Source organism: Rhizobium sp. 42MFCr.1 (assembly GCF_000377185.1).
Classification (GTDB): Bacteria; Pseudomonadota; Alphaproteobacteria; order Rhizobiales; family Rhizobiaceae; genus Rhizobium; species Rhizobium altiplani.
The window spans coordinates 4,471-62,141 of sequence record NZ_KB897826.1 but is presented as its reverse complement, the minus strand read 5'-3'; the positions used below and the strand labels follow the sequence as shown (position 1 = coordinate 62,141).

At 59.9% G+C, this 57,671-nt stretch carries 51 protein-coding genes and 1 pseudogene; 10 read left to right on the top strand and 42 right to left on the bottom strand.

The window, feature by feature from the left end:
• Positions 1 to 174 precede the first annotated feature (174 nt).
• On the bottom strand, positions 175 to 2,127 hold the full coding sequence (locus C934_RS0111345) for an acetoacetate--CoA ligase (protein WP_018856844.1): 1,953 nt from the start codon (positions 2,125 to 2,127) through the stop codon (positions 175 to 177).
• 163 nt (positions 2,128 to 2,290) lie between these two features.
• Between C934_RS0111345 and C934_RS0111340 the strand changes: the two genes are divergently transcribed.
• Entirely contained in the window at positions 2,291 to 4,171 is a 1,881-nt protein-coding gene (locus C934_RS0111340; RefSeq protein ID WP_026371747.1) for an AsmA family protein, read from the top strand.
• Here the strand turns inward: C934_RS0111340 and C934_RS0111335 are convergent, their stop codons facing one another.
• From C934_RS0111335 to C934_RS0111315, 5 genes are all read right to left on the bottom strand, one after another.
• Positions 4,172 to 4,990: an ABC transporter permease gene (locus tag C934_RS0111335; RefSeq protein WP_018856842.1), complete on the bottom strand. Its 819-nt coding sequence runs from the start codon at positions 4,988 to 4,990 to the stop codon at positions 4,172 to 4,174. It abuts the gene before it with no gap.
• Positions 4,991 to 4,992: 2 nt separating this feature from the next.
• Positions 4,993 to 5,904 carry an ABC transporter permease subunit gene (locus tag C934_RS0111330; protein WP_018856841.1) on the bottom strand — a complete coding sequence of 304 codons (912 nt, stop codon included), beginning with the start codon at positions 5,902 to 5,904 and terminating at the stop codon, positions 4,993 to 4,995.
• A gap of 3 nt (positions 5,905 to 5,907) precedes the next feature.
• Positions 5,908 to 7,050, bottom strand: coding sequence for an ABC transporter ATP-binding protein (locus tag C934_RS0111325; RefSeq protein ID WP_018856840.1), 1,143 nt, complete (start codon positions 7,048 to 7,050; stop codon positions 5,908 to 5,910).
• Between the two features lie 93 nt (positions 7,051 to 7,143).
• Positions 7,144 to 8,244 carry a polyamine ABC transporter substrate-binding protein gene (locus C934_RS0111320; protein ID WP_018856839.1) on the bottom strand — a complete coding sequence of 367 codons (1,101 nt, stop codon included), beginning with the start codon at positions 8,242 to 8,244 and terminating at the stop codon, positions 7,144 to 7,146.
• A 126-nt stretch (positions 8,245 to 8,370) separates the two neighbouring features.
• A complete protein-coding gene (locus C934_RS0111315; protein ID WP_018856838.1) occupies positions 8,371 to 9,783 on the bottom strand; it encodes a helix-turn-helix domain-containing protein in 1,413 nt (470 codons plus the stop codon).
• 191 nt (positions 9,784 to 9,974) lie between these two features.
• Between C934_RS0111315 and aceA the strand changes: the two genes are divergently transcribed.
• Both aceA and C934_RS0111305 read left to right on the top strand, forming a co-directional pair.
• On the top strand, positions 9,975 to 11,264 hold the full coding sequence (aceA, locus tag C934_RS0111310) for an isocitrate lyase (protein WP_018856837.1): 1,290 nt from the start codon (positions 9,975 to 9,977) through the stop codon (positions 11,262 to 11,264).
• Between the two features lie 22 nt (positions 11,265 to 11,286).
• Entirely contained in the window at positions 11,287 to 11,523 is a 237-nt protein-coding gene (locus C934_RS0111305) for an SMc00767 family acetate metabolism repressor (protein WP_018856836.1), read from the top strand.
• A gap of 17 nt (positions 11,524 to 11,540) precedes the next feature.
• Here the strand turns inward: C934_RS0111305 and C934_RS0111300 are convergent, their stop codons facing one another.
• Entirely contained in the window at positions 11,541 to 12,410 is an 870-nt protein-coding gene (locus tag C934_RS0111300) for a LysR family transcriptional regulator (protein ID WP_018856835.1), read from the bottom strand.
• Between the two features lie 87 nt (positions 12,411 to 12,497).
• On the opposite strand from C934_RS0111300, the gene C934_RS0111295 reads away from it, so the two are divergent.
• Positions 12,498 to 12,731: a hypothetical protein gene (locus C934_RS0111295; RefSeq protein ID WP_018856834.1), complete on the top strand. Its 234-nt coding sequence runs from the start codon at positions 12,498 to 12,500 to the stop codon at positions 12,729 to 12,731.
• Here the strand turns inward: C934_RS0111295 and C934_RS0111290 are convergent.
• The 4 genes from C934_RS0111290 to C934_RS0111275 form a co-directional block, all read right to left on the bottom strand.
• Positions 12,704 to 14,545: a methyl-accepting chemotaxis protein gene (locus C934_RS0111290; RefSeq protein ID WP_018856833.1), complete on the bottom strand. Its 1,842-nt coding sequence runs from the start codon at positions 14,543 to 14,545 to the stop codon at positions 12,704 to 12,706. The genes C934_RS0111295 and C934_RS0111290 overlap by 28 nt on opposite strands.
• 165 nt (positions 14,546 to 14,710) lie before the next feature.
• On the bottom strand, positions 14,711 to 17,239 hold the full coding sequence (locus C934_RS0111285) for a methyl-accepting chemotaxis protein (RefSeq protein ID WP_018856832.1): 2,529 nt from the start codon (positions 17,237 to 17,239) through the stop codon (positions 14,711 to 14,713).
• 324 nt (positions 17,240 to 17,563) lie between these two features.
• Positions 17,564 to 17,707, bottom strand: coding sequence for a hypothetical protein (locus C934_RS35105; RefSeq protein ID WP_018856831.1), 144 nt, complete (start codon positions 17,705 to 17,707; stop codon positions 17,564 to 17,566).
• 150 nt (positions 17,708 to 17,857) lie between these two features.
• On the bottom strand, positions 17,858 to 19,039 hold the full coding sequence (locus C934_RS0111275; RefSeq protein ID WP_198011811.1) for an NAD(P)/FAD-dependent oxidoreductase: 1,182 nt from the start codon (positions 19,037 to 19,039) through the stop codon (positions 17,858 to 17,860).
• Positions 19,040 to 19,164: 125 nt separating this feature from the next.
• On the opposite strand from C934_RS0111275, the gene C934_RS0111270 reads away from it, so the two are divergent.
• From C934_RS0111270 to edd, 5 genes are all read left to right on the top strand, one after another.
• A complete protein-coding gene (locus C934_RS0111270) occupies positions 19,165 to 20,601 on the top strand; it encodes a glutamine synthetase family protein (protein WP_025659508.1) in 1,437 nt (478 codons plus the stop codon).
• A 13-nt stretch (positions 20,602 to 20,614) separates the two neighbouring features.
• Positions 20,615 to 21,913 carry an NAD(P)/FAD-dependent oxidoreductase gene (locus C934_RS0111265; protein WP_018856828.1) on the top strand — a complete coding sequence of 433 codons (1,299 nt, stop codon included), beginning with the start codon at positions 20,615 to 20,617 and terminating at the stop codon, positions 21,911 to 21,913.
• Positions 21,914 to 22,046: 133 nt separating this feature from the next.
• Positions 22,047 to 23,522, top strand: a complete 1,476-nt coding sequence (gene zwf, locus C934_RS0111260; protein ID WP_018856827.1) for a glucose-6-phosphate dehydrogenase — start codon at positions 22,047 to 22,049, stop codon at positions 23,520 to 23,522.
• 11 nt (positions 23,523 to 23,533) lie between these two features.
• Positions 23,534 to 24,232, top strand: a complete 699-nt coding sequence (gene pgl / locus C934_RS0111255; protein WP_018856826.1) for a 6-phosphogluconolactonase — start codon at positions 23,534 to 23,536, stop codon at positions 24,230 to 24,232.
• A 60-nt stretch (positions 24,233 to 24,292) separates the two neighbouring features.
• Positions 24,293 to 26,113, top strand: a complete 1,821-nt coding sequence (edd, locus tag C934_RS0111250; RefSeq protein WP_018856825.1) for a phosphogluconate dehydratase — start codon at positions 24,293 to 24,295, stop codon at positions 26,111 to 26,113.
• Between the two features lie 73 nt (positions 26,114 to 26,186).
• Here edd and C934_RS0111245 read toward each other — a convergent pair whose 3' ends face one another.
• From C934_RS0111245 to C934_RS0111220, 6 genes are all read right to left on the bottom strand, one after another.
• Positions 26,187 to 26,540: a hypothetical protein gene (locus tag C934_RS0111245; RefSeq protein ID WP_018856824.1), complete on the bottom strand. Its 354-nt coding sequence runs from the start codon at positions 26,538 to 26,540 to the stop codon at positions 26,187 to 26,189.
• Between the two features lie 269 nt (positions 26,541 to 26,809).
• Complete coding sequence (locus tag C934_RS0111240) at positions 26,810 to 27,901, bottom strand: ABC transporter ATP-binding protein (RefSeq protein ID WP_018856823.1); 1,092 nt, start codon at positions 27,899 to 27,901, stop codon at positions 26,810 to 26,812.
• A 21-nt stretch (positions 27,902 to 27,922) separates the two neighbouring features.
• Positions 27,923 to 29,575: a beta-galactosidase BglA gene (bglA, locus tag C934_RS0111235; RefSeq protein WP_026371746.1), complete on the bottom strand. Its 1,653-nt coding sequence runs from the start codon at positions 29,573 to 29,575 to the stop codon at positions 27,923 to 27,925.
• 26 nt (positions 29,576 to 29,601) lie between these two features.
• Positions 29,602 to 30,765 (bottom strand): carbohydrate ABC transporter permease, encoded by a 1,164-nt coding sequence (locus tag C934_RS0111230; RefSeq protein WP_018856821.1) that lies wholly within the window; start codon positions 30,763 to 30,765, stop codon positions 29,602 to 29,604.
• Between the two features lies 1 nt (position 30,766).
• On the bottom strand, positions 30,767 to 31,780 hold the full coding sequence (locus C934_RS0111225; protein WP_018856820.1) for a carbohydrate ABC transporter permease: 1,014 nt from the start codon (positions 31,778 to 31,780) through the stop codon (positions 30,767 to 30,769).
• Between the two features lie 164 nt (positions 31,781 to 31,944).
• On the bottom strand, positions 31,945 to 33,309 hold the full coding sequence (locus C934_RS0111220; protein WP_018856819.1) for an ABC transporter substrate-binding protein: 1,365 nt from the start codon (positions 33,307 to 33,309) through the stop codon (positions 31,945 to 31,947).
• A gap of 286 nt (positions 33,310 to 33,595) precedes the next feature.
• On the opposite strand from C934_RS0111220, the gene C934_RS0111215 reads away from it, so the two are divergent.
• The gene (locus C934_RS0111215; protein ID WP_018856818.1) at positions 33,596 to 34,642 is read left to right on the top strand and encodes a LacI family DNA-binding transcriptional regulator; all 1,047 of its coding nucleotides are present in this window, start codon (positions 33,596 to 33,598) and stop codon (positions 34,640 to 34,642) included.
• On the opposite strand, the gene folD is transcribed toward C934_RS0111215, so the two are convergent.
• The 25 genes and pseudogenes from folD to C934_RS34650 form a co-directional block, all read right to left on the bottom strand.
• Complete coding sequence (folD, locus tag C934_RS0111210) at positions 34,621 to 35,520, bottom strand: bifunctional methylenetetrahydrofolate dehydrogenase/methenyltetrahydrofolate cyclohydrolase FolD (RefSeq protein WP_025659516.1); 900 nt, start codon at positions 35,518 to 35,520, stop codon at positions 34,621 to 34,623. The two genes, C934_RS0111215 and folD, sit on opposite strands and share 22 nt — an antisense overlap.
• A 117-nt stretch (positions 35,521 to 35,637) precedes the next feature.
• Entirely contained in the window at positions 35,638 to 37,368 is a 1,731-nt protein-coding gene (locus tag C934_RS0111205) for a hypothetical protein (protein WP_018856816.1), read from the bottom strand.
• Positions 37,369 to 37,455: 87 nt separating this feature from the next.
• Positions 37,456 to 38,259, bottom strand: coding sequence for a WecB/TagA/CpsF family glycosyltransferase (locus C934_RS31875; RefSeq protein WP_018856815.1), 804 nt, complete (start codon positions 38,257 to 38,259; stop codon positions 37,456 to 37,458).
• 317 nt (positions 38,260 to 38,576) lie between these two features.
• Positions 38,577 to 39,083, bottom strand: coding sequence for a membrane protein (locus tag C934_RS0111195; RefSeq protein WP_018856814.1), 507 nt, complete (start codon positions 39,081 to 39,083; stop codon positions 38,577 to 38,579).
• Entirely contained in the window at positions 39,083 to 39,448 is a 366-nt protein-coding gene (locus tag C934_RS0111190; RefSeq protein WP_018856813.1) for a hypothetical protein, read from the bottom strand. The genes C934_RS0111195 and C934_RS0111190 overlap by 1 nt, the downstream gene beginning before the upstream one ends.
• 17 nt (positions 39,449 to 39,465) lie before the next feature.
• On the bottom strand, positions 39,466 to 40,032 hold the full coding sequence (locus tag C934_RS0111185) for a rod-binding protein (RefSeq protein ID WP_018856812.1): 567 nt from the start codon (positions 40,030 to 40,032) through the stop codon (positions 39,466 to 39,468).
• A gap of 31 nt (positions 40,033 to 40,063) precedes the next feature.
• On the bottom strand, positions 40,064 to 40,477 hold the full coding sequence (locus tag C934_RS0111180; RefSeq protein ID WP_018856811.1) for a hypothetical protein: 414 nt from the start codon (positions 40,475 to 40,477) through the stop codon (positions 40,064 to 40,066).
• A gap of 4 nt (positions 40,478 to 40,481) precedes the next feature.
• Positions 40,482 to 41,234 (bottom strand): flagellar biosynthetic protein FliR, encoded by a 753-nt coding sequence (gene fliR, locus C934_RS0111175; RefSeq protein WP_018856810.1) that lies wholly within the window; start codon positions 41,232 to 41,234, stop codon positions 40,482 to 40,484.
• Positions 41,231 to 43,318, bottom strand: coding sequence for a flagellar biosynthesis protein FlhA (flhA, locus tag C934_RS0111170; protein WP_026371745.1), 2,088 nt, complete (start codon positions 43,316 to 43,318; stop codon positions 41,231 to 41,233). Before flhA ends, fliR begins: the two co-directional genes overlap by 4 nt.
• Positions 43,319 to 43,406: 88 nt before the next feature.
• Complete coding sequence (gene fliQ / locus C934_RS0111165) at positions 43,407 to 43,673, bottom strand: flagellar biosynthesis protein FliQ (RefSeq protein ID WP_018856808.1); 267 nt, start codon at positions 43,671 to 43,673, stop codon at positions 43,407 to 43,409.
• Between the two features lie 63 nt (positions 43,674 to 43,736).
• The gene (gene flgD / locus C934_RS0111160; protein WP_018856807.1) at positions 43,737 to 44,177 is read right to left on the bottom strand and encodes a flagellar hook assembly protein FlgD; all 441 of its coding nucleotides are present in this window, start codon (positions 44,175 to 44,177) and stop codon (positions 43,737 to 43,739) included.
• Positions 44,168 to 44,617 (bottom strand): flagellar biosynthesis repressor FlbT, encoded by a 450-nt coding sequence (gene flbT / locus C934_RS0111155; RefSeq protein WP_018856806.1) that lies wholly within the window; start codon positions 44,615 to 44,617, stop codon positions 44,168 to 44,170. Before flbT ends, flgD begins: the two co-directional genes overlap by 10 nt.
• The gene (gene flaF, locus C934_RS0111150; RefSeq protein ID WP_007530128.1) at positions 44,614 to 44,961 is read right to left on the bottom strand and encodes a flagellar biosynthesis regulator FlaF; all 348 of its coding nucleotides are present in this window, start codon (positions 44,959 to 44,961) and stop codon (positions 44,614 to 44,616) included. The genes flbT and flaF overlap by 4 nt, the downstream gene beginning before the upstream one ends.
• A gap of 36 nt (positions 44,962 to 44,997) precedes the next feature.
• Positions 44,998 to 46,119, bottom strand: a complete 1,122-nt coding sequence (locus C934_RS0111145; RefSeq protein ID WP_026371744.1) for a flagellar hook-associated family protein — start codon at positions 46,117 to 46,119, stop codon at positions 44,998 to 45,000.
• Positions 46,120 to 46,122: 3 nt separating this feature from the next.
• On the bottom strand, positions 46,123 to 47,589 hold the full coding sequence (gene flgK, locus C934_RS0111140; protein WP_018856804.1) for a flagellar hook-associated protein FlgK: 1,467 nt from the start codon (positions 47,587 to 47,589) through the stop codon (positions 46,123 to 46,125).
• Positions 47,590 to 47,607: 18 nt separating this feature from the next.
• Positions 47,608 to 48,909, bottom strand: coding sequence for a flagellar hook protein FlgE (locus tag C934_RS0111135; RefSeq protein ID WP_018856803.1), 1,302 nt, complete (start codon positions 48,907 to 48,909; stop codon positions 47,608 to 47,610).
• 129 nt (positions 48,910 to 49,038) lie between these two features.
• Positions 49,039 to 49,710, bottom strand: a complete 672-nt coding sequence (gene rem, locus C934_RS0111130) for a transcriptional activator Rem (RefSeq protein ID WP_018856802.1) — start codon at positions 49,708 to 49,710, stop codon at positions 49,039 to 49,041.
• Between the two features lie 283 nt (positions 49,711 to 49,993).
• A complete protein-coding gene (locus tag C934_RS0111125) occupies positions 49,994 to 50,557 on the bottom strand; it encodes a lytic transglycosylase domain-containing protein (RefSeq protein WP_025659524.1) in 564 nt (187 codons plus the stop codon).
• Entirely contained in the window at positions 50,499 to 51,851 is a 1,353-nt protein-coding gene (gene fliK / locus C934_RS0111120) for a flagellar hook-length control protein FliK (protein WP_018856800.1), read from the bottom strand. The genes C934_RS0111125 and fliK overlap by 59 nt, the downstream gene beginning before the upstream one ends.
• 1 nt (position 51,852) lies before the next feature.
• Positions 51,853 to 53,148 (bottom strand): chemotaxis protein MotC, encoded by a 1,296-nt coding sequence (gene motC / locus C934_RS0111115; protein ID WP_018856799.1) that lies wholly within the window; start codon positions 53,146 to 53,148, stop codon positions 51,853 to 51,855.
• Positions 53,149 to 53,151: 3 nt separating this feature from the next.
• Positions 53,152 to 54,390: a MotB family protein gene (locus C934_RS0111110; RefSeq protein WP_018856798.1), complete on the bottom strand. Its 1,239-nt coding sequence runs from the start codon at positions 54,388 to 54,390 to the stop codon at positions 53,152 to 53,154.
• Positions 54,387 to 55,022: a hypothetical protein gene (locus tag C934_RS0111105; protein WP_025659528.1), complete on the bottom strand. Its 636-nt coding sequence runs from the start codon at positions 55,020 to 55,022 to the stop codon at positions 54,387 to 54,389. Before C934_RS0111105 ends, C934_RS0111110 begins: the two co-directional genes overlap by 4 nt.
• A 167-nt stretch (positions 55,023 to 55,189) precedes the next feature.
• Positions 55,190 to 56,155, bottom strand: a complete 966-nt coding sequence (locus C934_RS0111100) for a flagellin N-terminal helical domain-containing protein (RefSeq protein ID WP_026371743.1) — start codon at positions 56,153 to 56,155, stop codon at positions 55,190 to 55,192.
• A gap of 265 nt (positions 56,156 to 56,420) precedes the next feature.
• Entirely contained in the window at positions 56,421 to 57,329 is a 909-nt protein-coding gene (locus C934_RS0111095) for a flagellin N-terminal helical domain-containing protein (RefSeq protein ID WP_018856795.1), read from the bottom strand.
• Between the two features lie 241 nt (positions 57,330 to 57,570).
• A pseudogene (locus C934_RS34650) lies at positions 57,571 to 57,671 on the bottom strand (flagellin); the annotation flags it as partial.

Genomic DNA, 57,671 nt, shown 5'->3' with positions numbered 1-57,671 from the left:
CAACAAGGGCTTAGTTAAGCAACATCATGTTTCAGGAGCCCAAGGCTCCGGCTGCCTCGTTCATCTGCAGCCCCAAGTTAAATTCATTCATGACCAACGTTTCTTAACGAAAAGTTGCCGCCGCCTTCAATCTGTTAACGGTGAAAGCTTGTAGTGGCCGGTTGCACCCGTTGCTCACGCGCGCAGTTCGGCAAGCCCCGCGAAGAGATCCAACGCCTCCGGATTGGCAAGCGCCTCCTTGTTCTTGACCGGCCGACCGTGGACGACCTCGCGCACCGCAAGTTCAACGATTTTCCCCGATTTGGTGCGAGGAATATCGCTGACGGCAATGATCTTTGCCGGCACATGCCGTGGCGAGGCGCCTGTGCGAATGCGGCTCTTGATCGCCTTCGTCAGGTCATCGGTCAGGAATACGCCGGGCGCGAGGCGCACGAACAGAACCACGCGGACATCGTCATCCCATTCCTGGCCGATGCAGAGAGCCTCCGCGACTTCGCCCATCTGTTCGACCTGATTGTAGATCTCCGCGGTTCCGATGCGGACGCCGCCGGGATTGAGGGTGGCGTCAGAGCGCCCGTGAATGATGATGCCCTCGTGCGCGGTCCACTCCGCGAAGTCGCCGTGGCACCATACATTGTCGAAACGCTCGAAGTAGGCTGCCCTGTACTTCGCCCCATCAGGATCGTTCCAGAACATCACGGGCATCGACGGAAAGGCCTTTGTACAGACGAGTTCACCCTTTTCCTGGCGAACCGGCCGGCCCTCGTCGTCCCACACATCCATCGCCAGGCCGAGGCCCGGCCCCTGGATTTCGCCACGCCAGACTGGCTGCAAGGGGTTGCCGAGGACGAAGCAGGAGACAATATCCGTGCCACCGGAAATAGATGCGAGTTGCACGTCTTCCTTGATGCCTTCGTAGACAAAGGAGAAGCCCTCCGGCGAGAGCGGCGATCCGGTCGATGTCATCAGCCGAAGACTGGCGAGGTCGTGAGTGGTGCGCGGCGTCAGCCCGCTCTTGCGCACCGCGTCGATATATTTCGCCGAGGTCCCGAAAACAGCAAACTTCTCGGCTGCCGCAAAGTCGAAGAGCACATTGCCGTCAGGCGCGAAAGGCGAGCCGTCGAAAAGGCAAAGCGTGGCACCTGCCGCCAAGCCGCTCACCAGCCAGTTCCACATCATCCAGCCGCATGTGGTGAAATAGAAAAGCCTCTCGCCGGGTTGAATTCCGCAATGCAGCCGGTGTTCCTTGAGGTGCTGCAACAATGTGCCGCCGACCGAGTGGACGATGCACTTCGGAACGCCGGTCGTTCCCGATGAGAAGAGGATATAGAGCGGGTGCGCGAAGGGCAGGCGCGTAAACTCGACAGAACGCGGCTCGAAGGGCGCGATGAAGTCGTCCAGCGTCTTGGCGCCGGGTGTTTCGTCTGCGACCGCGACGGCATCCCCTGCATAGTGGACGACGAGGCATGGCGCGCCTAATTGCTTCGTCACGGTCGCCACCTTAGCCTTCACGTCCTGCAGCTTGCCGCCATACCAATAGGCGTCGCAGGCGATGAAAAGCTTCGGCCCGATCTGGCCAAACCGGTCAAGAACACCCTGCTCCCCGAAGTCGGGCGAACAGGACGACCAGATCGCGCCGATCGACGCGGCCGCCAGCATGCAGGCCACCGTCTCGGGCATGTTCGGCATCATCGCCGCAATCCGATCTCCGGGACCGATCCCCATTGCCTTGAATGCCTGCTGCAACCTGGAAACCAGGCCACGCAGCCGGTCCCAGCTCCAACGATCGGCAACCTTGTCCTCCCCCCGAAAGATCAGTGCATCGTCAGCGCCTTCTCCGGAAAGCAGGTTCTCGGCAAAATTCAACATCGCATCCGGGAAGAAGCGCGCATCGAGCATGACATCGCCATCGAGGAGCGCGCGTGCTCCGCGCTCGCCCTTGACGCCGCAGAACTCCCAGACCGATGTCCAGAACCGTTCCCTGTCGGCGACAGAAAAAGCGTGCAAATCATGGTAGCTTGTCAGGGAGAGATCGAAGTCACGGTTGCACTGCTGCATGAAGGCGTACATCGGGCTCGCTTCGACCGATGTACGCCAAGGCATCCAGAGTGGCTTATCGTCGCGCATTCGAGACTTCTCCTATTTGTTCGCCTGTATACCATGCAATATCAGCTTATAAAGGGAGTGACGAGCAAAGTCAGAGGCTCGCGTTTGCATGCAGCTTGCATTTGATATATCGGGCATTTCAGAGCATTAACGGCGGCGACGGCCGAAAATACCGGCGGAATTCATGGGTACGTCAAGACAACCGCGATGGCGGAAGAAAATCAGACCCGTGTCACGCTGGCTGCCTGGCTTCGCCCGGCTTGCCACAGCCACCCTGCTTGTCGTCTTGTCGATCTTCGTGGCGCTTCGTGTCGCCGCCCCCTACCTGATTTCAACCGGCCTCGTTCGCTCCGGCATCGAGGATGCCCTGTCCAAATGGGCCGGCTATCGTGCCGAGGTCGCGGGCAAGCCGGTCATCGAATTCTGGCCGACGCCTCGCATCACCCTCAGCAAGATCTCGGTTCACCAGAAAGGCGACAGCAATAGGCTGCTCGGAACGATCGAAAGCCTCTCCGCCGAGTTCAGCCTGATCGATGCGATCCGAGGGCGCGCGAGCTTCCACGAGTTCCACCTTTTCCGCCCAAACCTGCAACTCACCCGTGAAAGCAGCGGCGTGATCGACTGGACCAATGAGGGGCTTCTGGCGCGAGCGATCTCAGGCGCGCGTGAGGAAGGTGGAAGAGAGGTTCTAGATCGGAAACTGGATGCCGCCGTCGGTGCCATCACAGTTGAGGATGGCACCGTCAACGTCGCCGATGTCGCAAGCGGCAGGACTTATCGCTTCGAGGGTGTGACCGCCGACGTCAGCTGGCGCAAACTGTCGAGTCCGATTACCGCCGTGCTGATCGCACGGATGAGTGGGCAGGATCTCAAGCTCGATTTCTCGTCCCCCAGCCCGCTTCTCATTTTCGGCGGCAACAAGGCCGAAATGAGCGGATCGCTGACTTCGAGCCTGCTCACGGCACGGTTCCAGGGACTCGCGAACATCTCGCATCTCTTTGACCTCTCCGGCAACATGGCGCTAAACATCCCCGATCTGCCGGCACTGTTGACATGGGCCGACCGCTCGCTGCCGGGTATCGCGACCCTCAAGACCTTCTCGATCGAGACCGATGTCGCTTCGGTTGCGAACGGATTCCGCTTCGACAATGTCAATATGAGCATGAATGGGTCGAATGCGAAGGGCGTGATGGACGTGGCCTTTCCGCCAGGCAAACGCGCCAAACTCGGCGGCACGCTGGCCTTCGACCAGATGAATTTCAGGTCGCTCTTCGATGCATTCGTGCTTCGTCTGGCCGCCGGCGAGGCTGGCGGACGGCCTGATGGCGGTGCGCTGCAGAAACTCGATCTTGATCTCCGGCTTTCCGCGAAACAGGCCCTCATCGAACCTTTCATCCTCTCCGATGTCGGAGCGGGCATCATCGTTTCCAGCAACGAGGCAAAGTTCGACATCGGTGACAGCGAGTTTGAAGGCGGCTCCCTGTCCGCTCATCTCGAGGCGATGCGCGGTGATTTCGACGGCGGCGGCAAACTGCAACTGTCGATCCGCGGCGCCGACTTCGCCGGGCTGATCGAGCGGCTTCAGCTGAAGGGGCCACTGCCCCTTGCCACCGGCTCTCTCGACATGTCGATCAAAACGACAAAGCCGCTCTGGAAGGTCGAAGCCGGCGACGTGACGGGCAGGATCGCTTTCCGCGCGCGCTCGGGCTCGCTTCCGGGCTTCGATGCGGAGGCCGTACGCGAAGAAGCCACGCGCGCGGACTTCTTCACGCTGAACGCGGTATCCCACCGTGCCTTTGCCTTTGACAATTTCGACATCGCCGCCGATCTCGCCGATGGCGTGGCGACCATCCATGGCGGCCGTATCGAAGGTCCCCAGCAGACGCTGATCCTTTCCGGCGTCATCCCATACCACTCGAATGGATTGGCACTGTCGGGGACGATCGAAGCAACTGACCCGACAGCATCGACGAGTTTCCCGCCTCTGCCGTTCTTCGTTGGCGGCGCGTGGCCGGAGCCGGTGATCTCCCCGGCTCCCGTCACGCAGCAGGGATCGACCAAATAATCACGGCGCGTTTGCAGCCGCACGTTCGTCACGCTCGCGCTGCAGTTCACGGCGTTTCGTGATGGTGGAGGCGCAGATGACGCCAATCGCCACGACTGCAATGAGAATAGTGCAGACCGCGTTGATTTCAGGCGTTACCCCGAGACGGACCTGGCTGTAGATCTTCATCGGCAGCGTCGTCGCCCCAGGGCCGGAGGTGAAGCTCGCGATGACGAGGTCATCCAGCGACAGCGTAAAGGCGAGGATCCAGCCGGAAAGCACGGCAGGCGCGATGATCGGAAGCGTCACTTCGAAGAAGGTCCGCACCGGTGGTGCGCCAAGATCCTGCGCCGCTTCCTCAATCGACCTGTCGAACGTCAACAGTCGCGACTGCACAACGACGGCGACGAAGCACATGGTGAGCGTGGTGTGCGCCAGCGCGATCGTCCAGAAGCCGCGGTCGAAACCGATCGCCACGAACAGCAGTAGAAGCGACAGGCCGGTAATCACCTCGGGCATGACAAGCGGTGCATAGACCATGCCGGAAAACAGCATGCGGCCGCGAAAGCGCGTGTAGCGCACCAAGGCGATCGCGGCGAGCGTTCCAAGGACCGTTGCCGCCGTGGCCGAAAGGAGGCCGACGCGGATCGTCACCCAGGCGGCATCGAGCAGAGCCTGATTGTGCAGGAGCGAGACGTACCATTTGGTCGAGAAGCCGCCCCAGACAGTCACCAGCTTCGACTCGTTGAAGGAAAACACCACCAGCAGGACGATCGGCAGATAGAGAAACGCAAAGCCGAGCGCGACAGAGGCGATGTTGAAACGGGTCCATCTCAGCATGTCTATCTCCCCTGCTCGTCGGCCTTGGCCTGCGCGTTCTGGAAGAACACGATCGGGATCACCAGGATCAAGAGCAGGATCGTCGCCACCGCCGAGGACACCGGCCAATCGCGGTTGGAGTTAAACTCGTTCCACAGCGTCTTGCCGATCATCAGCGTCTCCGATCCGCCAAGCAGGTCGGGGATAACGAACTCGCCAACCGCGGGGATGAACACCAGCATGCATCCGGCAACCACACCTGGCAGCGACAGCGGGAAGGTTACCCGCCAGAATGCGGTAATCGGCGTGCAGCCGAGATCCTGCGCTGCCTCGATCAAGGTGCCGTCCATCTTTTCCAGCGAGGAATAGAGGGGCAGGACCATGAACGGCAGATAGGAATAGACAATGCCGATGTAGACCGCGACATTCGTGTTCAGAATGATCAACGGCGTATCGATGGCGTGCACCGACAGTAGCAGCTGGTTGAACAATCCCTCCGGCTTCAGGATTGCGATCCAGGCGTAGACGCGGATTAGGAAGCTCGTCCAGAACGGCAGGATGACGAGCATCAGTAGCGTCGGACGGATGCTGCGTGGGGCCTGGGCCATGCCGTAGGCGATCGGATAAGCAATCAGCAGCGTAAGGAACGTCGATACGCCAGCGATCACGACGCTCGATATGTAGGCGTTCAAATAGAGCGGGTCGTCGAACAGATAGCTGTAATTCTCGAAGGAAAAGGTGCGCATCTTCGCCCAGAACTCGGCCCAGCCGTCAGCCAGAGCAAAGACCGGCTCGTAGGGAGGCATGGCGATTGCCGTCGTCGAGAGCGATATGCGGAAGACGATGAAGAACGGCGCCATGAAGAACAGCAGCAGCCAGACATAGGGAATGATGATGACCAGGCGATTGTAGAATGCGGAACCGAGCTTGCCCATGGTTCAATCCTTGAGGAGGACGCCGGCATCCTCGGCGAAGGTAATCCAGACTTCCTGGTCGTAGGTGAACGGGTCGTCGACAGCGCGCTGCGCATTGAGGAGCGAGGCCTTGACCACCTTGCCGCTCTTCAGCTTCACGTGGAAGACCGTCATGTCGCCGAGATAGGCGATGTCCCACAGCTCCCCGGACGCCGCGTTTACCCTCGGATTGGCTGGCGGCTTGCGCGAGACCTTCAGCTTTTCCGGACGGATGGCAAAGCCGACTGGCGCGCCCATTGCCGGCTTTTCGGGAGTGACGACACTGATCGAGAAATTTTCGTCGACGGCGATCTCGACGGTGCTGTCGTTCGTGCTCGCGACCTTGCCATCAAAGATATTTACGTCGCCGATGAAGTCGGCGACGAAGCGGGAATTCGGCGCCTCGTAGATCTCCGCCGGTGTCGCGACCTGGATGACCTTTCCGTGGCTCATGACCGCAATGCGGTCCGCCATGGTCATCGCCTCCTCCTGGTCGTGGGTGACCACGACAAAGGTCAGGCCGAGGTTTTGCTGCAGGTCCATGAGCTCGAACTGTGTTTCCTCGCGCAGCTTTTTGTCGAGCGCGCCAAGCGGTTCGTCGAGCAACAGCACCTTCGGTCGCTTGGCAAGGGAACGCGCCAGGGCCACGCGCTGGCGCTGGCCACCGGACAGCTGGTTCGGCTTGCGCGTGGCGAACTTCTCGAGCTTCACCATCTTCAGCATCTGCAGAACGCGCTCGGTGATCTCCTCTTTGGGCATGCCATCCTGGCGCAGGCCGAAGGCGATATTCTTCTCCACCGTCATATGCGGAAACAGCGCATAGGACTGGAACATCATGTTGACCGGTCGCTTGTACGGTGGCGTTCCAGCCATGTCGGTACCGTCGAGGACGATTTCGCCCGAGGTCGGCTGCTCGAAGCCTGCAAGCATGCGCAGCAGCGTGGATTTCCCACATCCGGAAGCCCCAAGCAGGGCAAAGAACTCACGATGATAAATATTCAGGGACAGGTCATCGACGGCGGTGAAGTCACCGAACCGCTTCGTGACGTTATTGAACGATATGAACGGCTTCGATGCCGGGTCTGCCCACGGCGCAAAGGAACGGCGAATATTGCCAAGTGACTTCATTATGTGCCCCGAAAAGTCATTTTGAGAACCGACGTCCCCGCAATCGGCATGATAAGGAAAGGCCCGGGCGTTGCCGTCCGGGCCTGATACTCTTTACTGGCCGGTGACGACTTTCGTCCAGATCCGGGTCGCCGTGCGCTGCGTTTTCGGATCCCATGGGGTGACGCTATAGAGCTTCTTCATCACGTCCTCGCTCGGATAGACCGACGGGTCTTCGAGGATTTCCTTGTCGATGAACTGCTGCGACGCCTTGTTGCCGTTGGCGTAGAATACGTAGTTGCTGGCCTTGGCGATGACTTCAGGCTTCATCATGTAGTTGAGGAATTCGTGCGCCTCGGCAACATGCTTGGCATCCGCCGGGATCGCCATCATGTCGAACCACATCTGCGCGCCCTGTGACGGAATGGAGTAACCGACCTCCACGTCGTTCTTGGCTTCGGCCGCACGGTTGGCAGCCTGGAAGATGTCGCCGGAATAACCGAAAGCGATGCAGATGTCGCCGTTCGCCAAGGCGTTGATGTATTCCGAGGAGTGGAACTTGCGAACGAAGGGCCGTACCTTTTCCAGCATTTCGCCGGCCTTCTGCAGATCGGCCGGCTTGCTCGAATTGGGGTCAAGTCCGATGTAGGTCAAGGCAGACGGCAGGACGTCCTTCGGCGCATCGAGGACATAGATGCCGCAGTCCTTGAATTTTTCCGCAACCTTCGGATCGAAGATGACTTCGAGGCCCGGCGCCTTTGCGTCCGGCCCGAGGATTTCGGCGAGCTTTTTCTTGTTGTATCCGATCCCGTTGGTGCCCCACATGTAGTCCACCGCGTATTCGTTACCGGGGTCGTACATGGCGGTGCGCTGCTGGATCATATCCCACATATTCGAAAGGTTCGGCAGCTTGGATTTGTCGAGCTTCTGGAAGACGCCGGCCTGGATCTGGCGCTGCAGGAAGTCGCCGCTCGGGACGACAACGTCATAGCCGGTACCGCCGGCGAGCAGCTTGGTTTCAACCGTCTCGTTGGAATCGAAGGTATCGTAGACGACCTTGATGCCGGTTTCCTTGGTGAAGTCTTCAAGGATGGAGCTGTCGATATAGTCCGACCAGTTGTAGACGTTGACCACCCGCTCCTGCGCAAAGGACGGCGCAGCGGCGAATGCAAGCACAACGGCGCTCGCTGCAAGTCTTGCGAATGTTGACCTCATGATATCTCCTGTCTTCTTCTTGCTTTGTGGCGCCTGTAGACGCCGACCCTCTGGTTTTGCAAGCAGACTAGAAATGTTTTTGAGAGCCCACAAGCGCAAAAACCTGCACTCTCAATCATTTCACGATCATTGAAAATCAAAGCTGCTGAGGCCCGCAACCATCTCGTCGAGGCCCAATGGTCGTGTGACCGGCGGCTCGGCGCGTGAGAGGCATCCGCGCCGTTCGCAAAGGCGGCAAGCAGGTCCTATCGCAACTGGCTGCTGAGACGTTGCGACCTGGCCGTAGACCGACGCTTCGCCGGCGGCAGCGTCGCAGCCGATCTGCAATGCGGTGCGCCTGACGCGCTCGCCGAACGCGGCGTTCGGCCCTTCAAGCGTCCGGGAGACCGTGAGATAGCGGGCGCCATCCGGCATTTCGACCGTTTCGGCAAGGATCTGGCCCGGCTGCAGGAAGGCGGCATGAATGTTCAGCTTGGGACAGCCGCCGCCGAAACGCGAATGAGGGAAACCCTGCGCCCCAGCCCGCCGCAGTCGGTGACCGGCGGCGTCGATCTCAATCATAAAGAAGGGAATCGCGGAAGCGCCCGGTCGCTGCAGCATGACCAGCCGGGCTGCGGCCTGCGCATAGGAAACTCCGAAGCGGGAACGGAGGATATCTACATCGTATCGGCTGCCTTGGGCCGCGGAGAGAAATGGCCCATAGGGCATGGCAAGCGCCAAGGCGCCGTAACGACAGAGTTCGAAGCGCGCTATCCGCTTCGCCTCCGGCGTCGACAGCGCCAGACCATCGAGTTCCGCCAGGATCGCATCACGCAAGGCGAGCGTTGCCACCTCGATGGCGATCTCATGCGCCTGATCGGCCGGCGACAGGCGCTCGGAAACGAAGAGCCGCATCGAGTGCCGGTCGAAGCGGCGCCGCAGATCGGGCATGACGTGAACGGGAAGGACACGCACGCTGATCCCGCGTTCCGCCCGCAGCCACTCCCTGAACGCGGCCGGCAGATCGCGCGGCTCGGCAAAGCGGGCCAGGAAGGTCTCCGCCGCAGCCTCCAGTTGAGAGAAATAGGCGGAGCGCCGCTCCATGATATCGCGGACCTCGTCGGCCGGCAGCCGCGCACCGGCGAGCGGTACCTGCCCCGCGTCGGCCGTCAACGACGTCAGGTCCGACAGGCGGCTCGCCTGTTCGCTATAGGCCCGGTACAGCTTGATGATGCCGCTTGCCGCGTTGGGCGCGGCCTCCGCGACCTCCACGAGTTCCTGGTCGCCGGGAAGCTCGCCGGCCAGGAGCGGATCCGCAAAAATCTCGCGCAGCTGGTTGAGGCTGCCGCCGCTCTCGTCCCTCAGCTCCTCCAGATCGACTTTGTAGACCGACGACAGCTTCAGGAGCAGTTGCACCGTCAGTGGCCGCTGGTTGCGCTCGATAAGGTTGAGATAGGATGGAGAGATGCCAAGCTCCTCGGCCATCGCTGACTGAGTCAAACCGAGGCCGTTGCGAATGCGCCGGACCTTTGGCCCCGCAAAAATCTTGCGCTCCGCCATGTGACAATCCTTTACAAAAGTCCGCGCAGATAACTTTACAATACTTTACAAATTGACAGAGCCAGCCTGTCAAGGCTTTGCATCCTAACTCGTTTCTGATGGCTACTCCATAGAAAACTCTGGTCTTTTTCCGGGATCTGTAAATTCTGTCAATCATCCAAACTGACCACACAATCTGCAAGGAGCATAAGATGACAGAATTTGACAAGCTGCACCGGGACCTTCCAGCTGGGCGATTCAATGGGGTTGAGCGTCCCTACTCGATCGATGACGTCAAGCGGCTGCGCGGCTCCGTCGAACTGCGCTATTCCCTCGCGGAAATGGGCGCCAAGCGGTTGTGGCAGCTTCTGCATCAGGATGATTTCGTCAATGCTCTCGGAGCCCTGTCGGGCAATCAGGCGATGCAGATGGTTCGCGCCGGATTGAAGGCAATCTACCTGTCCGGCTGGCAGGTCGCCGCGGATAGCAACACCGCCTCGGCCATGTATCCGGATCAATCCCTCTATCCGGCAAACGCCGGTCCGGAACTGGCCAAGCGGATCAACCGGACCCTGCAGCGCGCCGATCAGATCGAAACATCAGAGCAGAACGGCCTCTCCGTCGAGACCTGGTTTGCGCCGATTGTTGCTGACGCGGAAGCAGGCTTCGGTGGCCCGCTGAACGCCTTCGAGATCATGAAGGCCTATATCGAGGCCGGTGCAGCCGGCGTCCATTTCGAGGACCAGCTGGCGTCGGAGAAGAAGTGCGGCCATCTCGGCGGCAAGGTCCTGATCCCGACCGCAGCACACATCCGCAACCTCGATGCGGCTCGCCTCGCCGCCGACGTCATGGGTGTTCCGACGCTCGTCATTGCCCGCACGGATGCGGAAGCCGCCAAGCTACTGACCTCAGATATCGACGAACGCGACCAGCCCTTTGTCGACTACGATGCCGGCCGCACGGTCGAAGGCTTCTATCAGGTTCGCAACGGGCTCGAGCCGTGCATCGCCCGTGCCGTCGCCTATGCACCGCACTGCGATCTCATCTGGTGCGAGACGTCGAAGCCGGATCTCGAGCAGGCACGCCGTTTTGCCGAGGGGGTCCACAAGGTGCATCCCGGCAAGCTGCTCGCCTACAACTGCTCGCCGTCGTTCAACTGGAAGAAAAACCTGGATGACGCGACGATCGCCAAGTTCCAGCGCGAACTCGGCGCAATGGGCTACAAGTTCCAGTTCATCACGCTTGCCGGCTTCCACCAGCTGAACTTCGGCATGTACGAACTCGCCCGCGGCTACAAGGACCGGCAGATGGCTGCCTATTCCGAATTGCAGGAGGCGGAGTTCGCGGCGGAGATCAACGGCTACACCGCGACCAAGCATCAGCGCGAAGTCGGCACCGGTTACTTCGATGCCGTTTCGATGGCCATCACCGGCGGACGTTCGTCGACTACGGCGATGAGGGAATCCACCGAACATGCACAGTTCAAACCAGCAGCAGAATGATCGCACCAAGGAGGAGAATGCCATGCCTACTCTTGCACGCGTCAAGGAACGCGCTGAAGAACAGTCCACCTGCATGACCACAGACCAGCAGACGACGATCCGCGCGCTCGCCAACGATCTGCACCGACTGAACCAGTCGGTCATGAAGGCGGTCGATGCCGGTGTCTCCGTCGAGATCGTTCGCTCGGCGAGACACCACGGCGGCGACGGTAACTGGGGAGATCTTTTGATCCCCATCATAGTCGCGGGGCGCAACTGAGATCGCGGCGGGCGCCCTCAACTTCGGCTGGCGCGCCTGCCCGCAAACAGATCGACATAGCTCTTCAGCAATTTCGTCATGCGATCGGCAACGGTCCGGATTTCCGGCCGGTGCCGATCCTCGTTGTTCATGACGATCCACTGCCGGTGGCGCAATTCCGGCAGTTCGCCGCCAAGACGTTGCAGTTCGGGATCGAGGTCGCCGACGAAGCATGGCAAGACCGCCTTGCCCGCCCCTCCTCTCACCAGCTCCAGCAGCGAGCGTGGCCGGTTGACCGTTGCAACGATCAAGCCGCCTGCATTGCGGTGCGGCCAGCGGAGATAGTTCGAGATCGCATCCTCTTCGGAGACGGCCACCCACCTGTCCTCGGTCGCGTCAACATTGCGTCTCGTATAGACCGCGTAGGCCACCTCGCCCAGCAGGCGGGCGGCAAGGTTGCTTTCTTCGGGCTCGAAGGCGCGGATGCCGATATCGCTTTCCCTGTAATTGAGGTTGGCGCGCGCTTCGCCGACCGTCAAAGAGATAGCGAAGGCATCGCCGGGTTTGCGGATCGCGGCGAAATTCTCCGTCAGAAGCCACGCGACCCAAGTGCCGGCGGCAACCTTGACCGTCGCACCAACGCTCCCGGCCTGCCGCCAGGCGTCAATCTTGCGCGCCGCGGCCTCCATGTCCTGCAGATGATCCAAAAGGACCTGGCCATCCGCGGTGAGGCTGTAACCCTTCTGGCTGCGGATGAAGAGCGCCTTGCCGATCTCATGCTCGAGATCGAGCATGCGACGACCAATCGTGGCGGGACTGAGCCCGCTCGACGCACTGGCGCCCGTCAGCCCGCCGAAGCGAGCGACCTGCACGAATAGCTGAAAGGAATCCCATTGTGTGTTTTTCATCGATGAAAAACATAGTGAGGAAATTCCCGTTTATAAACCAAATTTCGAGGAATAGCTAAGGCGATGCCCATATAGAAGGACATCGCCATGATCACTCTCATCGCCGTCGCCCAGATTGCAGACCTGCTGAATGGCAGTCGTGACAAGTACTCGGCAAAGGCCGAAAGCGAATTCTACGAGAGCCTCGGCAGCTCCCGCGCGGTCCGTGTCGCGGCTTTCCTCACGTCTCCGTGGCTATGGAGCGGGAAGCGCCGCTCCGGAAGAACGGACGCTTGCCGATCCGGGAACGTCGGTCACGCCGCATGCCTCACGCGGTCGTAATTCTGGGCGGCTTCGAACCGGAACTGCTGTACCAGCGTCATCAACGCATCGGCCTCGTTGGCGAGCTGGCGGCTCGCCTCGGTCGTTTCCTCGACCATGGCGGCGTTCTGCTGCGTCATCTGGTCCATCGCATTGACCGCGCCGTTGACCTCCTGCAGGGCAGCGGACTGATCCTGGCTTGCCGTCGCAATCATTTCGACATGGCTGCTGATCGCAATGATCTCCTGGCTGATCGCGGCGAGCACGGCACCGGTCTTCTGCACAAGGCCGGAGCCTGCGGCAACCTCGCGCGTCGACTTCTCGATCAGCCCCTTGATTTCACGCGCCGCATCGGCGGACCGCTGTGCAAGTTCGCGCACCTCCTGCGCAACCACGGCAAAGCCCTTGCCCGCCTCGCCAGCCCGGGCGGCTTCGATACCGGCATTCAACGCCAGAAGGTTCGTCTGGAACGCAATGTCATCGATGACTTCGATGATCTGCTCGATCTGCTTCGACGCCTCTTCGATACGGTTCATCGCCGCGACCGCGTCGGTGACGACAGCGCCTGAACTATCGGCGTTTTTCTTGGTCGCGGACACGGCATCATTCGCTTCGCGGGCACGTACGGCCGACGATTTGACGGTCACGGTGATTTGCTCAACTGCGGCCGCCGTCTCCTCCAGGTTGGCAGCCTGTGCTTCCGTACGCTTCGAAAGCTCATCGGCAGACGCCAGCATCGCGCCGGAGTTGTTCTGGATCGAAGCGGTGTTGTCGCGAATGCGCGCCAAGGTTTCCTGCAGCCGCACGAGCGACGCATTGAAATCGACGCGAAGCTGCTCAAGGCGACCGACAAACGGCGTCTGGATCGTCTGCGAAACATCGCCCTGCGCCAGGCGCCCCAAACCGGCGGCGAGCTGGTTGACGGCGAAGTCGATCTGGCCGTCAAGCGCGCGCTTCTCGTCGTCGTTGCGGGCACGTTCACTATCGCTAAGCTGCCGCTGTTCGGCCGCCTGCATCTCCAAGTCCTGGCGGGCGCGGGCGTTGTCGCGGAACAGCGCGAGCGCGCGTCCGATCGCGCCGAATTCGTTCTGCTTCTCAACGCAAGGGATCGGCCTGTCGAGATTGCCGTCGGAAATCGTATGAATGGTCGCCGTCAGCGCCTCGAGCGGCCTGATGGACGCCCGGATGGCGAAGTAGGCTGCCACGCCGACGAGCAGCAATACCGCTACACCGACACCGGCCACCAGCATCAGCAGTTGCTGCAGGCTGCTGTAATAGACCTCCATCGGGATGCCGATGAACAGGATGCCGACGTTTGAACCGGCCGTGTTCTTCACCGGAAAATAGCCTGTCATGAACTTCCGACCGAAAAGGTCAGCCGGGCCGTAGTAGGCCTGCCCCTTGGCCAGTACCGCCTGCGCGGGATGATCCGCCGCGAGCTTCGTGCCGACAGCGCGGTCGCCGTTCTCTTTCTTGACGTTCGTGGAAACACGGACGTAGTCGCTGCCTTGGCGTTCAAAGACGGTGGCAACGCCAGCAATCGACTGTGCGGTGCGATCGACCAGAACGTGATCGCCGAGCGATGGCAGCTTTTCCTCGGTTACCCCGGCAAGCTCGTTGTTGCTCACGTCGACCTTCACTCCGGCATCGCTCGCGCCGTAGAGGACCGCCATCGTCCTGCTTGCATCCTTGGCGTCAGACACGGCGCTCGTCATCACGTAAGCGCTCAGATTGTAATAGGTGGCGCAGACGATCGCTGCGGTGCTGAAGACGAGTAGAACGAGTGTGATGGCGACGATCTGACGTACGATGGAAGCCGAGAACAGGCGTAGCATAGGTATCCCCTGAGACGTGAGCCCCGGAGGCTAATGCGAAAATTTAAAGAAAATCTTCAAAAAATTGATAATCGTCGAAAACTTAAAAAGACGCGGCCGATATTCGGAAAAACAGAAGAACCCGGGTATACCGGGGCCTTCCAAGCGCTTGTTTTGGTCGTCGTCTTATGCCGCGCGGTAGACGCTCGCCTGCATGTCGCCGTCGATCTTGAACTGCTGGATGAGCCGCAGCAGTGAATCCGCCTCGACCGCAAGCTCGCGGCTTGCTGCCGTCGTCTCTTCAACCATGGCCGCATTCTGCTGCGTCATCTGGTCCATCTGGTTGACCGTCGCGTTGACTTCACCAAGTGCGCTCGACTGATCATGGCTCGCGCGGGCGATCGTTTCGACATGCTGGCTGATCGTGACGATCTGGGCACTGATCTTCGCGAGCACCGTGCCGGTCTCCTGCACGAACTGCGAGCCGGAGCTGACTTCGGTGGTCGACTTGTTTATGAGACCCTTGATCTCCTGCGCCGCAGCAGCGGAGCGCTGCGCCAATTCACGCACTTCCATGGCGACGACGGCGAAGCCCTTGCCGGCTTCACCGGCGCGTGCTGCCTCGATGCCGGCGTTCAGAGCCAGCAGATTGGTCTGGAATGCGATCTCGTCGATGACGCCGATGATCTGTTCGATCTGCCGGGACGCCGCTTCGATCCGGCCCATTGCGTCGATCGCGTTGCTGACGACAACTGCGGAGTCGTCGGCGCTGCGTTTTGCCTGACGCACGATCTGATCGGCGTCCTTGGCCCGCTCGGCCGAAGAACGGACCGTGACAGTGATCTGGTCAACGGCAGCGGCGGTTTCCTCCAGCGAAGCCGCCTGCTGCTCAGTACGCTTGGAGAGGTCTTCAGCAGACTGAGCCATCTGGTTGCCGTTGCCCTGGATCATCTCGACGTTGTCGCGGATCTGGCTCATGGTGGCCTGCAGGCGCATCATCGAACCGTTGAAGTCCTGGCGGAGCTGCTCGAGGCGACCGATGAACGGCGTGTCGATCGTGGTCGAAATATCACCCTGCGACATGCGCTCGAGACCGGAGGCAAGCGCATTGACAGCAAACTCGATCTGGCGGTCCATTTCGCGCTTCTCGGCGTCGTTGCGCTGGCGTTCATGCTCGGCCGCGACGCGCTCTTCCTCGCTCTGCTCCTCAATGCGGATCTTGGAGATCGCATTTTCCTTGAAGATGCCAAGCGCGCGGGCAATGTCGCCGATTTCGTCATACCGCTGGTCGCCCGAGATGTTGGTGTCGAGCGCACCATCGGCAATGCGGCGCATCGCGGCGGTGATCTGGCCGATCGGGCGCTGCAGCGTCAGGACAAGGGCAATGCCGCCGATGATCGAAACCAGGATGCCGAGGCCCGTCGTCAGCACGGAGATGCCATTTGCCTGGGTGCGCTCGGCACCGGCGCTCTTCTTCTGCAATTCGGCAAACGTCGTGAGCTGCCCCCAGACGGCATCAAGCTGCTGGCGAGCGGATGCGTAGTCGGTGACGCGCTGGTTGATCGTGTCGACCAGGCTCTGCGCATCCTTATCCATGGAGGCAAGGGCAGGCGACATTGCCGCGACGATGTCTTCCGCGAAATTCATGCCCTTCGCGCTGGCGAGCAGCGTGTTTAGGTTGGTGCCGAGCGTCGCGATCTCCTGATGCAGGCGGACGCGATTTTCCTTGCCAGGCTTGGCAGCGAACTCACCGAGCACGAGTTGCAGCGAGTAGATCGCGCTCTCCAGACGGCGCGTGTCTTCGAGAACAGAGTTCGTCTGCGCGATACGGCTGTCGAGCTCGACGAAGGTCGTCGTCGCTGCGCGCATCATCTGCGTTGCCGTCAGCTGGGTATAGGTCGACATCTGACGGAAGCGGGAGACAAGTCGCCCGAGATTGGCGATCGCCTCGTCGGTGCCGGCATCGGCCGCCGTTGCCTGCGCCTTCACGTCGCTGATCGTCTGCGACAGCGACTGTGTCATGCTCTTCTGGTTCGCGGGGACCGAAATCTCGATCAGGCGCTGCGCCTTTGCGATAGCGGGAATGGCGTCCGTGACGACCTTCAGCTTGTCAGCCGGCAGCTGGGCCTTGTTGAAGTCGGCCATGACGGCCGCAAGGGTATCACCGCCCTTCAGCAGGCGGTCGGCGGCGCGCAGCGTTGCAGTGGCGTTGCCCTCATCCTTGCGGATGTTTTCCTCGAGTTGCTGCGCATCGTAGTTGACGTTGAAGCGGCTGGTGATCATCACCTTCTGCGCGTCATCGATCGACTTGCGAAGGGCGAGCTCCTGCTCGTGCAGGGTCCAGAGCTTGCCCACGGTGTCGGAAATTCCCGAGGTGCCGTCGATGGCGGCAAGAAGGTTGTCGCGACCGCCATTGTCGCCGATCTGCTTCAGCGTGGCGTTCAGCGTGCCCTGTTGCGTCTTGATGTCCCCGTAAAGCTTGTCACGCGCTTCCTGGCTGGTCATTTGCAGGAAGTCGTCCATGGAGCCATAGAGATCCTTGAACCCGCTGAGCGACTGCAGGACGCTGTTGGAGATTTCCATACGTCCCTGCAGCATGCCCGAAGCATAGAGGCCGGTCAGGCCGACGGCAGAAATGCTCACGACGAAGGGCAATACAAAGATCAGGACCTTGGTCTTGATCTTGAAACGGGAAAGAAACTTGTCAATCAACATAGCGGTTCCGGCCTTCCATACACCACTCCTCCCGCCGGCCGCCTGGCGGGGCGCCGACCGAGTGCATCGAGCTGCTTTATTGGAACATTGGAGTCCCGGACGGCGAGGCCCGGTCGGCAGTCATTGCCGGTTCGCCTCACGCCAACGCGGAAGCGCCCAAAAAATCATCGAGCAAGTTTTGCAGAGGATGTCTTAATTTTCGGATAAGCGGAAATTACGGATAGCCGCAATCAAATCGATTTTAGCGGTGGTCAAATCGATTTGGCCCAGAGATGGCCGGCGGCCCGAATGCGGCCGATGCTCACAGATCCGAGATCGGGAGTGTCAGAACCAACGTGCGAGGAGGAGAGCGGCCACGGCGGCCAATGCACTGGCAGAGAGGACGAAGTAGCGTGCGGCAACGAGCTTGTTGTCGGGCTTGGCTTGAGCGATTGCAATGGCGCGGGCGCGTCGTGCGTTCCTGTTCATTTTGCAGAACCTCACTTCATTTCTGACACAACAATCCAACAAAACGACCTGTTGGTAAAGCTCTATTTAGGAAGTGCTTTTCCATTCCGTCATGAGGCAGGATGGCGCACCCTTCTTAAGAACTCTTGAATCGAGCAGATAGTTTCGCGCCTATAAAGATTCACCGGCGACGAAGCCCGAAGCCCAGGCCCACTGGAAGTTATAGCCGCCGAGCCAGCCGGTCACGTCGACACATTCACCGATGAAATAGAGGCCCGGAATACTCTTCGCCGCCATGGTACGGGAGTCGAGCCCCGTCGTATCGATGCCGCCGAGCGTCACTTCGGCAGTCCTGTAGCCCTCAGAGCCAGACGGCTTGATTTTCCAGCTTTGTATCGCTTCGGCCAAACGCGCCAGGACCTTGTCGGAAAGATCGGCCATATGGCCGACGATGCCTTCTCGGTCGGCCATATATTGCGCCAGCCGCTTCGGGAGTATCTCGGCCAGCGCCGTCTGAGCGGACTGCCGGCCATTCACCCTTTTCGCCGCCTTCAGATGTTCGAACAGATCGACATCGGGCTCGATGTCGACGGTGATGTCCTCGCCCTCGCGCCAGTAGGAGGAGATTTGCAGGATCGCAGGCCCGCTGAGGCCGCGATGGGTGAACAGCAGGGCTTCGCGGAATGCTGTCTTGCCGTGACGGATTTCGGCTGGCGCCGATATGCCCGACAGGTCGGAAAGGCTTTCGAGCGTCGCCTGATCCAGGGTCAGCGGCACAAGTCCAGGCCGCGTCTCCACCATGGGAAGGCCGAACTGCTCAGCAATGCGATAGGCAAAGCCCGTGGCACCCATTTTCGGGATAGACTTGCCGCCGCTCGCGATCACCAGCGAGCGACATTCATATGCCCCCTCCGACGTCGAGATGCGGAAGCCTTCGCAGCTCTTTTCCACGTCCGCGATCTCGGTGCGCAGATGCAACGCCGCTCCGGCAGCCTGCATCTCATCGAGAAGCATGCGGATGATGTCCTTGGCGCTGTCGTCGCAAAACAGCTGCCCAAGCGTCTTCTCGCGCCAGGCAATCCGATGACGATCGACCATGGCAATAAAATCCGAAGGCGTGAAGCGCGCCAGCGCCGACTTGCAGAAATGCGGATTGGCGGAGAGGAAGCTCTTGGGGCCGGCGTGAATGTTGGTGAAATTGCAGCGCCCCCCCCCGGAGATGCGGATCTTTTCGCCCGGCGATTTCGCATGGTCGAGAACGATGACCGAGCGGCCGCGCTGAGCGGCGCGAATGGCGCACATCATGCCGGCTGCGCCCGCGCCGATGACGATCACATCGCTTTTTCGCTGCAAAACCACTTCCCTTGTCGAAAGGCATCTTCTTTTTCCATCAAGAGGCGAAAGTCAACGTGCGTCCCCCTCGCCAATTGCCAAACTCCAGCTATGATGCCGTCACGATCAACGCAAACCGGTGTGTCATGTCCCCAAAAAAGACGACGCTGAAGCCTGCCAGAAACGTACCTGCCTCGAAGAAGACACCCCCGGACCCCGGACATCAGCGCGGCGTGGAAAACTGGAAGGAAGCAGCGCAGTTCTTACGGGCGCGCGGCATTGAAGACATCGAATGCATTACGCCGGATCTTGCCGGCGTGCCGCGCGGCAAGATGATGCCGAGTTCCAAGTTCACGTCAAACACCTCGCTTGCGCTGCCTTCGGCGATCTACCGTCACACCATCTCCGGCGAATATCCGGACGAGACGGAAAGCTTCCGCTACGAGCCGCGCGACAGCGACCTGAAGCTGGTGCCTGACCTTTCGACGCTTTCGGTCGTCCCCTGGGAAACCGACCCGACGGCGCAGGTGATCTGTGATATCGTTAGCGTGGATGGGGAAGAGGTCCCCTACACGCCGCGAAACGTTCTGAAGCGCGTGCTGAAACTCTATGGCGATCGCGGCTGGAAGCCGATCGTGGCGCCCGAGATCGAGTTCTACCTCGTGGCGAAGAATGATGACCCGGATTATCCGCTGCATCCGCCGAAGGGCCGCTCCGGCCGTTCGATCCTCGGGGGTCAGGGCTATTCGATCGCCGGCATCAACGAATTCGACGAACTGATCGACGACATCTACCATTTCTCGGAAAAGCAGGGTCTCGAGATCGATACGCTGATCCACGAAGAAGGCCCGGCGCAGCTGGAAATCAACCTGCGCCACGGCAATCCGATCGAACTTGCCGACCAAGTGTTCCTGTTCAAGCGCACGATCCGCGAAGCGGCGATGAAGCACGGCATCTATGCCACCTTCATGGCCAAGCCGATGCAGGGACAGCCTGGCTCGGCGATGCACATCCACCAGTCGGTCGTGAACCAGGAAACCGGCAAGAACATCTTCTCCAACCCTGATGGTTCCGCCTCTCGTGAGTTCTTCCATTTCATCGGCGGCCTGCAGAAATACGTGCCGAGTTCCATGGTGATGCTGGCGCCCTATGTGAACTCCTATCGGCGGCTGACGCCTGACATGTCGGCGCCCGTCAACAATGCCTGGGGTTATGACAACCGCACGACGGCGTTCCGCGTCCCGGTATCCGATCCGCAGGCACGGCGCGTCGAAAACCGCCTGCCGAGTTCGGATGCCAACCCTTACCTTGCGCTCGCCGCCTCGCTCGCATCGGGCCTGCTCGGCATCATGAAGGGCATCGAGCCGACAGCACCAACAGAGGATACGGCAAACGAGGGCTCGATCGAACTGCCACGCGGCCTTCTGGAAGCAGTCGCGTTGATGGAAGACGAGGAAGCCTTCGAGGAAGTGTTCGGCAAGGAGTTCCTCGGCATCTACGCCGGTGTGAAGCGCGGAGAATTCGAAACTTTCATGCAGGTGATCAGCCCCTGGGAGCGCGAATTCCTTCTGCTGAATGTTTAGGGAGGGCTTCATCATGACATCGCAGGAGAGATGGCAGAGCCCGATTGCGCCCGGCATTTCCTGGTATCAGGCAACATCAGGCGAGCGGCCGACCTACCCGGAAATGGACGGCTCGAAGACATGCGACGTCGCAATCGTCGGCGGCGGCTACACCGGCCTTCAGGCCGCCTACAATCTCGCCAAATCCGGCGTCTCGGTGGTTCTCATCGAGGCGTGCCGGTTCGGCGACGGCGCCTCGGGGCGCAACGGCGGCCAGCTCGGCACCGGGCAACGCTGGTGGCCGGAAGAGCTTGAGGAAAAGATCGGCTACGAGCGTTCGCGCGCGCTGTTCGATCTCGCCGAGGCGGCCAAGCACCATCTCATGGATTTCGCGACCGACTATCAGATCGACATGGACTACATGCCGGGGCAGATGAACGTTGCACACAAGCCGAGCTACAGGGCCGACTACTACGAAAACGCCGAGATCGCGGCGATGCGCTACAACTATCCGCATGTGCGCTTCATGGACAAAGCCGAAACGCAGGAACGGCTCGGCTCGACGCGCTACCACTGCGGCGTTCGCGACATCGGGACGGGCCACATCCATCCGCTGAAGCTGCTGATCGGCCTTGCCCGGGTTGCCGCCAATGCCGGCGCGCAGATCTTCGAGATGACCAAGGCCTCGGCGATCCTTCATGGCAGCAGCAAGGTGTTGATCGAGACGCCAAGGGGCACGATCACTGCCGACAGGGCGCTGATCGCCTGCAACGGCTATGTCGGCAATCTCGAGCCGGTGACGGCAAGTCACGTGATGCCTATCCGCTCCTTCATTGGCGCCACGGTGCCGCTCGACGCGCATCCGCAGGTGCTGCCGGGCGGCGAGTCCGTGGCCGACTCGCGCTTTGTCGTGCGCTACTTCCGCAAGTCCAAGGACGGACGATTGCTCTTCGGCGGGCGCGAAGCCTATACGGCCGACAATCCGCGCGACATAACGCAGCACATCCGCCGGCAGATCGCCGAGATTTACCCGGCGCTTCGGGACATCGAGATCACGCATGCCTGGGGCGGTTCGGTCGGCATCACCATGCCGCGTCAGCCTTTTGTGCGCGAGGTCATGCCTGGCGTGACGTCGATCGGCGGCTATTCCGGTCATGGTGTCATGCTCGCCAATTACTGCGGAAAGCTCTATGCCGAAGCGGTTCTGGGAAAATCGGCGGATCTCGATCTTTTCAAGTCGCTCGATATTCCGGCCTTTCCCGGGGGTGCGGCCATGCGCGCGCCGCTGCTTTTCCTGGCGCTCTCCTGGTTTGCACTGCGCGACAAGTTTTAGTCAGATTGCGGATTTCATCGCCCGGCAATTCGATCTAAAACCTCTTTCCGAGAGATTCATTGCATCGCACACTGGCTTTTTTAAATCGATTAGATTAAAGAGCCAATAACCCGTCTGATTGAGAGACATCCTCATGAGCAGCCAAACCATCCCCGTTGAACCCTTTGATTATGTCGTTTTCGGTGGCAGCGGCGACCTTGCGGAACGCAAGTTGCTGCCTGCCCTTTACCATCGTCAGATCGAGGGGCAGTTCTCCGAACCGACCCGTATCATCGGCGCGTCGCGTAGCCCGCTGACGAGCGAGGAATATCGCAAGTTTGCCCAGGACGCCCTGAAGGAGCACCTCAAGAAGGGCGAATACAACGAGGCCGAGGTTACGAAGTTCCTGCAGCGCCTGTACTACGTGCCGGTGGATGCGCGTTCGGATGCCGGCTGGGATCAGCTCAAGAAGCTTCTGGACGAAGGCAAGGATCGCGTGCGCGCCTTCTACCTCGCCGTTGCTCCGGGCATCTTCGGCGACATTTCGCAGAAAATTCATGACCACAAGCTGATCACCAAGTCGACGCGCATTGTCGTTGAAAAGCCGATCGGCCGCGACCTTGCTTCCGCCCTGCAGCTGAACGACACGATCGGCAAGGTCTTCAAGGAAGAGCAGATCTTCCGCATCGACCACTATCTCGGCAAGGAAACGGTGCAGAACCTGATGGCGTTGCGCTTTGCCAATGCGCTCTATGAGCCGCTGTGGAACGCCAACCATATCGACCACGTGCAGATCACGGTTGCCGAGTCGGTCGGCCTCGAAGGCCGCGCCGGATATTATGACACCGCTGGCGCGCTGCGCGACATGGTGCAGAACCACATCATGCAGCTCGTCTGCCTGGTCGCGATGGAGGTCCCCTCCTCGATGGACTCCGAGGCCGTCCGCGACGAGAAGCTGAAGGTGCTGCGCGCATTGAAGCCGATCAATGCATCGAACGTCGAGACCAATACCGTTCGCGGCCAGTATCGCGCCGGCGCTTCCAGCAGCGGTCCGGTCAAGGGTTACCTTGAGGAGCTCGAAGGCGGCGTTTCGAGCACCGAAACCTTCGTTGCCATCAAGGCCGAAATCGGCAACTGGCGCTGGGCTGGCGTTCCCTTCTACATCCGTACCGGCAAGCGTCTTGCCGGCCGCATGTCGGAAATCGTCATCACCTTCAAGTCGATCCCGCACTCGGTCTTCGACCAGTCCGCCGGCCGTATCAACCAAAACCAGCTCATCATTCGCCTGCAGCCTGATGAAGGCGTCAAGCAGTCGCTGATGATCAAGGATCCGGGCCCGGGCGGCATGCGCCTCCGCAACGTCTCGCTCGACATGAGCTTTGCCGACGCTTTCCAGGTCCGCAATCCGGACGCCTATGAACGGCTGCTGATGGACGTCATTCGTTCAAACCAGACGCTGTTCATGCGCCGCGACGAAGTCGAGGCCGCATGGCAGTGGGTCGACCCGATCTTGAAGGGTTGGGATTCGACCGGCCAGAAGGTACAGGGATACACCGCCGGCACCTGGGGCCCCAGCCAGTCGATCGCGCTCATCGAGCGTGACGGCCGCACCTGGCACGACAACCTGTAGGATAAAGAACGATGGCAGCGACGATGCATGCTTTTGCCAATGGCGCGGAACTGGCTCGCAACCTTGCCGACAAAGTCGCTGCGTCGCTTTCCGCGGCAATCGACGCACGGGGAGCGGCAACCTTTGCCGTTTCCGGCGGCTCGACGCCGAAACTGTTTTTCCAAGAGCTTTCGGCCCGCGATCTCGACTGGAACAAAGTGACCATCACACTCGTCGACGAACGCTTCGTAGCGGCGAACAATCCGCGCTCGAACCATCTGCTGGTGGCCGAAAACCTCCTGCGGAACAAGGCGAAGGCTGCAAACTTCCTGCCGCTCTACCAGGCAGCAGGCTCGGTCGAGGAGGCTGCGAGGCTTGCGACGAGCGCGACGGCCACGATCGGCAATCCCTTCGATGTGGCGATCCTCGGAATGGGCGGCGACGGCCATACCGCCTCGTTCTTTCCGCGCGGCAGCAATCTGAAGGTCGCGCTCGACCCCAACACGCCGCGTGGTATCATCACCATGGAGGCGGAGGGCGCGGGCGAGCCGCGGCTCACCTTCACCTTCTCCAGCCTTCAGGATGCAAAGCTGCTCGTGCTTCACATCGAAGGCGAGAGCAAGAAGGACGTCCTGACGAAAGCGCAGAGCGCCGGCGACGAGGCAGAGATGCCGATCCGCGCCATTTTGCGGCGGGCGGCGAGCCCCGTCGAAATCTACTGGGCTCCATAAGCCTTCGGGCAGATAGCCGCGAACGAAAAACTGAAGAGCAAACAAGGCAGGATACCTCCCATGTCCGCTAATGCACGCATTTCTGCGATCACCTCCCGCATCGTCGAACGATCGAAGCCGACACGCGGACTTTATCTGGAGCGCCTGCGCAATGCGACCTCCAAGGGTGTAAGCCGCTCGGTTCTCGGTTGCGCCAACCTCGCGCACGGCTTTGCGGTCTGTTCCCCCGCCGAGAAGGACGCGCTTGCAGGCGACCGCGTGCCAAACCTCGGCATCATCACTTCCTACAACGACATGCTCTCCGCGCACCAGCCCTTCGAGCATTATCCGGCGATCATCCGCGAGGCGGCAGCGGAAGCCGGGGGCATCGCGCAGGTCGCCGGCGGTGTTCCTGCCATGTGCGATGGCGTCACCCAGGGGCAGCCAGGAATGGAGCTTTCCTTGTTCTCGCGCGACCTGATCGCCATGGCTGCCGGCGTGGGCCTCTCCCACAATATGTTCGATGCCGCGCTTTTCCTCGGCGTCTGCGACAAGATCGTGCCCGGCCTTGTCATCGCCGCCCTCTCCTTCGGGCATCTGCCGGCGATCTTCGTGCCGGCCGGTCCGATGACGTCGGGCCTGCCGAACGACGAGAAGTCACGCGTGCGCCAGCTTTATGCCGAAGGCAAGGTCGGCCGCGCCGAACTGCTGGAAGCAGAGTCGAAGTCCTACCACGGTCCGGGCACCTGCACCTTCTACGGCACGGCGAATTCGAACCAGATGCTGATGGAGATTATGGGCTTCCATATGCCTGGCTCCTCCTTCATCAATCCAGGCACTCCGCTGCGCGAAGCCTTCACACGCGAAGCTGCCAAGCGTGCGTTGGCGATTACGGCCCAGGGCAACGAATACACGCCGGCCGGTGAGATGATCGATGAGCGCTCTATCGTCAACGGCGTCGTCGGCCTGCACGCGACCGGCGGCTCGACGAACCACACGCTACACCTCGTCGCCATGGCGCGGGCAGCAGGCATCCAGCTGACCTGGCAGGATATTGCCGAGCTATCCGAGATCGTGCCGCTGCTGGCGCGCGTTTATCCGAACGGCCTTGCCGACGTGAACCACTTCCACGCCGCCGGCGGCATGGGCTTCCTTATCAAGGAGCTGCTCAAGCACGGCATGGTGCATGACGACGTTCGTACGGTCTTCGGCCATGGCCTGCAGGCTTACACGATCGATCCCCGCCTCGGTGACGATGGCACGATCGTGCGCGAACCGGCACCGGAAAAGAGTGTCGACCCGAAGGTGCTTGCCAATATCGAAACCCCCTTCCAGGCCAATGGCGGCCTGAAAATGCTTCGCGGCAATATCGGCAAGGCCGTCATCAAGATCTCTGCAGTCAAGCCGGACCGCCACGTCATCGAAGCGCCGGCCATCGTCTTCCACAGCCAGCAGGAACTGCAGGACGCTTTCAAGGAAGGCAAGCTCAACAAGGACTTTATCGCCGTCGTTCGCTTCCAGGGACCGAAGGCGAATGGCATGCCGGAACTGCACAAGCTGACGCCGCCACTCGGCGTGCTGCAGGATCGCGGCTTCCGCGTGGCACTTCTGACCGACGGCCGTATGTCCGGCGCTTCGGGCAAGGTTCCGGCTGCAATCCACGTGACGCCGGAGGCTGTCGATGGTGGTCCGATCGCTCGCATCAAGGACGGCGACATCATTCGCCTCGACGCGATCGCCGGCACGCTGGAGGTTCTGGTCGATGCTGCCGATCTGGCGGAACGCGAGTCCGTGGTTGCCGATCTTTCCGAGAACGAATTCGGCATGGGCCGCGAGCTGTTTTCGCCCTTCCGCCGCGCCGTCGGTCCTTCGGATCGCGGGGCCAGCGTCCTCTTCCATTGAGGCAATAGCCCGCTCTAGAAACAACGAAGCCCGCGAGGAAACTCGCGGGCTTTGCTTTTGATGCTTGGCGAAATCAGCCGCGGATGTCGAGCACGCGATCGCGGTGTGCCGGGTGTGTGCTGTAGACGAAGATCTTGTTGAGTTCCTTATCATTTAGCATGCGCAGAAAGCGAACTTCGATCGTGTTGTTGGCATTCACCCGCGTTAGCATGCAGCCGATCTTGGTGATGCGTGCATCCGGGATATCGAGATAGAACTGCTTCGGAAGGGCGTACTGGGTGAGGAGCGCGAGGACGGCCGTGCTCTTCGAAATGCGAATGATATCGCAACGCCGGGACGCCATGTGCATGACGCCCTTCTCAGTATATTCGATGCGTGCGGCATTCATCGTATCCTCCATTTTGAACCGCACTTCGCGGTCGTACATGAAGGATTCCTCCTTATTTAGAAAGTGCTGCCCGGAAGGCATTGGATTCGATGCTGCCACCGCCGTATTCCCTTCGATATTCAATGAGGAAATACTAGCTGGCGATGTTTAACAGAAGGTGAGAGGAGTTTCGATCCGGCACGCTATACACACTGAACGCCGCAGCGAACCTGCAAGAATAAACCCGTTTTCGATCAAATACATAACAAAGCCCGGGCAACACATCGCGGTCCCCGGGCCTGATTTTTCTCGTTCGCAACGAGGCAACTTTATTTACGATACGTGCGCCCTTCCGCATCGAAAAGATGCAGCTTGGAGCGGTCGGCCGAGAAGTGCATCTTCTGGCCCTTCTTGATATCGTAAATGCCAGGCAGCTTGACGATGATCGGCTCGCCCGGAACGAGACCCTCGATGTAGAGCAGTGTCACTTCGCCGAGCGCTTCGACGATCGAGACTTCGCCCTCGAAGAGGTAGTCGTCGCCGGCACCGGCGATGCGTAGATCCTCGGGGCGAACGCCGAAGCTCGCGGTCTTGCCCTTCTCAGAGCCCGCCGTCGGAATGTCCAGCGTTACGGACTTGCCGCCGGTCAGCGTCACCGTCGTTGAGTTGCCAGCCTCGGTAATCGTCGACGGAATGACGTTCATGGCCGGAGAGCCGATGAACTTGGCGACGAAGAGATTGGCCGGACGCTCGTAGAGCTCCAGCGGTGCGCCCACCTGCTCGATGTTGCCAGCGGAAAGAACGACGATGCGGTCGGCAAGTGTCATCGCCTCGACCTGGTCGTGCGTGACGTAGATCATTGTCGTGCCGGCCATCTGCTCGCTCAGGCGGGCGATCTCGATGCGGGTCGCGACACGGAGAGCTGCGTCGAGGTTCGACAGCGGCTCGTCGAAGAGGAAGACCTTCGGATTGCGGCAAATGGCGCGGCCGATGGCAACACGCTGGCGCTGACCACCGGAGAGCGCTTTCGGCAGGCGATCGAGATATTTGCCGAGTTGAAGACTGTCGGCCGCCGCACGAACACGGCGATCGATCTCCTGCTTGTTTTCGCCGGCGATCTTCATGCCGAACGCCATGTTGTCGTAGACCGTCATGTGCGGATAGAGCGCATAGGACTGGAACACCATGGCGATGCCGCGCTTCGACGGCGGCACATCGTTGACCAGCTGGCCATCGATATACATGTCGCCACCGGTAATGTTCTCCAGGCCGGCAATCATGCGCAGCAGGGTGGATTTTCCGCAGCCCGAAGGACCGACGAACACAACGAACTCGCCCTCCTTGATCTCCAGATCGATGCCGTGGAGAACGTCCACGGAACCGTAGGATTTGCGAATATCCTTGAGCGTCAGTCCAGTCATTAAATCCTCCTCCTCAAGTCGTCAGGCGAGACGAGCGAAGTACGCTCCCCATGCCGGAATATCGATCTTCTCACCGTAGTTATTGCTGACGAAGCCGTGGCCCGTCAACGCCTGCCAGTCACCGGCAGGCAAAACGACGGCACTTTCGGTAGCGCTCATGTTGAAGACGCAAAGCAGCTTTTCGTTGCCGTACTCGCGCACGAAAATCAGCACGTCCTCCTGCGGTTCCATGAACTCGATCTCGCCCTTGGCAAAGGCCGGATGCAGCTTGCGGAAGGCGAGGAAGCGGCGATAGTGCTCGAGGACCGAGTTCTCGTCGCCCTGCTGGACGCTGACGGCGCGCAGGATGTGTTCGACAGGAACCGGCAGCCACGGCTTGACGGTCGAGAAGCCGCCCTGGGCGACCTGGCTATCCCAAACCATCGGCGTGCGGCAACCATCACGGCCCTTGAATTCCGGCCAGAACTGGATGCCGTAAGGATCCTGCAGGTCCTGATAGGCGAGATCGGCCTCGGTCAGGCCGAGTTCCTCGCCCTGGTAGAGGCAGACGGAACCGCGCATCGTCATCAGGAGCGACGCATACTGCTTGGCGAATGAATCGTGATCGGCGACCAGCGAGCCCCAGCGGCTGACATGGCGCATGACATCGTGGTTGGAAAACGCCCAGCAGGCCCAGCCATCGGGTGCCGCGGCCGCGAAGTCTTCCATCACCTCCTCGACGCGTTCGGGCGACAAGGGGTCGGGCGCCAGGAACTCGAAGGCATAGCACATATGCATCTTGTCATTGCCTGACGTGTATTCGCCGACGATCTCAAGACCGCGTTGACTGTCGCCCACCTCGCCGACGGCAGCAATCGCCGGAAACTCCTCGAGCACGGCGCGGAACCGCTTCAGGAACTCCAGGTTCTCCGGCCGGTTCTTGTCGTAAAGGTGCTCCTGGAAGTTATAGGGATTGACCGCCGGAGCGGTTGAAGCGTTGCGGCGCTCGGGGGCGAGCGCCGGATTGTCGCGCAGTTCCCTGTCGTGGAAGTAGAAGTTGATCGTATCGAGGCGGAAGCCATCGACGCCGCGCTTCAGCCAGAAGCGGACGACATCAAGCAACCGGTCCTGAACCTCGGGATTGTGCAGGTTCATGTCCGGCTGCGAGGTCAGAAAGTTGTGCATGTAGTACTGCATGCGCGTCGGATCCCACGCCCATGCGGAACCGCCGAAAATCGACAGCCAGTTGTTCGGCGGCGTGCCATCAGGCTTGGCATCAGCCCAGACATACCAGTCGGCCTTCGCGTTGGTCTTGCTGGATCGGCTCTCGACGAACCAGGGATGCTGGTCCGAGCTGTGCGAGATGACGAGGTCGATCATCACGCGAATGCCGAGGCGATGGGCCTCTGAAATCAGCGTGTCGAAATCCACCAGCGTGCCGAAAATGGCATCGACGTTCTCGTAGTCGGAGACATCGTAGCCGAAATCGCGCATTGGCGAAGTGAAGAAAGGCGAGATCCAGATCGCGTCGGCGCCGAGGGCGGCGACATGCGGCAGCCGGGCGGTGATCCCCTTCAAATCGCCGATGCCGTCGCCATTGGAGTCCTGGTAGGAGCGCGGATAGATCTGATAGATCACCGCGCCGCGCCACCAGTCCTTGTCGGCCGTCAAAATGGATTGGGATGCCATGCTCATGTTTCCTGTTCGATCGTCTTGGGTTGCTAACCGCCCTTGACCGAGCCCGCGAGCAGACCACGCACCAGATAGCGCTGCAAGCCGAAGAACACGAGCAGCGGTACGACAATGGTGACGAAGGCCGAGGCCGTCAGGATTTCCCAGTTGCCACCCCGTGACCCGAGCAGCGCGTTCAGCGCGCCTGTCAGCACGAGGTGGTCCCTGTCGGTGCCGAGGAAGACCATGGCGACAAGCAGGTCGTTCCACACCCACAGGAACTGGAAGATCGCAAAGGATGCGAGCGCGGGGAAGGACAAGGGCAGTACGATACGGGTAAAGATTTCAAAATCGCTGGCGCCGTCGACGCGGGCGGACTCAATAATTTCCCTCGGGAGACCGGCGATGTAGGCGCGCAGCAGATAGATTGCGAGCGGCATGCCGAAGGCAGTGTGCGCGAACCAGATGCCGGGATAGGTCTTCGACGGAGCGTCGAGCAGTGCGCCGATGCCGTTGTAAAGTCGCAGAAGCGGAATGAGCGACATCTGCAGCGGCACGACGATAAGGCCGACAACAAGCGCGATCAGCAACGCGCGCCCCGGAAACTCCATCCAGCTCAGCGCGTAGGCCGCGAAGGCGGCGATCAGGATCGGGATGATCGTCGCCGGGATGGTGACAGTCAGCGAGTTGATGAAGGACTGCCCGATACCCTCGCTGGTCAGAACGTTCTTGTAGTTCTGCAGCGTGAATTCCGGCGGCGTGGCAACGGAAATGTAGACACGGCGGCCGCCGTCATCCGGTCCGAAGGCGGCATACTTCATATAGCGATAGTTGCCGTCGGCTGCGACGGTGAGCGACACGCCGTCGCCGAGATCAGCCGTCTCGCCCGCCTTGTAGGCGGACGGCTGCTGGACGCGCGTGCCGAAAGCGCGGATGGAGCGCCCCTGCTGTCCTTCCAGCACATTGCCCGAAATGACGTAAATGGCGCCTTCCTGCTTCTGCTGGTCGGGCTGTCCAAGGCGCACGGCAACGGTGCGTGACGAGCCCGCAAAGGCCGTCCACCAGCCGGAGACGACGAGCTGGTCCTTGTCGCGCAACGCGCTGACAAAGATACCGAGCGTCGGGATCAGCCACAGAACGACGATCACGAGGACCGCAAAGTGGACAAAGAGACGGGCGGGGCCGATCTTGAAGAAATCTCGGGTAAGCGTCATCTCAGTGGCCTCCCAGCTCGCGATTGGCGCGACGGACGTTCCAGACCATGATCGGCGTCACGGCCAGCATGATGATCAGCGCGATAACAGCACTTCGGCCGGAGTCACCACCGCCTCGGAACAGCCAGTTGAACATCAGGTTGGCGAGCACCATCGTATTCCATTGACCGTTGGTCATGGTCAGCACGATGTCGAAGACCTTGAGCACGAGAATGGTAATCGTGGTCCAGACAACGGCGATCGTACCCCAGACCTGCGGCACCATGATGCGCCAGAAGATCTGCCAGCCGTTTGCGCCGTCGATGACGGCGGCTTCAATGGTTTCCTCAGGGATGCCCCGGAGCGCCGCGGACAGGATTACCATCGCAAAACCGGTCTGAATCCAGATGAGGATGATCATCAGGAAAAAGTTGTTCCAGAAGGGAACCGAGATCCATACCTGAGGCGTCCCGCCGAACAGCTGGACGATCGCGTTGAGGAGGCCGATCTGCACATCGTTGCCGCCGCGGTATTCGTAGATGAACTTCCAGATAACCGATGCGCCGACGAAAGAGATCGCCATCGGCATGAAGACGATGCTCTTGGCGATATTGCCCCACCAGATGCGGTCGGTCATCACGGCGATGACGAGGCCGAAGAAGGTGCAGGCCGCCGGCACGACCGCCAGCCACAGGATGTTGTTGAAGATCGACTGGCGGAATTCGCGGTCGGTGAAAGCCCACTGATAGTTCGCAAAGCCGACAAACTGCTCACCGGAGCGGTCATAGAAGGACAGGATCAGCGTCGCGACCACGGGATAAACGAGGTAGACGACAAGGAGGAGAAGGGCCGGCCCGATGAACAGCCACGGGCGGATCATCGCCCGGCGATTCAGGTTGCGCGCTGCGGAATGAATGTCACCATCCTTCACCGGCAGGGACCAATCCAGGATCTTGTTGGAAAAATAGAAGTAGGCCGAGCAGGCGAAGACCGCCACGACCACGACCCCCAAAGCGGAAACTATCTGCGACAGCATTCGTCCCTCCCCCTGCTACCCTGTCTGTCCTGACGGGTATGCGCGCCGATGTCGTCACGCCGCCATCGCTCGACGCGACAGGCGACAGTGGCCGGACACTCCCAGTATCCGGCCATGTATTTCAACCATGCCGCCGCAACCGACGGCATGGAACTCAGGCGATGTTACTTGATCGCGTCCCAGGCACCCTGAATTTGCTTGGTGGTGTCTTCCGCAGACTTGCCACCAACGAAATCGACCATGCCTGTCCAGAATGCGCCCGCGCCGATCTTGCCAGGCATCAGGTCGGAACCATCGAAGCGGAAAGTCGTCGCAGTCGTCAGGATCTCGCCTTCCCGCTTCATCTGATCGTTTGCATAGGCTGCCGTGTTGACGCCCTTGTACGGCGTCAGGAAGCTGGACTGCGCCATCCAGACTTCGTGTGCGATCGGCGTCTTCAGGAATTCAACGAACGCCCGGGCGGCCTTGGAGTCCTTCGTGACGGTTACGAGCGTACCAGCGCCCAGAACCGGCTTGCCGAGATCGGCATGCGCCGCATAGGTCGGCATATAGAAGAAGTCGGCATCCTGACCGAGCTTCGTGCCTTCTGGGAAGAAGGACGGAATGAATGAAGCCTGGTGATGCAGATAGCACTTCGGCGGCACGCCGAAGAGACCCTTCGGGCTGTCGCGGAAGTCGGTCGCAGCTACGGCTGCAACGCCACCGCTGACATACTTCTCGTTCTTGGCGAAGGAGCCGAATTCCTCGATCGCGGCAACGACGGCCGGATCGGTGAACTTCACTTCGTTGGTCGTCCACTTGTCGTAAACATCAGGCTTCTGCTGGCGCAGCATGATGTCTTCGATCCAGTCCGTTGCTGGCCAGCCGGTCGCACCACCGGAGCCGAGGCCGATGCACCACGGCACGCCGCCGTCCTTGACGATCTGGTCGGTCAGGGCATGGAGCTCTTCCATGGTCGTCGGGACCTTGTAGCCTGCTTCCTTGAAATTCTCCGGCACATACCAGACAAGCGACTTCACGTCGGCCTTATATGGGAAGGCGTAGAAGGCTTCCTTGCCGTCCTTGCCCTTGTAGGTGCCATAGCCAACCCAGCTGTCGCCGGCGCCATAGTTTTCCTTGACCCAGGCAGAGGTCTCATCGCCGAGCGGCGTCAGGAAGCCCTTGCCGGCGAGATCTGCGAGAAGGCCCGGCTGCGGCAGGATCGCGATGTTCGGCGGCGAGCCGGCCTGCGTGTCGATGACGATCTGCTGCTCATAGTTTTCCGAAGACGAGTACTTGGCGTCCACGCCGGTCGCTTCGGTGAAATAGGCCAGAATGCTGCGGAAGAAGGCTTCGTCTTCACCGCGCCATGGCCCGAAGATGGTCATCTGCTCGCCCTTCAGGTCGGCATGTGCAGCCTTGAAGTCGTCGTAGCTCTTCCAGTTGAACTTCGAATCCTGCCCGGGGGCAAACTTCAGATCGGCAGCCGACGCGGCACCCGCAGCAAGAAGCGCCGCCGCGGCAACGCCCATCAAAAACGTCTTTCTCATGTGATCAACCTCCCATCACAATCCCAACCGCACTTTTGAAACTATTTGGATGCCGTTCCAAAGCGCTTTGACAAATGCACTCATTTCACTTTCGATGGAAAAGAGTCAAGCTATTTCGCGAAAATGGCAGCAGACGCGGCCCTGTTATCCCCGAAGTACCGACGCCACACCCTTGGGAATATGGCGCGATTTTGCTTGAGTCAAGCGGTGCAGCTGCTACATAATTGAAAGCGCTTTGGATGCCATTGGGAGCTGGCGGCCAGTGCGAGCGGAGGAAGCATAACACGTGAATCTCAAACAGCTATCGGAATTGCTTGGACTGTCGCAGACGACGGTAAGCCGCGCATTGAACGGCTACCCCGAAGTCAATGAGGCGACGCGCGAGCGCGTGCTGCAGGCCGTCAAGGAAACCGGATACCGTCCGAACAAGGCGGCCCAGCGGCTTGCGACCGGCAAGGCCGGTTCCATCGGCCTCGTAATGCCAACCGCTCCCGACCACTATTCGGACGTCCATTTCGGCGAATTCCTGACGGGCCTCGGCGAGGAGGCCGTGCGCCACGACTTTCATTTCGTGATCATGCCGGCCGATCCCAACGACGAAGTCGGCGCGCTGAAGCGGCTTGCGATCAGCGGCAATGTCGATGCGCTGTTCGTCGCCTATATGCGCGGCCATGATCCGCGACTACCGATGCTGAAGTCGCTTTCGATGCCCTTCCTCGTGCATGGCCGCTCCTTCGGCTCCGAGCCGGACTATCCCTACCTCGACATCGACAATGAAGGCGCTTTCTACGATGCCGCGCGCCTGCTGCTTCAGCTCGGCCATACGCGCTTTGCCCTGCTCAACGGGCCGGAGCATCTCGACTTTGCGATCCGTCGCAAGAACGGAATGATTGCCGCACTTTCCGAGCGGGGATTGTCGCTTCCGGACGATCACATGAGCCACACATCAATGACGGACGAGCTTGGCCAGACCGCAATGGAGCGCTTTCTGCAGAAGCCGGAGCGGCCGACGGCCATCCTCTGCTCCAGTACGGTGTTGGCGCTTGGCGCGATCCGCGCCGTAAACCAGGCCGGCCTGAAGCTCGGGGAGGAAATCTCGCTGATCGCGCATGACGACGTCCTGCCACATCTGAAGCCCGAGAACTTCTCGGTGCCGCTGACGACGACACGATCCTCGCTTCGGGCGGCAGGCGTGCGCATCGCTCAACGGCTCATCGGAACGATCAAGCAGGAAGGGCCCTTCCCGGAGCAGGAGCTCTGGAAGACCGAGCTGATCGTCAGGGCCTCAACGGGCCCTGCTCCACGGCAGGATCAGAATGTCGGCGGTGTCTGACCGGCGGTGCGATGGGCGGCAATGACGGTGTTGGCCATCAGCATCGCAATGGTCATCGGGCCCACACCACCCGGAACCGGCGTAATGACATCGGCGACCCTTGCCGCCTCTTCAAAGGCGACATCCCCGACCAGACGAGTCTTGCCTTCACCTTTCTCGGGAGCCGGAATGCGATTGATGCCGACGTCGATGACCGTGGCGCCGGGCTTCACCCAATCACTCTTGACCATTTCCGGCCGGCCAACGGCGGCAACCAGAATATCCGCATTGCGGCAGACAACGGGCAGATCCTTGGTGCGCGAGTGAGCGATGGTGACCGTCGCGTTGGCGTTCAGCAGCAACTGCGCCATCGGCTTGCCGAACAGGTTCGAGCGGCCGATGACGACGGCATTCAGGCCGGAGAGATCTTCGCCGTGCGTGCGGCGCACGAAGACCATCGCGCCGGCTGGCGTGCAGGATACCAGGCCCGTTACAAGATCGCCGGTTGCAAGCTTGCCGGCATTGACGACGTGCAGACCGTCGACATCCTTTTCCGGCAGGATCGATTGGATGATCGGTTCGGATTTCAGATGCTTCGGCAGCGGCAGTTGCACAAGGATGCCGTGGATCGAGGGGTCGTTGTTCAGCGACGCGACGAGTGCCGCCAACTCATCCTGCGTGGTCTCGACAGGCAAAGTGTGCTGGACGGATTTGAAGCCGCATTCCTTCGCCATCTTGCTCTTGGAGTTGACGTAGGCGTGGCTGGCCGGATCATTGCCAACGATCACGACCGCAAGACCCGTCTTGACACCGCTCTGCTTGTCCAGCGCCGATGTCGCCGCCTTCACCGTTTCGATTACGGAAGCTGCGACCTGTTTGCCATCAATCACTGTCGTCAAGACTATCTCCTGCCCTTGCTTTCGCCCATTGTAGCCGGTGGCGCCCAGCGCGATTTGCCTGTCCACGCCCTATCCTGCCTAAAATGGCAAATGCAAGAACAATCGTGTCGCAGCTGGTCAGGATGCCGCCTGCCGGGTACGCAACCTTTCGCGCATGGCGGCGAGCTCCGCGCGTATAATGTCCACTTCCTGCGGCATCGCGGCAGGCTCAGCTGCCGATGGCGCCACGACAACCGGCTTCGGGGCGGGAGTGGGCAGCGACGGTTCCTTCCTTGCGGACGCCGTGAACCTGGCGCGCGCTTTGAAAGACACTGTCGCAAGACCAAATGCGAGGCCAGCAAAGGCGCCGAGCAACGTGGGGAGCCAGCCCTCCTCCGCCGGCACTGCGGCGACCTGCACCGCCTTCTGCAGTCGCAGGCTGCCGGCACCAGGCGTCACCGCTCCGGTCGTGATCGCATCCTCAAGGCGCTGGCGTGCCGCACTCGCCTTGTCGCGAAGCTCGGCGAGTTTCGCCAGGTCGACACCCGTATCCTTGCTTTGCGCAATCAGTGCATTGCGACTGTCGCTTAGCTGCCGCTTCTCGACTGTCGCCTGCTTCATCTCGTCGGTCGTTTCGCGGAGCAGCCGGGCGATGTCGTCACCGATCGCTGCTTTCAAGCCGTCGACCTCTGCCTGCTGAGCTTGCAAGCGGGGATGGCGGGGACCGAGATTGGCCGACAGCTGTGAAAGAGACAGTTGTGCCGCCACATACTTGTCGCGGCGATCGACGAGCGTCGGCGACATGAGGTCCGCATCCAGCGTACCGGCAATGACATCGCCAACCTTCGCCGCCTTCAGACGACGGGCCCTTTCCTGGGCAGCAGCAATTCGCTCGTCCCCTGCCTTCAGTTCCGCGTCCATGCTCCCGATCTGCCGCTGCAGATCGATGGCAACCTTCACGTTGCCTTCGCCACTTTTCTGCGTGAAGGCCGTAAGATCGAGTTGCGCCGCGTCGGCCGCCTTCTTCAGCGACCCGTCTTCGACCGCGGCCTTTGTGGTTCCTGAGCCTGTCACGACAGACGCCAGGTAGTTCGCAATGCGCGCGGATTTCTCGGCGCTGCCGGTCGTCACCTGGACATCGATGGTGCCGGCGTGAGGGTCGCTCGTGGTGCGGATTGCGGAAACGAGCGACGCTTCTGCGTGCGAAAGCGGATCGGCGGCAGCGCCATCGGTCGAAAGCAGGTCGACAGCCACCGCAAACGCATCCGAGGAGAGGCCGAAAAATTCCGGATCGCGATCGAGTTTCAACGCAGCGACCGTTGCGGCGATCGCGTGGGAAGACCGAAGCGTCTTCTCGGCCGCTTTAGCGACGGCCGCACGGCCTTCGCCGTCACCTTGGACAGCGAACACAGCGTCAGCGCTATAGCGCGCCGTTTCGGCCGGGATCAGGGCACCGCTCGCCGCGCCCAATGCGGAGATGAGAGCAACTATCGCAAGTGGCTTCAGACGCTGCGATTTCGGTGCACTGTGTTCGGTAGGCAGCGTGGCCACGTTCGGGGTCGCTGTCGCTTCTGTGGCGCATGTAACTTCCGAAGGCACAACAGAGGACGGATCGATCGCGGCAGCCGCTGCATCGTTCGCAGCCTCGAGCCGCTTGCCCAGGATCGTTTCGATGCGGCTGACAAGCGGCGGCGGCGCCTCGGCATCACGGCTGGCCCGCTGCCGCTCGAGCGCACGCTCGATCACCCCGAGCAATTCTGCCTCCGCAGCCGGCATCGCGGCCGCAGTTTTGGATGGCATCGCCACACGCTCGCCCTCGACCGCCACAGGTCGGCGGAAGGCTTGGCTTCTCGGGTTGTTGTCGTACATCGCCAGATCTCATGCGTATGAACGGTCGAAGCCATCCGCGAAAGCGGACGGGTTAACCAACACTAAAAGTTCATGGCAAAGAAAAGGTTAACTGGCGGGCCTTGCGTCGGTCAGTTCCGTATCCGCATGCGGCGTTCCGTCGTACCGGAGGGCGTAGTACAGGAAGGCAGCAAAGCCCAGGCCGGAACGAAGGCCAGGGCGCGCCGGCCATTGCGTCCAGCGATAGGCGCGTTCAAGTCCCACCGTCCGTACAATCTTCGGCACGGGGCGGATCATACCGGCCACGACATCGAACAGGTCGCCGACAGCAAGCACTAGGCGAGCGTGATCCGCCCGGATGTTCTCTTGGATCCATTTTTCCTGAAATGGAGTGCGCGCTCCGACGACGAGTATGTCGAGCATTTGCCCGTCGATCTGATCTACGATCCGCGACCTGCCTTCTGTGTGGGAGAGGGTGTCGGAAATGACGGTGAACTCGTGCCATGGCGCGTGCCGACGGAATTTCGCTGCAGTCAGGCGAACCTCTTGAGGGTTCGTGCCGATAAGGCCGATGCGGCGCGGTGTCTCCATGAACGTCAGCAGCGCCGGCACGAAATCGCCGGCCCTCAAGCTGGCAGGGAACGGCGAGCCATGCGCCACCTTCGACGCGATGTTGAAACCTGGACCATTGGGAAGCAGCAGGTTTTGTGCAAGAACGGCGCGATAGCCGCTGTCGCGCAGCGCCATGAGCATGTTGCGCGCGGTGACGAAGGAAACGGATATCTGCCCGACCGGTATCGACAGGAGTTCATTGAAAAGCACCAGGGCGTCATCCCAGCCTAGGTCGCAGACCGGCAGATCGAAAATCGCGCGGCGCGACGACAAGACCGCGAAATTCGCGATCAGGTTCATGCCGGTTTCCTGACGATAGTGTTTCATGCGCATGCATCCCCGAACAGATCACATAGCCGCACCAGACGATTCAAAATCGACCGGTGGCGTTGGCCTGGGAGCGCATGAGAGAATTCCGAGAAACAGAATGTCAGTGCACAGTCAGCCCATCGGGCCGGTCTTGTAACAGCGCGATTTCAACTATCTCTTAGGAAAACCGTTTGAATTTCGCCCCTTGGTGGAAGGAATTATTAACCGTCTACAGTCGGCACAAAAACGCAGAAACGGCGCCCCAAGGGCGCCGCTTAAAGCAAGGACCGAGTCACTCTCTGGCAGCTTTAATCCGCTACTGGTTCCGGAGCGACGACGTTGACGGGCTTGCCCGTCCTCTTGTGTTGTCCGGAGTCACTCGTCTTGGGGAGGTAGTCGAGCTGTTCCAGCATGACCTGCTCGATATACTCTCCACCCAGATGCTGGTTGACGTCCTTCTTTATCATCTCCCGAAAGGCGTTCGGATCGAAGGATTTCATGTTGGAGATGTCGATCATCTTGTTGCCGACGAGCAATGTAAAGAGCTCGTCGGTCGTCATTTCCGTCAGAGGCAAGGACACGTTCTTCACCGCGTCCTTGTTCATCATGAAAGAGATCCTGCCGAGGAAGTAGCCGGTAATTGTACCGTCGGCGATGATCGGCACGGTGATCGTCTCGCCCTTTACAAGCTCGAGCTGGCTTTGCTTGGCATCATCGGGGGCCGGCGCAGGTGCCGTTGCCATGTGCACCGAGAAATAGACCGATGCCAGCGTGATCGCGCAAACCCAGACGCCTGTCAGAACGAGCTTAATCATCAAGCGTCACGTGCTACGAATTGCTCTTGGGAATAGGTGCCGTCGGCGTCCGCATCCTGGACTGCATTCTTCAGGAGATCGGCAACGGTGCGGACCGCTTCCAGATGCGCTTCGACGCGCCGTGCGTTCAGCACCAGCTTCTTCTTGAGCCCATGCAGCTGATCAAGATGCGTGGCAGCCAGTTCCTTCGGGTCTGTGTCGCGGAAGAGCATCGACAGCTCGTAGAGGCAGCGGCTCTTGTGCGTGTTCGACACCTTGAGATCGAACTGCGGATCGTTGCCGATACGCGTGTTCTCGTTGTCGATGATCATTTCGAGGCGTCCAAGAACCGATTTGATACGATAGTCGTTCGAGATTATTTCCATTTTTGTCCTCGATTTTCTCAGGCGTCATTGGCGGACTTGTTGTCCGCAGTTGGTGTACCGAAGGTCTTGCGCTGGAAGTCGTCGATCATGCTCATCGCCATGTTGCGATCGTCCTGATCGGTGGAAGCGTTGGCGACCTTGCCTTCCTGCGTCTTCAGCGCATCGTGATAGAGCTGCTTGGCAATGCCGATGCCGTCGCCCTTCGAAATCTCGTTGCCGAGCTGTTCGGCCATCATGCCCTTCCAGATATCACCGGTGGCACCCTTGCCGTACACTTCTTCGCTGTCGTTCGGCAGCATGTTCTTGATGAAGTTCTGCAGGACCATGGCCTCGAACTTGCGGTAGGTTTCCGGCACCTCTTCTGTCTTGGTGCTGCGGTTTTTGCTGTCGCTCAAACCGGTCTTGCCCGCGGCGCGATCGAGAATATCGACGGCCGAGGTAAAGCCGTTGCCGGCTTCGGCGAGACTGTTGGCGGCAAACGCCGCCTGGTTTGCCTTCAGTTTTTCCTGGGCTGCCTGCACCTCGAGCGGGTCGGCAGCTTTGACAACATCCAGGACCAGATCACTCGGAGGTGAAATAGCCAAGTCACAATCCTCTTGATTAAGATTGTGACGATTATGATTTTTGAAGCTTGCTGGAGGCTGGCGTACCGAATTTTTGATCGATGAGATCATAGACTGCGTTGTCGGCGGCTTCGCGGCGCTCGGCCTCGAGCGCCTCACGCATGCCGTCTTCCAGGCGATCGCCCTTGGCGCGTTCCTGAACAACGCGCATTTCGTGAATCTGCTGCATGCCGATCAGCTGCTTGTCCTTGATCCCCAATCGGTTGAAGCGATCCGCATAGCTTTGCGAGAAGGCATGATGGACCGGGTCCATGGAGCCGAGCGCCAGGATGACGCTGTCCATTTGCTCGTTGACTTCCGACCGCTGACGGCTCGTTTCGGCAAGGTCGAATTCAGCCATCTGCTCCAGATGACGTTGAACCGCCACGAGGCGTTTCAGTTTCTGTGAGCGCGTCTTGTCTACCATGTCGCTACCTGCCGATGAACACGCTGGCGAAGGATTGGCCGAACTGGCTGACCAGCGCCGCCACTGAGAAATAGAACAGGAACAGGCCGCCGAGAAGCAGATAGGGCGTCGAAATGAAATACACCGGAATCTGCGGCGCCAGCTTGTTGATGAAGCCGATCGCGATGTTGAACATCAGGCCGTAGATCAGGAAGGGGCTTGAGAGCCGCAGCATGATCATGAATGTCGATGACAGCGTGTCCGTGAACGATATCAGCGTGCTGCGCATCTGCAGGATGCCTCCGAAGGGCATCGACGTGTAGGAATCGACCAATGCCCGGAAGACGACGTGATGAAAGTCCATCATGAACAGGATCATCATACCGGCAAAGGTGATGAAGCCTGAAAGGCTGCTTTCCGGGGAATCTTCGAAGATATCGCCCGCGCTCGGTTGAGTGTAGCCGACCATCATCGCAATCACGCTGGCTGCGAACTGCAGGCCGAGCGTGTAAAGCCGAGCAAGCATGCCGTACATGACGCCAACCAGCGACTCGCTGAAAATGTAGCCAATATAGGTGGCGTTCGAGGTGTGGACGATCGGATAGACCGTTTCCCAGAGCACTGGAAGGATCGCAAGGGATAAGGCAGCTGCAATGAAAACCCGCAAGTGCGGTGCGACACGGGCAGACGAAAAGCCGGGCATCACCAGAACACAGCCGCCGATCCTGCAGAAGATCAGGAACAGCGCCAGGACGGTCCCTTGCGGGTCTGTTATCATGAAATGGAGCCCAGAATCTTTATCTCGATGCCCTTGGCCAGCTCGACATGCGACAGGACCGGGAGCGTTGCGAACAATCGTTCGATGATCATGCGCACATAGGAGCGTGTTTCCGGCGAGGTGACAAGGGCGAACGGCAGGCCGCGATCCATGAATTCACGGATAACTTTTGTCGCTTGCTCGCTGAACTCTTCGAGCATGCGCGGGTCGATGTCGAACTCGATGATCTCGCCCTTGTTGTCGCGCTTCAGCGCCTGATGGAAGGCGAGATCCCACTTGCTGCCGAGTCGCAGCACGCGAAGCACGCCGTTGTCCGCGAGATCGCCGCAAAGCTGCTGCGCCATGCGAACACGCACATGCTCGACAATCTGCTCGGTCTTGCGGACATGCGGCGCGAGTTCGGCGACGGCTTCCAGGATGAGGTGCAGGTTGCGGATCGACACACGCTCGGCGAGGAGCAATTTCAGCACGGCCTGCAGGCCGGAATAGGACATGTGCGACGAGCAGATCTCGTCCGCCAGCTTCTTGTATTCCGGATCGAGCCTGTCGATCAGGACCTTCACATCCTTGTACGACAGGAGCGCCGGCAGATTGTTGCGGATGACTTCGCTCATATGCGTCAGGACGACAGAAACGTTGTCGATCGGCTGGAAACCCTCGCGCTTCAGATCGTCGGCGAATGCTTCGAGTATGGAAACCGCCGGCATGCCGAAGGCTGGTTCGCGAATCTCGTCGCCCGGAATGCTTGGCTTGCGGCCGGAGCCGGTGACAACAAGAACTTCGCCAACGCGCAGCAGGTTGGACGCGACCGTCGTGCCGTGGATTCGGATCTGATAGGACTTCTCGGCAATGCCGATATCGTCCGTGACCTTGATCTCCGGAACAACGAAACCGTACTGCGTCGCGAACTTCTTGCGCATCTTGCCGACGCGGAAGGCAAGCTCCTGGTGAGCGCCGAGCAGGCGTGTCGACACCATCTTGCCGAGCGCGAGCTCGATTTCCGATGTGCGCAGCACCGACTTGACGGAATCCTTTTCGAGTTCCTTGTTCTGGATGACCTTCTTTTCTTCCAGCTCGCGGCGAGCCCTGTTCTCCGCCTCGACCTGGCGGGGAATGAACCAGGCACCAAAGGCCAGAAGACCGGACAGGAACATGAAGGGCACAAATGGGAGACCCGGCATCAGGCCGAGGATCGCCATCAGAACCGCAGAAACAGAAAGCGCCCGCGGATAACCGCTGAGCTGGTTGACGACTGCCTGTTCGGTGGAACCGACGGTGCCGCCGCGCGACACGAGAAGGCCGGCTGCGAGAGAAACGATGAGGGCCGGCATCTGCGAAACGAGACCGTCACCAACCGAGAGCTTGACGAAGACGTCGGCGGCTTCGGAGATCGGCATTCCATGGCGGAAGTAACCGATGATGATGCCGCCGAAGACGTTGATGCAAGTGATCAGCAAGCCGGCAATCGCGTCGCCGCGAACGAACTTGGACGCACCGTCCATGGCGCCGAAGAAGGAGCTTTCCTCTTCCAGCTCCTTGCGGCGGCGCTGTGCTTCCTTCTCGTCGATGATGCCGGCCGAAAGGTCGGCGTCGATCGACATCTGCTTGCCGGGGATCGCATCGAGGGTGAAGCGCGCGCCGACTTCCGCGATACGCGTAGCACCCTTGGTGATAACGATGAAGTTGATGGTGATCAGGATCAAAAAGACGATCAGACCGATCACGAAGTCGCCGGACATGACAAGGCTGGCAAAGCCCGCGATGACACCGCCGGCGGCATCATGACCCTCGTTGCCATGCGATAGGATGACGCGCGTCGTCGCGATGTTCAGCGCCAATCGCGTCATGGTCGCGATCAGAAGAATGGTCGGGAAGGACGAGAAATCGAGCGGCTTCTGGATCCACAGCGCCACCATCAGGATCAGCACCGAGAAGGCGATCGAGAAGGCCAGTCCCATATCGATCAAGAACGGCGGGATCGGCAGGAAGAGCACGCAGATAATAACGATGATGCCCATGGCAAAACCGATATCACGTACGCTAAGTCCGGCTTTCGGGAGGGGGAGTGCAGGAGGTTGCGCCATTTCGATTCCGTCTCTTCATGAGAGGTGCGGGCATGATGCCCACCAATTCGGAACGAGACTTAAATGGCGAAGCTTGCGCGAAAGTGGCTCAGAAACCTGACTGAATGCGCGAAAACACCAGATTGGTGAAAATCGAAATCTGCGATCCGACGAACGGAGCCGAGATGCCGATGGTGACGAGGACGGCCACGATCTTCGGAACGAAGGTGAGTGTCGCTTCTTGAACCTGCGTCAGCGCCTGGAACAGCGCGATGATCAGACCGACGATCATGGCCGCTGCGACCGCCGGGCCGGCGGAAACAAGAACGGTCCAGATCGCTGCCTGGAATAGGTCAAGTGCATCAGCTTCATTCATTGCAGGCAACCTCATATCGCCTTGCGGTCCGTCCGGTGTGGCCGAACCGCCTTGTCATTTCAACTAGCTCGAAGACGATGTGTCGGTCGTCGTCGGAGCCTTGTCGGCCAGGGTGATTCCCGCCTGAACGAGAATACTACCGCCATCCGTCGTCGTCGCAATGATGCCGTCGGAATAAACCTTCACCGACGCAACCGTGCCCTTCACGCTGCCGTCAGCGCTGGTCATGTACTTGCCGATGTAGCTGCCAGCCTGCGTCAGGCTGGAGCTCGCCAGCAGCGTGTCCAGCTTGCTGTTCGTCTGGATCGTCTGCTCGACCTGCGAGAAGCTCGCCAGCTGCGACATCTGTTCGCTCGCGTCCACCGGATCCGTCGGATCCTGGTTTTTCATCTGCGCGATGAGGAGCTGCAGGAAGTTGTCGTAGTTGAGCGTCGCCTTCTGTTGCGCGCTCGAGGTGCTCGACGACGAAGAACTATTGACGTTTGAGACGCCGTCTACCGCCATGGTGCGATCTCCTTGCGAATCTGCTCGACCATCGTCGGGTGCATTTCTTGGTTGTTGAGAATGCTATCCTCGATCGGATAGAGACCGCGGATCGCCTTCAGGGCGTCGAAGGCGCGGCCGGTCGAAACGAGACCGTCAACGCGCTTCAGTTCGGCGAGGACTTCCTCGTTCTTGAAGCAGGTCAGCAGCATCGTGATCGACTTGCGGAACATCGCGGTCGACTGATCCTTGCCTTCCGGATTGATGAGGATCATCTGCGCGATGAAATAGAGCTGGCGCAGCGGCGTCGTGGCGTCTTCCGGCTGGAGGACGTGGTTTTCGAGAAGGAATGTTACATCATTCAGGAATTCCAGCGCGACCTTGCGATCGACGCGCAGGACCGCACCGTTGATGAAGATCTTTTCCCCGGCTTTTAGCGAGATACGAAGTGTGCTTTTCATTTTAGTCCATCCCTGATGATGGTGGTAACGTCGATAATGCCTTGGTAGTTTGTCGATTGCCGGCGCCTGATCCGATCGCACTCCTTCAAGATCCAGATCGCGATGGAGATGAGGTTGGCCCGCAATTGGATTTCAAGCTGGTTGTCCGGATGCTTGAGATCCTCGATAAAACTTACCCAAACGCGCCGGGTGTAGAACAATGCATCAATGGCTTCCCGGCTGTATTTCTCTTTGTCTCGCGCAATCGACAGCAGCTCTATGGACCGGTCGAGAACTTGACGCTCCCGTTCCTTCGCATCGGCCACCGAGTCCTCCATGATCTCGGAGTAAGAGAACTGATACATTCATGCATCCTTCTTTGTCTTTCGTACCTTTGATCATCAAAGGTAATTCACGAGACTCAACTGCTGGATTTTCGATACGATGGTGTAGGCGGTCTCCAGCTGAGTCTGGAGGGTATTGACCAGCGTCGACGCTTCCGACGTATCCACGCCCTGAAGATCGACGAGCTTGTTCTGAAGAATGCTCGACTGTGCATCGAGAGCGTCATTGGCCTTCTCGACGCGCTCCTGCGAAAGGCCGAGTTGGCTCGCCTGGGTCACGATGCCGGTCGTGGCCTGCGCGGCATAGCCGATCGCCGTGGAGGTGACCTTGCTCAGTGCGTCGGCGCCCAGATTTTGGCTGGCCAGCGCCGACACTGTGATCGAAGCCAGCGCGAAGTAGCGCATGCCGTCCGAGTTGGAATTGGTCGACGACGTGACGACTTCAGAGTTGCTGATGCGGCTCGTCATGTTCTGGTTCGAAGCAGCCGACCAATCGCTCCAGGCCGGCGGCGTGACGTAGGCCGCGGGTGCAACCGGGGTCGGTGCGCCGGGCGGCGGGAATGCAACCGGTGTGGAGGTGCCGTTGAACGTGTCCTGGGAGAACATCGGCTCAACGACGTTCGTGATGAAGGTGCCCATCTCGGCGCCGGTCAAAGAGCTTACCGGCTTGCCCAGGCCGCTCGCGTAGGCTTCGAGGTTCGTCTGAATGGCGGTCGTTGCGGCATTCTGTTGGTTGGTGAGCGGCTGCACATCAGTGTTGATACCCGAGAACAGGTACTCGCCGTTGAGCATCGAATTGCCCGTGTCCATCAGCTGCGAAAGCGCGTCGCCGGCAGATTGCATGGCCACCGCGATGCTGGTCTTGTCCTGGCTTCCCTGAAGCGCGGTCAGCTTGGAGACCAGTGCGTCGCCGGCCGTCTTCATACTGTTGAGGCCGAGCTGCGAAGCTTCGAGACGCGCCGATACGATGGAATTGCTGCCCTTGAGGGCCTTGATGCGGCTGACCTCAGCTGTGAAATTCACGCTCTTGGCTGCACCAGAGCCCAGGGAGGCGCCGATGTCGGCGTAAACGCCCGTCGTCGCCTCGAGAGACGCGGTTACCAATTGCTTCTGCGACTGGCGGATCGTCAATCGCATTGCGTTCTGAATGGCCGAACTAGAAATAAATGAACTTTTCATGGCTTAACTCGCTATGTCTAGCAATGACTTCAACATTTCATCGACAGCGTTTAGGATCTTGGTGGCCGCCTTGTAGGACTGCTCGATGTCGAGGAGCAGGGTCAGTTCTTCGTCGAGATTGACGCCGGTCTCGTTGGAATAAGCTTCCGTCGAACGCGAGAGCGCCGCTGCCGTATTCTCGGACGCAGTCGTCGCATCGCTTCGATACTGCTCGAGCCATCCGATCGAATTGGAGGCGTAGTCCATGATGTTCACGTTGGACGAGATGCCGGCGGTCGACGAGAAGGTCTGGGCCGCGCCCATCGCCGTGTAGAGCGCATCGAGATTGTCGGAGAAACCGCTGCTGCCCGTCGGATTGAGATTCGTGAGGCCGGTGATCGTGCCGTCACGCAATTTCATCGGGTCGCCGCCCTGGTTGGTGATGACGGCGGCATTGACCGCAATCGTACCCGCGATGCCATCGATCACGCCTGTGGTCGTCGGTGTGCCGCCAGTTGCTCCGGTCGCCGTCTTCCAGACGAAAAGACCTGGCTGTGTCGTAGTGGGAGTGCCGCCGGTCTCCGAGAACATCGTCACGAGAGACTTTGCGATCTCATCGAGCTGCGACTGGAACGTCGTTGCGATGTCATCGCGCACTTGTAGCAGTGACTGCAGGCTTCCCTGCGCCGTCGTTGTCGACCCTTTGCCACTGCCGAGCAGCACGCCGTCGATGTAGACGCCGTTGCCCTTTGTCTGGGCGGTGTAAGTGTCCTGCGCGACGAAAGTAACCGTTCGCGGAATGGTGTCGAACACGACGGTTCCGTCCGTCGTATAGAGCGCCATGTCGCCGTTTTGACGGTCGACGGCGTTGACACCGACAATCGAAGAAATCTGCTTCAGCAGCTTGTCGCGTTCGTCCAGCGCATCGGCAGGGTTACCACCGGTTGCCGTTTCGCTCTTGACGGCATCGTTCGCCGTCTTGAACTGCGCGAGCAGCGTATTGAGCGTCGAAACCTGCGTTGCAATTTCCTTGTCGGCGCCCAGGCGTACCGCCTGCACGGATTTCGTCGCGTTGTTCAGCGAATTGGCGACGTCCTGCGCAGCCGTGACTGCGCTTTGCGCGGCAATGGTGCTGCTTGGCGATGTGCGGAAAGCCTGCAGCTTTTCGCGGAACGTCGCCAGGTAGTTGGCCGGCGACGTCTCGTAGTCGTTGCCGCCCATGATCGATTTCAGGTCGGTCAGACCACCAAGCAGCGTCTGCTGGCCACTGTCTTGCGCACTCGCCTTCAGCCACTGACGCATTAGCGCGTCTTCTTGCGCGCGGCTGATCTTCACAACCTGCGCTCCATTCAGCGACGTGGTGATCATCGCCTGCCGGCGCACGTAGTCGCTGTTGCTGGAGTTCGAGATATTGTTCGACACCACACTGCTTTGAGTGCCGGTGTTGCTGAATATGCTCTGCGCGGTATTCAGTGCGGAAGTGAGCGACATGGCTTATCCGAACCCTACTTATCTCTTGAGGTTGACGAGGACGTCCATGATGTCGGACCCCGTCTGGAACACCTTGGAATTGGCAGTGTAGCTGCGCTGCGACTCGATCATTTCGGTCAGTTCGCCGGCGAGGTCGACGTTCGAGCTTTCAAGTGCTCCCGCCTGGATCGTGCCGAAACCGTTGGTCTGCGGGAAGCCGGTGACCGTCACGCCGGACTGGCCGTTTGCGCTATAAACGTTGCCGCTCATCAGCGTCATGTTGTCCGGGCTGGCGACGGTCGCTAGCGGAATGCGGTAGAGCGGCTTCGACGTGCCATCCGCATACTTGGCATATACCGTGCCGTCCTTATCGATCGTGACATCCTTGACCGGGCTGGCGGCCTGGCCGTTCGGCGTGCCGCTACCTGCAAAATCAGCGGCGAGCTGCGTGAAACCGCTGAGGTCCATGGCGATCGAACCGGTGGTGACGGGATCGGCGATGGTGAGGGCGCCAGTGCTTACCATCTTGCCGTTGGCATCGAACGTCAAATTTGTCGAGCCAACGAGAGCCGGACCCGGCGTCGAAGTGTACGGAAATGATGAGGTTCCACCTGTTGCCGCATCGTCATGACGGAAGACTGCAACCTCCCACGTGCTCGCAACACCCGGAGCTGCCGGCGGGGGCGTCGTCACGGCCGTCTTGGTGAAGTAGAAATCGTACTGAACCGTGTTGCCGAGCTTGTCGTAACCAACCATCGACATCTGCTTCGTGTCAGCTGTGATCGGCGCCGTGTTGGAAGACGGAAGGTTGCCAGTTGCGACGTTGGCATTGGAGTTCAAGTTGCCGGTAAAGGTACCGGTCGTCGAAGCGATGGCCGTCAAGCCGGACTGGTTGACGTTGATCGGCACGAGTCCCGAGAAACCGTTGACGACGACGGCCGGCGCGCCAGCGTCGTAAGAATAACCCATCAGCTTGAAGCCGGCGGAATTGACCAGGTTGCCTTCGGGGTCTTTGGTGAAATCGCCGGCGCGGGTCAGAACCGGAACGCCGTCCGGGCTCTGAACGATGAAGAAGCCGTCGCCCGAGATCGCCAGGTCGTAGCCTGATGTCGTGTAGGAGATGTCGCCCTGTTCCGAAACCGACTGGCGAACGGATGTCTGGACGCCGCCCGAATTATAGTTACCCGAGGTCGATGGCAGGACCAGCGACGAGAAAGCGGTCGAAACGGACTTGTAGCCCGTCGTGTTTGCGTTCGCGATGTTATCGGCGACGGTGCTGAGGCGGTTTGCCTGGGCGTTCATGCCGGACACGGCCGTCTTCATGCTGCCAAAAATGCTCATCTGAAAACCTCGATTCCCTTAGTAGGCTTGAGAGTATTTGGTGGGCCTTGCGTGAGGCTGTCTGGCGTTGAACCAATGTCGCGAGAATGCAGCGACCAGGTTCAGGCAACGCGGCCCGTTCTGAAAAAATCAGTTCCAGTCAATGCAATAGCCAAGGAAGCGCTTCGAATCGACCGGATCGAAGCCCAGCTTCTTCCGGAGCTTCTTGCGCAGCTTGGAAATATGGCTTTCAACCACGTTTTCTTCGACTTCGTCGTCGAAAATCCCGTAGATCGCGTTGAAGATCTGCGTCTTGGTGACACGACGACCGCGGTTTGCAATCAAGTACTCAAGGATGCGACGCTCGCGACGGGGGAGCGCAAAAACCTCACCGTGAATTTCCGGATCGCGGCCGTCGGAGAACACGCGGATCGCACCGATATCCGTGTGGCTGGAAATCGCTTTCAGTCGGCGCCGAATGGCGGCGGCTCTTGCCAGGATCTCGCGGGGATGCACAGGCTTGCGCACGACGTCATCGACGCCACAATCAAAAAGTGCAAGGGTGTTTTCCAGCGACGGCTGATCGCTGACTGCGATAACCGGCGCCATGGTACGGTCACGGATCGCGCGCGGCAGCTCGAAAGTCTGCTGCCCCTGGCCGATCAGGAACGCCTCGACGGCCGCGACATCAGCGTCCGCCGCCGTCTGAACCCATTCGCCAAATTCACGTGGATCAAACCCTGTGGAAGGAATGCCTTCCCGCCCAAAAAGTGAAGTGTAACCATCTTTCACGAGCTCACGCTCATCAACCACTACGATCATTCGTCCGCCTCCGAATCACTTGTGGTACCTCGATGCTCTATGGGTACGAATCGCGCGATTCCGGGACAAGCTGTAGGAACTTACTGGCAGGAATTAATAGTTGATTAAGAATTGAGGCGCGATTTGATCTAGATGTAGTAGCGGTCCGAAATTATGCACACAAAAATTTCGTGGAAAAGTTAACAAGGTCTAAAATGTGATTTGCCTTGCCATATTGAGACAGATTCTCGCCACAATATGACACATTTCTGTTTTGTTCTGTTTTCTGCTAGTTTTGATTGAATCAATTTTGACAGAAGGTGCTCGCATTGCGAGTCCATTTGCCGTAGCCGGTGGCGACCAGATTGGCGATGACCCGGCAGACATACTGCTTCTGGGCAGGGTCATTGTTGGGGCCGGCGTGATAGCGGGCCACTGCCATCGTCCAGGTTTCGTGTCGGTCGTGGAGATTGCGCAGGAACCTTGCCGCGTATTCCACGTTGCGGCGGGGGTCGAACATCTCCTCCGCGGACCGGAAATTCTCACCATGGTAGTATTGGTTGATCTGCATGCAGCCGATGTCGATGAGCTTCGCGCCCGATCGGCGCGCCACATCGACCTGCCTCAGAGCATCCTGCTCGGAGGGCGGAAAGAAGGCTTTGCCTTCGATGTTCAGCGCGTAAGGGTAGAGGGATCCCTTGCGCCCGGTTTCGGTCAGACCCACGGAATAGAGTATGCCTTCCGGAATACCGTATTTCAGTGCGGCGGCTTGAATCTCCACCTCGCAGGCGCTGTTCGACGCTTCAGCGCTAGAGGTAGACGTCGCCAGTGCGACTACTGCCAGCGGCGCCAGAAGAAGTGCTTTCAACACCGCTTTCGCCCGAGCCATTGAAGCCTCCGCCAGTTCGCTGTCCTGAGTGATTTTGGCGCTCACGCGCCTCCCCGCCTTGGCCTTGCTGGGCAAACGCCTGGCCCTGCTGCTGGCCCTGTGCGGTCGCTTGGTTGCCCGTGTCCGAACGGTCGACTGGCGCCATGCTGATCGTCACGTTGTCGATCGCGAAGCCCTGGCTGCGCAATGCCTCGATGATCTTCCCGTGGTCTTCCTTGAGCTGCCGGTAGGCAGCTGGTGTCTCGACCTTCAAATCGACGTTGAGCGCGTCGCCTTGCAGCCGCATCGTCGCCGTGACGAGACCGAGTTCGATCGGGTTCATCTGGATCTTGAGTGTATTCACCACCTTGCCGGTGCTCGTCCACTCAGCAGCGTTCGACAGCGAAGAACTCGCCTGCATGGCGTGCGCCCATTCCTGATCACCGGAAATGGCGGCCGTCACGGCGGCAGAATTGGTGTTCTGCGCAAGACCGATGTAGCGGCGCGAATCCAGAACAGAGACGCTCTCGATGTTAGCCTTGCCGCCGGACTCGGTGGCATCCGTGTCAACGCCAAGATGCATGTCCATGGACTGACCACGGCCGTCGGCACGGGTCAGCCGGAATGTCGTCGCGTCGATACCGCCTTCGGCCTCAGTGCCGGGTAGCTGGACGTCCGCGGCTGTATCGACGCCGGTCAGACCTGCGTCAACAGACATCTCATCCTTGGCTTTGACGCTGGCAACGGACTTTTCTTTCGGTTCTGTCGATACCTTGCCTTCCGGCTTCGCGGCTGCCATCGCCGCGAACGCTGCAGCCGCAGTTCCGTCCGTCTGGACTTGCTTGAGTAAGCTCAGGACATCAGACAGCGTGCTATCGTCCGGGGCGACCTTCTGGTCGTCGGCACCGTCGGCCTTCGTCTCCTTGGCGCCCTTTCGAACCGTTACAGCGTCATCATCCAGCCTATCCGAAAGATCCCGCAAATCGGCTTCATCAGCGTGCTTGCCCTTAGGCTTACCGTTCTGTTCCGTCGTCTTCGTTTCTTCGTCCGCCGAACCAGACGCTTTCTCTTTCATCTGCGCCTGCGCAGCGAGAGATGTGCTGCCATCGGTGCCGTCGCCTGCCTGCTGGCCGGTCGTGGACTGTTCGGCGGAGTCATGTTTTCCGCCGCTTGCCTTGTTCAGGACATCGGAGAACCCGCCTGCATCCGCATCGCCACCGCTGCCCGTCTGGCGGCCAATGCCAGAGGCAGCCCCTGCTCCGGATGCTCCCCCCAAAACACTGATGTCCATCATCTCAATTACTCTCTTTGTTCAAGAGGCCGTCGATCTCATCCAACTGCGATCGGCTTGACGTCACGAATGCGTTGAATGACGGGTCGGCGTCCTGCTGTCCCCCAACATCGGATGGCGGCCCCCCCGCCGATTCTCCCACAACGGGACCTGGAACTGGGTTTGGTACCTCCCCCTGATCCGCTTCAGCCTGTTCAGAAGTAATTTCTTGGCCATTAGATTTATGGGTCGTCGCTTGCGTCAAGCTTGCCGGTTCAGGCGGACGAAGCACTTGTTCCGCAATAGCTTTTGCCGCGGCTCTGAGGGCCTGGTCGCGCGGCGACAACTCCTGCTCGGGGATGGATTCGATGTTCTTCGTGGCCGCATCGATCTTGTCGGTCGGGATCGCCGCCATGCCGCCGTAGAAATCCGCCAGCGCTCCAAAGGCGTTATCAGAATCGCCTGCAAGCGTCTGGGCGCGCGCCGCGGCCATCCGTGCGAGATCGCCCTTGCCGGCGATCGCCGCCGCGCGGGCGATACGGAGGAAGACCTCGCGCTGCCTGGCCTCGTCCATGAAGGAGAGGATGTTAACAACGTCGTCCGGCTTCACCTCATGATCGTGATTGACCAGCAGGCTGACAAAAAGATCCGCGAACTGGCTGGCATATGGCGAATGCAGGAAACGGCGCACGTAGCGCTGCGAGTAGTCGAGACCCTTATCCACCATCCCTGCTTCGACGCAGATAGACACGGAGCGGCGTAGCGCCGCCTCCTCGACGATCGTACCCGGCGCATAGAGGCGAGCCTGATCATACAGCTTCAGCGCTTCCACTGGACTCTTGGCAATGGTGACGTTGCCGCCCACCAGCGCCAGATAGGGACCGATTTTCTTGTCCTTGTATTCGTTTGCGGTCTCGACAAGGCTCTTTGCAACAAGCAGGCCTTTGCCGCTCAGATATTTCCGCAGGACGTCGCTGACCCGGTTGTCGAAGTGACCGTTCACGTCGCGCGCGACGAGATATTCGAGGGTCTCCGGATTACCACCGCTCATCGCGTAGATTAGCGCCGCATCGACATTACGCTCATCATCGAAAACCGATGGATCGATCGTGCGTAGACGCTGATCGATCGTCCCGAGCATGAAGCGCTGCATCTCGGCAGCCGAGTGATCCCCGAGCACGACGGAATCCTGCACGAACTGCAGCGACCGGAGCATCTTGTAAGGGACAATGTCCTCCTGATCTTCCGCGTGCACGCCGGTAGCAGGGCTCACCGCAAGCCCCAAAAGCAAAAGCAGAAGACGTTGGTGGTGACGGACCATGGATTATCCCTGATCCGCCTGCAGCAATATCTCGATGCGCCGGTTGGCAGCATTGAACGGATCGGCCGGCTCCTTCAGCATGCGATCGGCAAAGCCCGAAACCTGCGAGACGCGTTTTTCGTCGAGTCCGCCCCGAACGACCATGTAGTAGGCCGCCTGGGCACGATCCATGGACAAGCGCCAGTTCTCGTTTTCACCCTTGTATTGACGGCCGTCCGTATGACCGCGGATGGCGACTGCGCCCGGCTTGCTCTTCAGGATCTCACCGATCTTTTCCATTGCGAGCACCATTTCCTTGCGCGGAACGGCCGACCCGATATTGAACATGGAATCGTCGCTCTGATCGGAGATGCTGACCAAGAGGCCGCCTTCCGACGCCGTAACCGTGAGGCCTTCGGCGAGCTTGCCGGCCACGCCGCTGATCTGCTGCGCGATTTCCTTTTGCAGGTCCTCGGCCTTCTTCTGCCCAACGGCTTTTTGCGCCTCGGCTTGCGGCTTGTCCTCTGCTGTCGCTGCGGCTTGTGCGTCCTGACTCTCGCCGGCGTCCGCCGCCTTCGTCAGATCCGCCGGGTTCCCGGATTCGGCCTTCGCAACTTCCGTGGCGTCCGCTGCTTCATCAGCAGGAACATCTTTCGAAGCCGGCTGCCTTTTGTTGGCATGGGTAACTTCGACCTGCTTCGTCCAGAAGTCGGGATCGAACGGGTCACGATAAGCCTGGCCACCGTCGGCTCCGGTTGCAGGACCGGAGTCGCTCGCGCCGCCCTCACCCTTGGCGCTGACGTTTGCCTGCTGGCCGACCTCCTGCGCAATTTCTGCCAGGACCGAATAGGGATTCTCGAAGAAGTCGGCTTCGGAGTAGTTCGTTTGGTCGCCGGATGTCGAGGTCTGGTCGTCGCCGTTTGCCGCCGCCGCGCCCTCGTTCGGCTTGTCCTCCTTTTCCTTCGACTTCTCCTGATTCTGATCGCCATCCGCCTGATCGACAGGCTTCTTCAGGCCTTTTTGCGTGGGCTTCTCGTCGGAGAGCTTGATCGGATTGAAATAGGTCGCGACGGAGGCCTTGGTTTCCTCGTTCGCGGCGTTGACCAGCCACATGACGAGAAAGAACGCCATCATGGCCGTCATGAAGTCGGCGTAGGCGATCTTCCAGGCGCCGCCATGCGCCCCATCGTGATCGCCGCCGCCATGCCGCTTGACGATGATGATCTCGTTCTTGCCGTGATGGTGGTTTTCGCTCTCACTCATTCCAGAACTTTCTTCAAGCTCGTCGCCCAGGCCGACATGCGCGTCACAAGGACGGCGTCGCCAAATTCGACAGTCAGGTCGACATCGCCGGTTTCAAGGTGGCGCAGAAGACCTGCCTTTTCGCCAAGAGTACCCTTCAACACATCGAACAGCCGGGCAGGTCCCTTGACGGTCACGGTGCCGACATCGCCTTCCAATACCGCCTCGCGAAGAATGCCGGCGAGATCGACGGCAGCCTTCTGCGACAGGACATCGGTCATTACGGGGGCCAGCGCCCTTGCGACAGTCGCGCTGACAAGCTCGGCAATCGCGCTCGCCATGGCATCAAGCCGGGAGGCGACCAGCGCCGCAGTCTCAACCTCGTAGCGGTCGCGAAGCTCTTCGACCTCGCGCTGGTGAACAAAGGCGACCGTTTGCGCTTCCAGTTCATACTTCTCCGTCAACACGGCGGTCGCTTCCGCATAGCCCTCGGCGTGAGCATTGTGGCGCTCTGCTTCGAGATCGACGACAGGCTCTGAGGCAAGATCGGCAAAGCCGCCAAAGTCGTTCGCGAAATCGTCCGCATCCACGACGGGAGCGGCGACGGCCGGTTCTCCAAAATCCTTGAGATACCGAGAAAGCAGCGCGCTCACCGAATCCACCCTCTCGCTGCAGAAGACTGCGACATGCCGCGCCCCATCATGAACTGACAACTCATCAGGCACGGTTTCCGCACTGCGCCTTTGTATCGAAACTAGGCAATCAAACTTGCGCGAGGATGAAGGGTGAGGCCCAACAAGCTCACCCGCGCCTCACCTCACTATTGCAGCAGTAGCAGTACTTTGCTGGCGGCTGTGTTCAGGATCGAGATCGTCTGAATGCCCATCTGCTGTTGCGCAAGCAACGCCTTCTGAAGGGTCGCCGTTTCGTCCATGTCGGTGTCAACGAGTGCGCCGACACCTTTGTCGATCAAGTCAGACATGTCCGCGGTGTAGGCAACGCGATCGCCGATACGCGCGCTCATCGTGCCGAGGCCAGCCGCGGTCTCCGTCAGTGTCGACAACAGGGAATCGACCACTGCGATCATATCGTCCACCTGTGCGGACGTCGCATTGCTATCGAGCTTTATTTCCGTTCCGGTCGCCGGCGTCGTCGAGCCGGCGCTAAGCAGATAATAGTTGCGCGCCGTCGCAGTGCCGTCGGAATTCAGGGTGTTCGCATCTACCGTTTTCGTGAGCAGTCCGCGATTGGCGTCCGTCATATCGATCATGACGGTCTGGTCCGCCGGAAAATCGATGGTTTGCATCTGGTATTCACCACTCGCGCCGCGCACGAAACCGCCGATCACGGATCGCGAGGTCGGAAGCGTGGCATCTCGGTTAAGAAGCCAGTTCTCGCCGGCGATGCTGGTCGACTGAACCGTCGTCTGCAGTTGTCCCTTCAACTCGCTGAGGCTGGTATTAAGCTTCGTCTTGTCGACGCCGGCTTCCTTCGCCGTCAGCAGCGTCTTGCGGATCTCGCCCAACTGGTCAATCAGGCTGTCCATCGAGGTATAGGCAGTATCGACCTTCGATGCGCCGACGCCGAGCGCGTCGTGAATGTTCTGCAGCGAATTGCTGTCCGAGCGCATGACGCTTGCAAAGGACCAATAGGTTGCGTCGTCCGCAGCCGTTTCGACGCGGTAACCCGACGAAACCTGCTGCTGAACCGTTGCGGCGTCCTTGTTGATGATGCGCAGCGCCGCGAGGGCGTTCACCTGTGCCGAGCTGGTAATTTTGTATGTCATTTTCTGGCTCTGAATAGGGAAACGGGACAGGCCGGCGAGCGGCAGCGACTGAGCTGGCGTCATGCCCCCGACTGGATCCTCCAGGCCGGTTTGTCGCTAAAACAAATCAACTGTTAAGCGAAGGTAACCAAGGCTCCGGACCGGCGCAAGGGCTACGGCGTCGGTGCCGCAAGCCTCGCGCAACCTTGATTATCGCTTCAAAAACAAAGATAAAGCCGCATCTCGCGACGCGGCTTTCGGTCTCACTTCGTGGCTGGCGGCGTTCTTAGCCCTTGAACAGCGTGAGGACGTTCTGTGCGCTGTTGTTGGCGATCGACAGCGACTGGATCGCCAGTTGCTGCTGCGTCTGCAGCGCGGTCAGCTTGCTCGATTCCTCTTCCATGTCAGCGTCAACGAGGCGTCCGACGCCCGAGTCGATCGAGTCGCTGAGGTTCGAAACGAAGCTTTCCTGAAGATCGATACGGGTGGAGATCGAACCGAGCTGCGAACCCGCCTTCGTCAGCGCGCTGAGGCCGTTTTCCACGGTGGTCAATGCCAGGTTAATATCGCTGTCGCTGAAGCTCGTGATGTCCATGCTGAAGATCGAGCCAACGCTGCCCGAGGAGGTTCCGATGATACCAGTCGCAGTGTCGATTGCTCCGGTTGTCGTCATGCCAAACAGAACGTTGCCGCTGGTCGAGTCATCGAGGAAATATTCTGTCGTCTGGACGGACACCTGTCCATTCGCGTCGCGGACGAACGAGGAGACCACGCTTTTCGTTGTATTGCCTGCAACCCAGTTTTCACCGGAGAAGGAAGCAGATTGCGCAACACTCAGCAACTGTTGCTGCAGCTGCGCGATTTCGTCCTGAACCTTGGTCTTGTCGACGCCCTTTTCCGTTGCGGCTACGATCTTGGCCTTGATCTCGCTGACGATATCGATGGCGCTATCCATGGCGGAATATGCGGTATCGACCTTCGCCGCGCCGAGGCCAAGCGCGTCGGAGACGGCCGACAGCGCCTTGTTGTCCGAGCGCATCGTCGTCGCAATAGACCAATAGGCAGCGTTGTCCTTGGCTTCCGCGACGCGGTAGCCTGACGAAACACGGCTCTGCGTTTCTTCCAGGCTGCCATTGATGCTGCGGAGGGTCTGGAGGGCGGACATTGCCGCGACGTTCGTCAAAATGCTGGTCATGAAATTATTGGTCCTTGGCTGGCAAATATTGAAAAGGACACTCCGGTCCGCCACCGGGAACGGCAATCAGCTTCATGCCCGCTAACCGCTTCTTAAGCTTGGTTAACATACCGTTTCATTGACGGCAGAAAACATGAGTTTGGTTAACGCCGAGTTAACAAACATAAAAAAGCCGCGCTCGGGGGAGCGCGGCTTCGATCGGCGATCTTTCGGTTTGAAGCGCCCGCGAGCGCTCCTGCTATTAGCTGCGGAACAGCGAGAGGATGTTCTGCGAAGAGGAGTTCGCGATCGACAGCGACTGGATCGCCAGCTGCTGCTGGGTCTGCAGGGCGCTGAGCTTGG

Coding starts and splice junctions, on each gene's coding strand:
- C934_RS0111110 (WP_018856798.1), bottom strand. CDS start 54,390: ATGAGTGAGAGCGAAAACCACCATCACGGCAAGAACGAGATCATCATC.
- C934_RS0111100 (WP_026371743.1), bottom strand. CDS start 56,155: ATGACATACAAAATTACCAGCTCGGCACAGGTGAACGCCCTCGCGGCG.
- C934_RS0111340 (WP_026371747.1), top strand. CDS start 2,291: ATGGGTACGTCAAGACAACCGCGATGGCGGAAGAAAATCAGACCCGTG.
- C934_RS0111180 (WP_018856811.1), bottom strand. CDS start 40,477: ATGGTAGACAAGACGCGCTCACAGAAACTGAAACGCCTCGTGGCGGTT.
- C934_RS0111205 (WP_018856816.1), bottom strand. CDS start 37,368: ATGTACGACAACAACCCGAGAAGCCAAGCCTTCCGCCGACCTGTGGCG.
- C934_RS0111270 (WP_025659508.1), top strand. CDS start 19,165: ATGTCCCCAAAAAAGACGACGCTGAAGCCTGCCAGAAACGTACCTGCC.
- motC (WP_018856799.1), bottom strand. CDS start 53,148: ATGGTCCGTCACCACCAACGTCTTCTGCTTTTGCTTTTGGGGCTTGCG.
- C934_RS31875 (WP_018856815.1), bottom strand. CDS start 38,259: ATGAACCTGATCGCGAATTTCGCGGTCTTGTCGTCGCGCCGCGCGATT.
- C934_RS0111305 (WP_018856836.1), top strand. CDS start 11,287: ATGCCTACTCTTGCACGCGTCAAGGAACGCGCTGAAGAACAGTCCACC.
- C934_RS0111220 (WP_018856819.1), bottom strand. CDS start 33,309: ATGAGAAAGACGTTTTTGATGGGCGTTGCCGCGGCGGCGCTTCTTGCT.
- flgD (WP_018856807.1), bottom strand. CDS start 44,177: ATGGCGGTAGACGGCGTCTCAAACGTCAATAGTTCTTCGTCGTCGAGC.
- C934_RS35105 (WP_018856831.1), bottom strand. CDS start 17,707: ATGAACAGGAACGCACGACGCGCCCGCGCCATTGCAATCGCTCAAGCC.
- fliQ (WP_018856808.1), bottom strand. CDS start 43,673: ATGAATGAAGCTGATGCACTTGACCTATTCCAGGCAGCGATCTGGACC.
- C934_RS0111190 (WP_018856813.1), bottom strand. CDS start 39,448: ATGGAAATAATCTCGAACGACTATCGTATCAAATCGGTTCTTGGACGC.
- C934_RS0111225 (WP_018856820.1), bottom strand. CDS start 31,780: ATGCTGTCGCAGATAGTTTCCGCTTTGGGGGTCGTGGTCGTGGCGGTC.
- C934_RS0111145 (WP_026371744.1), bottom strand. CDS start 46,119: ATGAAAAGTTCATTTATTTCTAGTTCGGCCATTCAGAACGCAATGCGA.
- flbT (WP_018856806.1), bottom strand. CDS start 44,617: ATGAAAAGCACACTTCGTATCTCGCTAAAAGCCGGGGAAAAGATCTTC.
- C934_RS0111095 (WP_018856795.1), bottom strand. CDS start 57,329: ATGACCAGCATTTTGACGAACGTCGCGGCAATGTCCGCCCTCCAGACC.
- flgK (WP_018856804.1), bottom strand. CDS start 47,589: ATGTCGCTCACTTCCGCACTGAATACCGCGCAGAGCATATTCAGCAAC.
- edd (WP_018856825.1), top strand. CDS start 24,293: ATGTCCGCTAATGCACGCATTTCTGCGATCACCTCCCGCATCGTCGAA.
- flaF (WP_007530128.1), bottom strand. CDS start 44,961: ATGTATCAGTTCTCTTACTCCGAGATCATGGAGGACTCGGTGGCCGAT.
- C934_RS0111345 (WP_018856844.1), bottom strand. CDS start 2,127: ATGCGCGACGATAAGCCACTCTGGATGCCTTGGCGTACATCGGTCGAA.
- C934_RS0111335 (WP_018856842.1), bottom strand. CDS start 4,990: ATGCTGAGATGGACCCGTTTCAACATCGCCTCTGTCGCGCTCGGCTTT.
- bglA (WP_026371746.1), bottom strand. CDS start 29,575: ATGAGCATGGCATCCCAATCCATTTTGACGGCCGACAAGGACTGGTGG.
- C934_RS0111300 (WP_018856835.1), bottom strand. CDS start 12,410: ATGAAAAACACACAATGGGATTCCTTTCAGCTATTCGTGCAGGTCGCT.
- fliR (WP_018856810.1), bottom strand. CDS start 41,234: ATGATAACAGACCCGCAAGGGACCGTCCTGGCGCTGTTCCTGATCTTC.
- C934_RS0111315 (WP_018856838.1), bottom strand. CDS start 9,783: ATGGCGGAGCGCAAGATTTTTGCGGGGCCAAAGGTCCGGCGCATTCGC.
- zwf (WP_018856827.1), top strand. CDS start 22,047: ATGAGCAGCCAAACCATCCCCGTTGAACCCTTTGATTATGTCGTTTTC.
- flhA (WP_026371745.1), bottom strand. CDS start 43,318: ATGGCGCAACCTCCTGCACTCCCCCTCCCGAAAGCCGGACTTAGCGTA.
- C934_RS0111325 (WP_018856840.1), bottom strand. CDS start 7,050: ATGAAGTCACTTGGCAATATTCGCCGTTCCTTTGCGCCGTGGGCAGAC.
- C934_RS0111285 (WP_018856832.1), bottom strand. CDS start 17,239: ATGTTGATTGACAAGTTTCTTTCCCGTTTCAAGATCAAGACCAAGGTC.
- C934_RS0111135 (WP_018856803.1), bottom strand. CDS start 48,909: ATGAGCATTTTTGGCAGCATGAAGACGGCCGTGTCCGGCATGAACGCC.
- C934_RS0111290 (WP_018856833.1), bottom strand. CDS start 14,545: ATGCTACGCCTGTTCTCGGCTTCCATCGTACGTCAGATCGTCGCCATC.
- C934_RS0111295 (WP_018856834.1), top strand. CDS start 12,498: ATGATCACTCTCATCGCCGTCGCCCAGATTGCAGACCTGCTGAATGGC.
- fliK (WP_018856800.1), bottom strand. CDS start 51,851: ATGATGGACATCAGTGTTTTGGGGGGAGCATCCGGAGCAGGGGCTGCC.
- C934_RS0111245 (WP_018856824.1), bottom strand. CDS start 26,540: ATGTACGACCGCGAAGTGCGGTTCAAAATGGAGGATACGATGAATGCC.
- C934_RS0111320 (WP_018856839.1), bottom strand. CDS start 8,244: ATGAGGTCAACATTCGCAAGACTTGCAGCGAGCGCCGTTGTGCTTGCA.
- aceA (WP_018856837.1), top strand. CDS start 9,975: ATGACAGAATTTGACAAGCTGCACCGGGACCTTCCAGCTGGGCGATTC.
- C934_RS0111230 (WP_018856821.1), bottom strand. CDS start 30,765: ATGACGCTTACCCGAGATTTCTTCAAGATCGGCCCCGCCCGTCTCTTT.
- C934_RS0111240 (WP_018856823.1), bottom strand. CDS start 27,901: ATGACTGGACTGACGCTCAAGGATATTCGCAAATCCTACGGTTCCGTG.
- C934_RS0111265 (WP_018856828.1), top strand. CDS start 20,615: ATGACATCGCAGGAGAGATGGCAGAGCCCGATTGCGCCCGGCATTTCC.
- rem (WP_018856802.1), bottom strand. CDS start 49,710: ATGATCGTAGTGGTTGATGAGCGTGAGCTCGTGAAAGATGGTTACACT.
- C934_RS0111195 (WP_018856814.1), bottom strand. CDS start 39,083: ATGATTAAGCTCGTTCTGACAGGCGTCTGGGTTTGCGCGATCACGCTG.
- pgl (WP_018856826.1), top strand. CDS start 23,534: ATGGCAGCGACGATGCATGCTTTTGCCAATGGCGCGGAACTGGCTCGC.
- C934_RS0111330 (WP_018856841.1), bottom strand. CDS start 5,904: ATGGGCAAGCTCGGTTCCGCATTCTACAATCGCCTGGTCATCATCATT.